Source organism: Yeosuana marina, from assembly GCF_011762485.1.
Classification (GTDB): domain Bacteria; phylum Bacteroidota; class Bacteroidia; order Flavobacteriales; family Flavobacteriaceae; genus Yeosuana; species Yeosuana marina.
This window is the reverse complement of the sequence record NZ_JAAKGI010000027.1, coordinates 131418-189088: the sequence shown is the minus strand read 5'-3', so window position 1 is coordinate 189088 and position 57671 is coordinate 131418. Positions and strand designations below refer to the sequence as shown.

Genomic DNA, 57671 nt, shown 5'->3' with positions numbered 1-57671 from the left:
TTATGGCTTTATTAATATAACCATCTTGCGGAGCTGTTACAAAAAGCAGACTACTTCGTTTTGTGTAGTTTGCTAAACTCGTCTCTAATTTTGATACTTGCGCTTGAGTATCAAAACCACTTGATTGGGCTGCATATACATCACTTTCTGCTTTAGCTAACTTATCGGCATAAGTGGCATTAATAGTAGATATGGCAAGTTGACTGTTTATAACTTCATTTTTTGTACTTAAAAATTTATTTTCCTGTGAAATTAATTTAGCATTAGCCTCTTGAAATTTTGAACGCTTTTCTTCTACATCCTTAACTGCTTTTAAACCGTCTTTCTGTAGTGTAAGTGTTCGTTCATATTGAATCTTAGCAATATCTGCATTTATTTTGATGGCTTCTAAATCAATACTATCACTTTTCACTTTTAAGCGAGATTGCAACAGCTTGTTTTTTGCTTGTTCTAATTTTAAACGCCGTTCTTGTTGTAAGGCTGAAATCTGACTCTCATAAGCGATAACTTTGTTTTTATAAGCGACTACAGACGACGATTTAGCCAAAAGCTGGTCATCTGTTCGTTGAGCTAATTTCTCATCAAAGTAATCACTTTTTACTTCTGAGATACGAAGTATAGTATCACCTTTTTTGACAAAATCACCTTCTTGTACAAACCATTCCTCAATACGTCCAGGAATCTGTGATTGCAAGGTTTGAGGACGTTGATTAGGTTTTAACGTCGTCACAGTTCCATTACTCGTAATGTTTTGCGTCCACGGCAAAAAAAGTATAACTAATAAAACAATAGCTAAGATTAATAAGAATTTTTTAAATATTTTATGATATTCTTTAGTAAATATTTCTTTTCCTGATTTAAACTTAGTGAGGTCTATAAATTCTGAAACCTTATTACTTGATATATTTAACATAGCTTACAATTTACTTTCAATAATAATTCCTTTTTTTAGTGTTATGTTTTTGTTGCAACTATGCTTCCAACTTTCGTTGTTACTCACAACAATGAGGCTCCAAGGTTGAGATTTATCCGTTAGAAATTCAATAATCTTTTTGGCTTCTTGTTTTTGAAATTGATCTAAAGGATCTTCAAGAATAAGAAGTTTTGGTTTTTTAACAATCGCTCTTGCTAACACTAATTTTTTAGTAACCGTATAAGCTATTTGCTTACCTTCTGGATTTAGTATAGAATTTAAGCCTTGTGGTTGTTGTTTTAAAAAATCCGTTAAACCTAAATTTTCAAAAGTTTCATAAATTAATTCGTCAGAAATATCAAGATTTCCAAATGTGACATTTTCTCTTATGGTGCCTTCAAAAGGAGTTTCTTCAGAAAGCGACAATCCTAAAAGAGCTCGATATTCATTAATAAATAAACTTTTAACAGAAAGATTATTAACATATATATAACCTGACGTAGGCAAAATTAATCCAGAAATAAGTTGTAATAAACTTGATTTACCAGCACCACTTTCGCCTTCAATCAAAATCCTATCTTCAGGGTTAATTGTGAATGAAATTCCATTTAGAATTGGATTGTATTTGTTGTCAACAGAATAGGATGCCTCGTTAAGTTCTATGGTTAATGGAGTTTCTTTTTTAATTAATTCTCCTTTTTGAGGTTCTATAGGTTTATCTACAACTTGTCCTAATTTTTCTATTGAAGTTAATACATCATAAAATGATTCTAATCCCAGAATTAGTTTTTCAACGGAATTAATTATTAAAAGTATAATAATTTCAGCAGCTACAAACTGCCCGATATTCATTTGCTGATTTAGCACCAAAAATCCACCAATCAATAAAAGGCCAGCGGTTACTAGCACTTTAAACCCAATCATTTGTTTAAACTGTAGCATCAAAATTTTAAAATGTTTTTCTCTTGATGTCAAATAATCGTTAACTAGAGTATCACTTTTTTGTAAGGCTAAAGTAGTTGTTCCAGACAATTTAAAACTTATTACAGCACGTGAAATCTCTTGCAACCAATGTGCTACACGATATTTGTTTTTAGATTCTTTTAAGCTGGTTTCCAGACCTATTTCAGCTGTATATTTAAATACAATATAAATTAAGAGTATTAACAAAATTCCAAAAATGATAAAAAATGGATGGTAAAACGATAATAAAACCAGGGCAAATATAATTTGTAAAAAGGCCGACGGTACATCTATTAAAATTTTTGATAGTCCTTTTTGAATTGTTAATGTATCAAAAAAGCGGTTGGCTAATTCTGGAAGATAAAAGTTGCGTAATTCTTTCATTTGTATCTTCGGAAATCTATAGCTTAATTCAAAAGAAGCTCTAGTAAAAATACGTTGTTGAATGGTTTCAATAATGCGCATTTGCATTAATTTTAATATGCCTGAAAAAGCAACACCACCAGTTACAAGTATTATTAAAACAATCCAAGAAGCCGATATTTGAGCACCTTGTAGCAAACTTATAATAGCTTGTATACCTAATGGTAACGATAAAGCCACAAGCCCCTCAAAAATAGCATAATATGCAATTTGATAGATATCTTTACGCTCTAATTCTAATAAACCTAAAAAGCGTTTCCAAGGCGATAGTGTTTTATTTTCCATCAGTTAATGTTTTTAGAGTTAAATCGATAAAAAATTCTGTAGGTGTAATTTCATCATTACAATTTGTAATAGATTTAAAATGAATTTTAACAAATTGTTGATGCAAGGCACTTTCGATTACAGAACTAGCTAAAGTTAAAGGATATTTATAGGACGTATTATAGGCGGAAATGATTTCAGAAATTCTTTGAACAACACGTTTATAAGGCATAAAACTGCCATCTTTATTTTCTATATCAACATCCTTTGTTAAATATGATTTTGAATTTTCATTAATGACAATTTGATTGAGTAACACCTCATTAATATGGCTATACTTACTATCTTGTTTGGTGGTTCTGGAAACTATCTCTATAGCTTTTATCAATTTATCTTTAGTGTCATTAATACTGTAAGTTTCTAATACAAGTTGATATTCTATCCAGCTCCAATACCAAGATGTTAGATAAATAAGAAGTTTATGTTTACTCTCAAAATAGCGATATATAGAGCTTTCATTGGAGCCTATAAGCTGCCCTAACTTTTTAAAATTAAAATCTTCAAAGCCGATGTTTTCAAGTAGAATAATACTATTTTCCACAATTTTTTTTCCTAAAGAAGAGGATTCAGGATCTTTTAAATAAATACCTGGCGGAACTTCAATTTTAATATTTGATAGTAATTTATCCATAATTAATATTTTAGTTTGCAATATTAATAGTATTACTATTAAAAACAAAATTATTATAGTATTTTTTTAATGTATATAGTTTATATAAAAATACACTATTTAACTCTTTTTAAAAAGGAGAGGAGAAGGTTTAATATGATTTAAAAAGTATACTGATACTTATTTATAAAAAATAGTCTTTTAATTACTTAAATGAAAAATTGTAAGAGAATTAGCGTCTTTGGCCTGAAAACCCCTTGGCTTCAACTTTACCAAAGCCATAGCAATAACAAAAGTTATAAAGCGGAAGCGTTTTCTGTTCCTAAAAGAGTTAAAACTAGATGCGAATAAAAGTGTTAATCAATTCGTGTTGCAACCGATTCGAACATTTAAATTTAAAATAAACTTATTTTTAAATAGTTTCTTTAAAACATCAAAATATTAAAAATAGTTTTCTGAAATTTTTCATTGAACTCCTGCCCATTTAATTTTTGACATAATGCTAAATCTCTATCTATTGCCTTTAAAAAGAATATTGTTTTAAAAAGCACCTATTCTTTTAAAAATATAATAGGAAACCTTTGCATTAGGCATATTTATGAACCTATTATTAGGATGGTATCTCTTAAAAAGTAAAAAAAGAAGTCACTAATCTTTTTAATATTACAAACTGTTAACAAATATTAAAAAACTTGACATAAACCTAAATTTTCTGTATCTTAACTATAAAAACAAATGAAATCTAAGTATCTTATTATCTGCATATTAATGGTGACTGTCTTATCATGTTCATCATCCAAATCTCCAATTACTGAGGCACAAATTAAAGCACTAGATTCTATTATGGCTAAACCAGATTTTAGTATTAAATCTGATTGGGCATATCCACAGGCTACGTTGGCTATGCAGCAAATAGCCAATTCAGGATTATTAGGTCCCGGAAATGTTGCAAATGCTATTAACTTAATTGGAAATTATAATTTTTTAACTATTTCTGGCGATAGCATTTCATCGCATTTACCCTATTATGGTGAACGCCAAATGCACATGGATTATAATGGTGGAGACTCAGCGATTGAATTTAAAGGGTTAGTAGAAAACTATAAGGCTTTAAAAAATAAGAATAAAAGCTACACTATAACGTTTAGTGCAAAAAGCAAGTCAGAAACATTTAACACAACCCTTACCATATTTCCTAATTTAAAAGCTAATATACTGCTGTCGGGGAGTTCCCGAAATTCTATACGCTATTCAGGAACTGTTTCTAAAGCAAAAGAATAACTAATTTTAGTTTGCTATACAAAGTTCAAGTATTGTAAATATTTATCATATTTGTACTATGTATTCATCCATCACAAATCATTTAAAACACTATATAAATCCTACAGAAAGAGATCTCCAACTATTTCAATCCTGTTTAAACTCGATATCTGTTGATAAAGGTAAATTTTTATTGCTACCCGGTACACAAGTCAAACATGAATATTTTGTTTTAAAAGGATGTTTGAAAGCCTATTATCAGGATGAAAAAGGGCACCGACATATTATTCAATTTGCCATTGAAAACTGGTGGATTGGTGACTTTGACGCTTTTTATAACGGCGTGCCTTCACGATTACATATAGAGACTATTGAGCCATCAAAGCTACTTTCTATAAATTATGATAGTCTTCAAGAACTTTTTAAAACAGCTCCAATTTTTGAGCGGTATTTTAGACTGCTTACTACCAATGCTTTTATTTCGCAACGAAAACGTATTTTATCTTCATTAGAAAAAAACACAATGGAACGCTATGTGGAATTTTGTGAATCGTATCCCACGATTGAAGATAGAATACCAAACTATGATATTGCTAATTACTTAGGAGTTTCTGCCGAAAGCTTAAGCAGAGTTCGTTCTAAATTAAAACGTTAATATTTTCCTAATTGACATAGGTCAATTGAATTGGTACTTATGAGTTGTACTTTTGATGTGATTCATATCAACCTTGTTTTTTTCTATGAGAAGATGAGACTATATGTGAAAAAAAAACTCCAATTTATTAATTAAAAAAATATTATGAATAAACAACCCTTATTAACACCATATAACAAAAATATTAATCTGAAAAATAGAGTAGTAATGGCGCCTATGACTAGGAGTCGAGCGGCAAACGAAGGTAAAGTTCCTACTAACGATTTACACGGTTTGTACTATGAACAACGTGCTTCGGCAGGATTAATTATAACGGAAGGATCTCAGGTTTCTGAGCGCGCCGTAGGCTATATTAACACGCCAGGCATTCATACCGATGCACAAGTGGAAGGCTGGAAACAAGTAACTAAACGAGTACATGATAAAGGTGGAACCATTTTTATCCAGTTATGGCACGTAGGGCGTATGTCTCATCCAGATTTTCATAATGGCGAGTTGCCGTTATCGGCTTCAGCTATTAATCCTAATGCTCAGTCCTACACACCAGAAGGGTTTAAAGATACGGTAACTCCCAAAGAAATGACCATTGAAGACATTAAAACCACTGTCAACGATTTTAAACAAGCCGCAGCCAATGCTGTAAAAGCAGGGTTTGATGGTGTTGAGATTCATTCATCTAATGGATATTTATTTCATCAATTTTTCAACGGAACATCTAATAAAAGAACAGATGAGTACGGTGGAAGTATAGAAAATAAAACACGTTTCTTTTTTGAAGTCTTAGATGCTATTAAAGAAGTTATTCCACAGGAAAAAATTGGAGCACGTTTCAACCCGTCTCTAAACGGAGTCTTTGGAATGACTATGGATGAGGATACAATCCCAACGTTTGAATATATTATTAAAAAGTTGAATGATTACAATTTAGCTTACGTACATTTATCTGAACCTTTTACAGATGTTTCAGAGATTCCGTATGCCGTTACAGAAATCGCGAAACATTTCAGACCCTTATACAATGGTACGTTAATGATTAATACAGCATTTGACCAGGAAAAGGGAAATAAAATTATTGAAGACGGTAATGCCGATTTAGTGGCCTTTGGAAAACCATTTATTTCTAATCCAGATTTAGTAGAACGCTTTGAAAACAATCTGGAATTAGCCGATTGGGATAATGACACATTTTACACCCCAGGAGCAAAAGGCTATACAGATTACCCAAAGGCATCCAAATAATACATTGTTTAACTTAAAATAGTAACATTATGAAATTTACAAGAAAAGCAAGCGCTGTTTGGAAAGGCAGCGGCAAAGAAGGAAAAGGAAGTTTAACCACAGGAAGTAAAGTTCTTGATAATACGCAATATTCATTTCACACACGTTTTGAAGATGGCGAAAAAGGAACCAATCCAGAAGAATTAGTAGGGGCAGCCCATGCTGGTTGTTTTGCTATGCAATTAAGCTTCTTATTAAATGAAGAAAATTTTACGGCAACCACCTTAGATGTTGATGCAACAGTTTTATTTGAAGATGGTGCCATCACTAAAATTAGCTTAAATTTAGAAGGAGACGTTCCTGAAATTGATGCGGAACAATTTCAGCAAATTGCCCATAAAGCCAAAGACGTATGTCCAATATCTAAATTATTAGATACAGAAATCGAATTAAAAGTAACTTTAAAAAACTCATAAATATATATGTCAACAACAATAAAAGCCTACGGAGCGACGTCAGCAACAGACGATTTAAAACCTTTAAATATAGAACGAAGAGAAGTAGGAAAAGATGATGTAAAAATAGATATAACTTACTGTGGTGTTTGCCATAGTGATATACATACGGTAAGAAATGATTGGAAAGGCTCTATCTATCCGGTAGTTCCAGGTCATGAAATTATAGGTCGCGTAGTAGAAGTAGGAAAAGGGGTGAGCAACTATAAAGTAGGTGATTTAGTAGGTGTAGGATGTCTGGTAGATTCCTGCCATACGTGTGCATCTTGTCAACAAGATTTAGAACAGTTTTGTGAAAACGGCGCTACATTTACCTATAATAGTCCAAATATACATATTCCAGGTACTCAAACTTATGGTGGTTATTCTACTTCGGTAGTCGTAGATAAACAATTTGTTTTACGCGTACCAGAAAATTTAGATGAAGCTGCTACAGCACCTTTATTATGCGCAGGTATTACAACCTGGTCTCCACTAAGTCATTGGAATGTAAAAAAAGGAGATAAAGTTGGTGTTATTGGTCTAGGAGGCTTAGGACATATGGGTGTTAAATTTGCAAATGCATTAGGAGCCCATGTAGTTATGATTACGACCTCACCAGAAAAAGGTGAAGATGCCAAAGAATTAGGAGCCCATGAAGTATTGATTTCTAAAAACCAAGACGACATGAAGAAGCACCAAGGGAGTTTTGATTTTTTATTAAATACCATTCCTGTTGGTCATGAAATGGATCCTTATTTAGCACTATTAAAAATTGATGCTACAATGGTATTGGTTGGAGCAGTAGAACCTTTAAAACCATTTCACGGTGGAAGTATTATCATGGGACGTAAACGAATTGCTGGTTCTTTAATTGGAGGCATCAAAGAAACCCAAGAGATGCTGGATTTTTGTGGAAAACACAATATTACTAGTGATATAGAATTGATTAATATGCAAGATATTAACACAGCTTATAAGCGTGTTACCAGTAACGATGTTAAATATCGATTTGTAATTGATATGAAATCGCTTAAAAGTTAGTATATAGCTTTTTACTATAAGTTATTTAAAGCAGTATTTAAACAAAGTTTAGATGCTGCTTTTTATATAAATACACCTATATCAATCAAACCACCACATAATAAAACGACTTTTTTTATGCCCTTGTGACATAGGAATGGTATCATAATTTGCGGTTACTTTTTTTAGTTGCTTTTCTATTTTTGTGAGGTTGTTTGATTTGGCTACTAGACAAGTAAATAATTGTACTTGATTTTTAAACAGGACGCTTTCCTTTATTAATCGTTTAATAAATAGAGCTTCACCACCATTGCACCAGAGTTCGTTGGCTTGTCCTTCAAAATTAAGTTGAAGATCTTCTATATTAGTTTTGACACCTAAATTTTTAAGTTTTTTAAGTGATCCTTTTATTGCGTCTTCATGAGAGGTATGGAAAGGTGGATTGCAGATAGTGAAATCAAATTGTTCTTGAGGATAAATTACATTTTTTAAAATAAAACTCTTTGTATCCTGGTGGCGAATTTCTATCTGGTTTTGCAGAGCTTTTGTATTTTGTATATTTGATATGGCAACGTCTACGGCTTTTTCGTCACTTTCTGTCCCTACCATGTTCCAGTTAAAATATTGAGCACCTAAAATGGAATAAATCCCATTGGCACCAGTCCCAATATCTAATCCTTTTAGTTTGGAATTTATACTAATGTTGAATTTTTCTAAAAAAACATCCCGTAGATGCAACAGATAATCTAATCGTCCAGGAATAGGAGGGATGAGATATCCTGGTGGTAATAGGTAGTCAGAAAGTTTAAAATCCGCTAACAGAAGCGCTTTATTCAATTCATAGACAGCACTTGAAGAACTAAAGTTAATAGTTTCTTCGCCAGAAGGATTTAAAACAACATGTTTTTGTAGCTCAACATGGTGTTTAACTAATCGTTTAAAATCATAACGGTTTTGATATGGATTTTGTGGATGCATCTATGTAAAGTTACTAAGTAATAAACAATGTTACTCATCCTTAGCAAAATTTAAATCTAGAACATTAAAATTATTCGCGGCCTTAACTAATAATGTAGAGCCTATTGTTTCGAATAAATCATTGGTTTTAATAACAAATTCAGCTTGTTTCTCAATTTTGTAATTAGGAATTCCTATTAACGTTAAATCTGTGGTAGCAGAATATTGTTTTATGATGTTATAAAAAGGTTCTTGCTCTACAGCATTGTTAATTATTTTTATTTCAACAATAACTCTTAAATTTTCAACCAGTTCATAAATTTTTGTATATATAATTTCTGCGTCAACATTGTTATTGTTTACAAACAAAACTCTAATTTTTGTCTGATGCCATTTGGGAGAGGCAATGATAAATCGGGCAATATTCAACATCATTTCAGCATTTTTACTATCGGTTTCCCTCCACCATAAATCTACTGAGTTATAATTACCAAACTTCATTTTTTTATCAAAATCTAAATACAATAAATTATAATCTAGAAGCAATAGAGTTTCCGTCATTTGAGAATACTCCTTTGAGTTTTCAAGTCCTTTGGGCCAACCCATCATAATAGTATTAGGTTCAACACCAGAAAACCCAAACGTGGTAGCAATATTGGTTATGCCTTTATATATATTATCAACTTTTATTTGACGTGCAAAAATTCCGAGTTCGCTAAATGTGTCATCTCTTACTATTTGTTCTGTTCTTTTAAAGGGTTTGTAATTACCTTTTTCCACAATTAATTTAAAGTTAGTTACAATTCCTGTGCGACCAGATACCGTTTTACACAACTCTAACAAGTAAGCTTGATGTTTACTTTGTCCACTAAATAAAATAATATTAGGGTTCCAATTGGAGTTTTCATCATCTGCATTTGCATTTATCTTTTTTAAACCTTTGTTTACTACATTTTCCCAAACACTTCGCCAAACATCATTAGACTGTAATTTTACTTCTTTGCGTTGCAAAGCAAAATATAATAGGCCAACAATGGCAAAGGCAGCAATCATAGCCATCATATCGAGTTTAAACATAACGGCAAAACAGGCTATAAACCCAAGTAAACCAATCCAACGTTTAATCTTAAACGAGGGTTGGAAATCTGGATTTGCCCAACTTTCCAAGAAATAAGAAATATTAATAAACCCATAAGCCGTTAGATAAAACATAGAAACTACACGGGCAATAACATCTAATTCTCCTATTAAAATACCAGCTTCTGCAATAACGAAAACCATGAATAATGCATTAACAGGTTCGTCATTTTCTCCTTTTCCTTTTCCAAACAATTTTGGAGTCACCTTATCTATAGACATGGCTTGCAAAATTCTGGGACCTCCTAAAATACCGCCTAAAGCGGAAGATAACGTAGCTCCCCAAATACCCGCAACCACTGCTGGAGCAAATAGAGCCATTTTCATTAAGAAATTATAATCTGTTTTTAAAACTTCGGAATCGACGCTAAAAGCAATAAAAATGGCAAGACTAAGATACACTATCAAGCCTATGCCTATGGCGGATAATGTGCCTAAAGGAATTGATTTTTTTGGATTTTTCAAATCTCCACTCATGGCAATGCCCGCAGTAAAACCAGTAACAGCAGGAAAAAACACAGCAAATACAACCTCTAAAGAAACCGAACCTTCGTGAGAAAACAAACGTAATGTTTGTGGTGCATGTTCAGAGGTTCCTAAAAAAATTGAAATTAAGGAAATAGCGATTGCTGTAAGAATAACAAATTGAGCTTTAAGTGCAACGGAGGTACTTATTAATGCTAAAGCTGTAAGCATTATTAATGCAATACTACCTGTTATTCGAATATCATTAATAGTCATTCCTAAACCAAAAAAGCCATTAAAACTTTCTGCAAAACCAACTAAATATAAGGCAATAGATAAAGCTGTTCCAATATACAATGCTATGCCAATTGAGCCTCCAATGGGTATACCCATACTTCGAGACAATACGTAGTAAATTCCGCCAGCTCCAATTTTTTTATCAGATGCTACTGATGATATGCTTAAACCTGTTGTAACAGCAATAACATGTGCTACAATTATAATAATAATAGCACCAATTAAGCCTGCATTTCCGACAACCCAACCTAAACGCATGTACATTATAACCCCTAAAATGGTTAATAATGATGGTGTAAAAACACCTTCAAACGTTCTATATTTCTTTTTTTCAGCCATAGTTTTGGATTTGATTTTAGAAGTACTCAAAAAAGACTAAGTGAAGATAACTAATCTTTTTATTGTATTTACACTCTTTGATTGGTTATGCTTCATTTTCAACCACAATTTCATAATTATAATACAAGGAAAATTATTGCTTTTAGTTTATTTTATTTATTTAATCATATAGAATGTAAGAAGCACTCTAAATATTGAATATATTAAATTGACTATCAATTATTTAACATATTATATTAAAAACCACCATTAATTTAACCTACCTTCACCAAGTTAATTATTTAGGCAGCTATTCTTTTTTAATTTCTCACAATCTTAATCAATCTTTTGCTTTCTCATTTTTTAATAGACGCAGTACAGTCTCATTAGCCTGGTGCGTTAAAGAGCTTCGAGGTGAAGTAGAAAAATCAAATAAAAAGTAACAGCATCGACAATCCAATATTTTCAAGAGACATACATTCAAACTTTTCAAAAACATTAAGAAATAGGGTAAATACTTATTTTAAAACGCATAATACCAGTAAAAAAGCCAATACGACAATGGTGGTAAAAACGGTGATTATGTTGGCTTTATTTTTTGTACCATTAGTAGTGCTTGCTTCTGGTATAGTTACCACGGTTTGGCTACTTTTTTTACTCTACATATTAAGTGGATTAGGAATGGCAGGAATAGGTATGGGCGTTATGCATGATGCTATTCATGGAGCGTATTCAAAAAACAAGAAAATCAATACCTTATTGGGCTATTCGTTTAATCTTATTGGAGGTAATGCAACGGTTTGGAGAATACAACACAATGTTTTACATCATACATATACTAATATTGAACATTCTGACGACGATTTAAATGCACCATTTTTCTTGCGGTTCTCACCACATGCTAAGCATTATTGGGTACACCAATTTCAGCATATATACATTTGGTTTTTTTATGGAATTTCAACAATTTCATGGATTACCACTAAAGATTTTGTTCGCATGAAACGCTATAAAGACATGGGGTTTTTAAATAAAAAAAATGAGTATACTAAAGCTGTGATAAGTATGATTGCTTGGAAAATTTTGTATTATGGATATGCCCTCGTTCTACCCATGATTATGGTTCCATTTTCGTGGTGGATTGTTTTATTGGCTTTTTTATCTATGCATTTTGTAACTGGCACGTTGGTAAGTATTGTGTTTCAGATAGCGCATATTATGCCTAATAATGAGTTTCCATTGCCTGACGACAAAGGATATATTGACGATAATTGGTATAGTCATCAATTTGCAACTACGAGTAATTTCTCACCCAATAGTAAGCTATTGTTTTGGCTTATAGGAGGACTTAATTACCAAGTAGAACACCATGTGCTGCCCGATGTGTGCCACGTACATTATAAAAAAATAACCAAAATAGTGGCCGATACCGCGGAAGAATTTGGTATGACCTATAACGTTAAGACATCAATGATACGCGCTATTAGTGATCACACTAAGATGCTTCGGTCTTTAGGAAAAAAGCAAACAATATGTGTTGTTTAAAAAACATTTGTAAAAAAATAAAGAATATATGATAAAACGAATTATAAATAAATTAATGAATACTAATAACAAAACAATTATGAAAGAAGGTACAGTAAAATTTTTCAATCACGCAAAAGGATTCGGTTTTATAACCGTTAAGGATACAGAAGAAGAAATATTTGTTCATACATCAAATCTTATTGATCAAATAAATGAAGATGATAAGGTGACTTTTGATGTTGAAAAAGGAGATAAAGGCTTAAGTGCCATTAAAGTAAGTTTATGCTAAAATAAACATTTAATAATCTAAAAAGCCATCTTAATTAAGATGGCTTTTTTTAGTTTAATAACAGAAAAAGGGTGTTCAATATAAAAACAACTCTATCTGTGACTCATTTTAAACTTTCTAGCAATTTTTCGGCAACAAATTGTGATGATGCAGGATTTTGTCCCGTAATTAAATTACCATTTTCTATGGCATAAGGCGCCCATTTATCTGCGTTAGAATAAAACGCCCCATTTTCAATAAGCATATTCAACTAGCACAGGAACGACTTCTGTTAATCCCACGGCCGTTTCTTCTACCGTTTAACCATTAATTTAATTAAATCGATTACAAGATTAAAAAGAATGTTATTTTAGCAGTAATTTTCTTATAGATTATATTTATGACTAAATCTTTTGTCGCTATCATTTTTACAATATTTTTTATAAATAATCTGGATGCCCAAAATTTAATCTTTTCAAAAAGTGCCGGGAGCGATACTATAGATTCCGATCTGGATCAAGGGTATGATTTAATTACTGATAGTTCTGGAAATAGCTATGTTACTGGTATTATGTCAAATTGGACTACTGGGTCTATTTTTGGTCAAGGCGAAGTCAATCAGACCATATTAAACGTTAACGGCTCCTTTATTGCTAAATATGATACCAATGGATTGTTGCTTTGGGCAAAACAAATAGAAGCAAACAATAATGGGGTAATTAGTAACGCCATTGCTTTAGATGCTAATAATAATATTTATATAACTGGCTATTATTCAGTTGAAGTAACGTTTGGTATTGGAACCATTACTCAAACTACACTTTATGCAAATTCTGCATCGCGAGACCTGTTTTTTGCTAAATACTCACAAGATGGCGATTTTATATGGGCAAAATCCTTTGGAGGAGTCAATGATGATGCTCCTGGAGGCAGCGATATTTATTTGGATTCTAATCAAAATATATACATTACAGGAGCTTTTAACGGCAATGTGGTTTTTGGTGCAGGTGAAACCAATGAAACAACATTAACTGGGAATCAATCGGATATGTTTTTATCAAAATATGATAGCAATGGCAACCTTTTTTGGGTACAAAAAGCCGGGGGAAATAATGGTGATGGAGGTAAAAACCTTGATTTAGATTCAAGTGGCAATATTTATGTTACAGGTAATTTTTATAATAGCGCTACGTTTGGGCAGGGTTTAACTAATGCAACTACGCTATCAGGAAATACAGAAGCTGCTTATATTGCTAAATATGATAATAATGGCACTTTTCTTTGGGCGCAAAGTCCGTTTTACGTCAATGGTCCTGGGGCAAGTATAAGTGGCGACATTAAAATTGTCAATGATGATAGAATTGTATTTACAGGTAGCTATTATGGACTTACTTTAATGTCTGACTGCGTTTCTGTTGATGGTAATTCTGAAGACATGATTGTTATTCAATATGATACCGATGGTAATTATATTTGGAATGACACTTTAAAAAGTGATTCTCTTGATAGAGGTCTTGCTTTAGATGTTGATGCTTCAAACAATATTTTTGTAACAGGCTACTTTAGTAACGATGTAATAATAGATGAAGGCAAATGCAATGAAAGCACACTACAAAACAAAGGCAATACTGATATTTTTATTGTGGCATACGATATTAATGGGCAATTATTAAGTGCCACCAGCGCAGGTAGTTCTGGATGGGAACAAGGAGCAGGTATAGATGTTGACAATTCTGGAAATATATATATAACAGGTTATTATACTGAAGACATCATTTTTGGACCTTCTGAAGTTAATGAAACCACCTTATTTAAAAACGGTGTTAATGAAATTTATGTAGCAAAATATAATTTAAACTTAAACACAGTTTCAGGTACGACTTATGCAGGAGAAAGCAATTGTATTGAGATATGCTCAAGTTCTGACCCAATAAATTTATTTGATAGTCTATTAAATAATCCAGATTCAGGAGGCATTTGGAGCCCTACCTTAGCTAGTGGTTCTAGTATTTTTGATCCTTTACTAGACACCGCTGGTGTTTATAGATATTCCGTTATGGAATCCAATTGCGTCAGTGATTATGCAGATATTACAGTTGATTTTACCACATCCACAATTAATGCTGGAGATGATACTACTATAAACATTTGTTCTCAAGACACTCCCTTTAGTTTGTTTGACAGAATTGAAGGCAATCCGGATACTGGAGGAACATGGTCTCCAAGTTTATCTAGTGGAACGGATATGTTTGACCCTTCCATAGATGCAGCAGGGATTTACACGTATACGTTGTCAAATGTTATTTGTAACAATGTTTCTTCTCAAATGACTCTTAATATAAATAGTACTATTGTAAATGCAGGAACAGATGGAACCATTTCAGTCTGTTCTAATGACCCAAGTTTTAATCTGTTTGATATTTTGAATGATAATCCAGATACTGGTGGAACATGGTCTCCAAGTTTGAATAGTGGTACAGGTGTTTTTGACCCTTCAAAAGATGCTGCCGGAACGTATACTTATAAAATTATCAATGGTGATTGTGGGTCGGATACTTCAGAGGTAGAAGTCATAATAAATAAAGAGCCAAATGCTGGTGCAAATGGCAGTTTGGAAGTCTGTACAAATGTAAATTCGATTGATTTATATGATGGTTTAAATGGTAATCCAGATAGTGGAGGGATATGGTCTCCAAGTTTATCCAGTGGAACGGGAATGTTTGACCCTTCAATAGACCCTGCAGGGATTTATACTTATACCGTGACTAGTAGTTTTTGTGGCACAGACACTTCGGAAGTTAATGTTACGATAACACATGTGACGCCTATTTCTGACTATGAAATAAAAACAAAAGAGTTTAGTAATAATAATAGCATTGAAATTATTATAAATTCAAACTTAGACTATGAGTTTTCATTAGACGGAATTAATTACCAAAGTAACAATGTTTTTTATAATTTGGCAGGGGGCGACTATACAGTTTATGTTAGAGAGACTAGTGGTTGTGGTATTTTACAAGAGACTGTTTCTATTTTAGATTATCCAAAATTTTTTACACCGAACGGTGATGGCAATCATGATACTTGGAGCTTGAAAGGAAAAACAGGTAAAAATTATTCCATTTATATTTATGATAGATACGGTAAACTTTTAAAGAATCTAACATCACCTGAAAGCAGTTGGGATGGAACTTTTAATGGTCGAAATCTTCCCTCAGATGATTATTGGTTTAAAGTTGTTTTTAGTGATCGTATAATTAAAAAAGGGCATTTTACCTTAAAAAGATAATTTTCAAATAATTAAAGCAAAAAGGTTGCTCATCACGGACAACCTTTTTCATAGATAATATAATCAAAATTACTTTAAACTTTCCAGCAGTTTTTCAGCAACTAATTGTGATGATGCAGGATTTTGTCCCGTAATTAAATTACCATCTTCTATGGCATAAGGCGCCCATTTATCTGCATTAGAATAAAATGCCCCATTTTCAATTAGCATATCTTCAACTAATACAGGAACAATTTCTGTTAATCCTACAGCGGCTTCCTCTAAATTAGAAAACCCAGTTACTTTTTTACCTTTTACCAATCTGCTACCATCAGTGTTTTTAACATTCATCAATGCCACTGGTGCATGACATACAAAAGCAATTGGTTTTTTTTGACTATTGAATTTTTCAATTAATGCAATCGATGTTTCATCGTTTGCTAAATCCCATAAAGGTCCGTGGCCTCCTGGGTAAAAAACTGCATCAAAATCGTCTGGATTCATATCTGCCAATACCTTGGTGTTGGCAATTTTTTCTTTGGCTTCAGTGTCCTTATTAAAACGTTCTGTAGCTTCTGTTGAAGCATCTGGTGTATCACTAGTTGGGTCTATGGGAGCAGCGCCTCCTTTTGGTGTGGCAATAGTAATTGAAACACCTTTATCTAATAATGTGTAGTAAGGATTTGCAAATTCTTCAACCCAAAATCCTGTTTTTTTTCCTGTATCTCCTAAACTGTCGTGAGATGTTAATACGAATAATATCTTCATTTCTTTTTCTTTTTTAATTCTATGTTCTCTCTGAAACGTTTTCAGAAGCTATTTTTATTTGTTTTAATGATTTAAATTAGTAAGCCATTTTTACGATTTTTTCGACCTTATCTGGAGATAATGATTGATGCTCACCCAATCCTAACCAACCGCGATCTGTAAAACGTTTTGAAATCTCTTCTGCAGTTCCTTCATAATTTTTAGTGTAATCAGATAATTTGGTATCAATTCCTAAGTCATGAAAAAATGCTACTGTTTTTTCAATAGCTGCATAGGCTTTATCGTCAGTGCTTCCTCCAGTTATATTCCAAACACGTTCGCCATATTGTGCAAGTTTTTCTTTTTTAGCTTCAAAATTATACTTGTAATGGCTTGGTACTATGACTGCCAACGTACGCGCATGATCGATACCATACAAAGCCGTTAACTCATGTCCCATGGCGTGAACCGCCCAATCTGTTGGAACGCCTTTTTGGATCAATCCGTTTAATGCCATCGTACAACTCCACATAAAATTGGAAGTTGCTTTGTAGTCTGATGGATCTTTTAATACTTTAGGTGCCACTTCAATCAACGTCTGTAAAATACTTTCAGCGAAACGATCTTGTAATAAGGCGCCTATGGGATAGGTCATATATTGCTCTAAAACGTGTGTAAACGCATCTGTTAACCCATTTGCTAACTGACGTTGTGGAATAGAGGAAATCACTTGAGGGTCTAATATGGAGAACTGCGGAAATAAACCAGGGCCACCCATGGCCAGTTTCTCTTTGGTTTCGGCTCTTGTAATAACAGAACCTGAATTCATTTCGGAACCTGTTGCGGGTAGGGTTAAAACGGTTCCAAAAGGCATACCTTTTTCCGTTCTGATGTTTTTGGCTAAAATATCCCAAGGTGTATCGCCTTTAAATAATGCCGCGGCAGATAAAAACTTCGTACCATCAATAACAGAGCCACCACCAACAGCTAATAAATATGTGATGTTTTCGTCTTTAATAACTTTTAAAGCTTCCATTAACACTGCGTATTCTGGGTTTGCAGGGATGCCTCCAAACTCAATAACATCAACTTTGGCCAACGCTGTTTTTACTTGGTCGTAAATACCATTTTTCTTGATGCTTCCGCCTCCATAAAGCAGTAATACTTTAGCATCTTTAGGAATTTCATTTTCTAGTTTTTCTATCGTGTCCTTTCCAAAAATAATTTTGGTAGGATTTTTAAATTCAAAATTGTTCATTTTTTTTAAGTTTTTTTAAATTTTAACAATCATTTTTCCTTTGTTTTTACCATCGAATAAATCAATAAAAGCGTTTGGAATATTATCAAAACCATGGACTATCGTTTCTGTGTAGGTGAGTTTATCTTCAGCTAACCAACCCGATAAGTGTTTCATTGCTTCTGGAAATTTGTCTGCATAATTAGAAACTATAAATCCTTGCATTAATGCACTCTTTTTTATTAGAAAAGGCTGTAAACTCATGCTTTTTGGGACTTCTGTATTATTATAAACAGAAATAGCTCCACATACAATGATTCTTGAAAATCGGTTGATATTGAAGAATACTGCATCAGATATGGGTCCACCTACATTATCAAAATAAATATCTACACCGTTTGGTGCAGCTTTCGCAATGTCTGCTTTAATATCCTTACTTGTGTTATAATTAATACCTGCATCAAAACCAAATTTGGTTTTTAGCATATCAATCTTTTCATCGGTTCCTGCAATACCAATAACGGTAAGTCCAAGAATTTTCCCTATTTGACCAACAACACTTCCAACGGCACCAGCAGCTCCAGAAACTACTAATGTTTCTCCTGCTACAGGCTTACCTATTTCATTTAAACCTAAATAGGCTGTTAAACCGGTCATTCCCAAAACACCTAAATAAGCACTTAATGGTGCTTTAGAAGGATCTACTTTTAAGAGTCCTTCGCCTGTTGATACTTGTTTGGTTTTCCAATTCAGCATTCCAGAAACATAATCACCTGCTGCAAAGTTGTCGTTTTTAGATTCAATGACCTTAGCAATAACGCCAGAATGTATAGGTTTGTTTAACTCAAAAGGAGGGACGTAAGATTTAGCATCGCTCATCCGTCCTCTTAAATAAGGATCTACAGATACGTAAGTGGTTTCTAAAAGCAGTTGACCTTGATTGATTTTTAAATCAGCATCCTCCGTTACAAATTCAAAATCTGACGTTGAAGGTTTACCTTGAGGTCTATTTTTTAATAAAATAGTTTGTATCATCATTGTTTTTTATTCTTTTTAAATTTTAGTGTTTATAGGTTACTGTTTGCCCGTTTTTATACTGCTCCATGCAGACTCAAAGGCTTCTTCAATATGGGTTTTGTCTAACTTGAATGCGCCACGTTTTTGAGCCATCATTAAAAATGACAACGGGTTTATAGCATAGGCGTACAATAAGTAATCTGATATTGGTTTTATAATACCTTCTTTTTTACCACGTGTCCAGAGGTCGAGTAGGGGCTGTAAATGTTTTATACCTTCTTGTCTGCTAGGTTCATCTATCATTGGTGTATTATCACATTGTGCTAAAAACATGGCATTTTCACATTCTTTAAGCTTAAAATCTGCGATACGTTTCCAAATAACTTCAAAGCCTTCCTTAACAGACATTGTTTCACTATAAGTGGCAAATGCATATTTTGTGTACTCTGATTTTACTTGTATATAAGTTTTGTTTACCAAATCTTGCTTGTTGTCAAAATATAAATAAATTGTGGCAGGAGAAACGTTAGCCATCTTCGCTATTTTGCTCATAGGAGTCGCATGGAAACCATTGTTATTTACCAATTCAATGGTTGCTTTTATTAATGCATTACGCTTTTCTATGCTTTTTTGAAGTTTAGCCATATCATATTGAATTATGGTACAAAGATAATAAAAATGAACGTTCATTCTTTTTTATTAACAAAGATTTATAATTGATTTGATTTTTGATGGTTAAACGTGGGGCGAAGTAATAGTCCTAATTCTACTAGATAATTAGGAACTCCTCAATAATTTGTATTTTAAATTTAAAATAAATTATATAAACAAGTAAAGGCTAATTATTTAACCAGCTGAAAATGTACATGTTTTAAGTTTAAATAGGAATAATACGATCTGTGAAATAGAATTAGTATTACGTAAGTTAGTTAGTTTTCAGCTTAATAAAACCAACGGCATTCAGAAGTTTGATTATCAAATAGGTGAAATCAATTTCATACCATTTAACACCAAAATTTGCACGACTAGCAAACTTATGATGATTGTTATGATAGCCTTCGCCCATCATTAAAAAATCAAAACGGAAGAGATTTTTACTCGTGTTTTTCATTTTATAATTTACATAACCATATATGTGACCAAACCAATTTATAATAACACCATGAATAGGAGCCATTAAAAAAGTAATTGGTAGTAATAGCCACTGCCACCATGCTGTTGCAAAAAATGCAAAAAACAAAATATATAGAGAAATCCAGAGTAAGCGCGAAAAACGAGAACTCGCAAATGTGTCAAACGCTTTCCATTGCGGAACATTTTTGGTAAAACGTGCATCAATAGCAATTCGTTGCTGATTAATATCTTGATAAATAGTTTTAGTCTTCCACATCATAGAAAATAAATTAGCATCATACGATGGCGAGTGTGGATCTTTTTCAGTATCTGTATAAGCGTGGTGCATACGGTGCATAATGCCATAGCCGTAAGCACTTAAATAGCTTGAACCTTGAAAAATCCAAGTTAAAATAAATGTAATACGTTCCATGGTTTTGGACATTGTAAATACCTGATGTGCCGCATAACGATGCAAAAAGAATGACTGAAAAAACAAGCCTCCATACCAAAGCACAATAACGAAAATAACGATTAACATAATTTTTTTCGCAAAGATACTCCGACGTTACGAGTGAAACAATGAACCTAAATCAATTAAATTCATTTTATATCCCAGTTATAAACGTTTTCTAATCCTGCTTAACGCTTGCGCAGTAACACCAATGTAAGAGCTGATGTATTTTAAGGGAATAACTTTTAGGAGTTCTGGTCGCTCTTTAAACAGTTTAAGATAACGCTCTTCAGCCGTTAAATTTAATAAGTTTTGTTCTCGTTTCGACTTAATTAAAAACAAGCGTTCAGCAGTAAGTCTTCCTATTAAATTGCCTATTTGCGTCTTTTTATAAACTTCTTGCAAATCGTTATAAGTAATGCTTAAAATAGTTGTTTCTGTAAGCGCTTGTAATTGGTAAGCAGACGGTTTTTGTGTTAAAAAAGAATCATAAGCACTAATAAACTGGTTTTTAAAGCTAAAGCCAAAAGTGATTTCTTTTTCGGGATTTTCCTTCGGAATATATAACCGAACCACACCAGATTCAATGAAGGATATATGATTTTCTACATCGTTAAGTTTTAAAAAAACTGTTTTCTTCGGAATAATACGACGCTCTAATTTTGATGTAAAAAAATCCCAATCTGAGTTAGATATAATAGCTATTTGATCTAAGTAATCCTTTATCTGTTGCAAATTTTTAATCCTTGTAATTGATCAAACAAAGGTACGTATTCCGAAAATTAAATAATGTGATTCCTTTTAAATTATAGTCGTTCTATTTAAAGCTGTGGCGTTGTTCTTTTGTCGAAGATGCCTTTAGTAATTGATTAAATAGTCTTATGCTATTAAAATTTCGGGTAATATTTCCAGACGCAGCAATTCCAGAAATACCCGTTTTTAATATATCTGTAACATCCTCTGTGGTTATTCCGCCGACACCAATAATTGTTGTATCTGTTTTTAAAGCTTCAATAATGGCCTTATAACCGTTTAAACCTAAAACCGGAGGTGTATTGTCTTTGGTTTTTGTAAATCTAAAAGGGCCTAAACTAATGTAATCGACTTCTTTACTAATTAATGTTTCACAATCCTGTATGGTATTGGCTGTTCCACCAATAATTTGCCACGAGTACAACTCTTTTCTAGCTAAAGTAGGGCAGGAATCTGTTTTTCCTAAATGGACACCATCTGCTTTAACAGCTTTTGCTATTTTGTAATGATCGTTTATAATTAATCTGGTTTGAAAATGAGACGTAATGTCTCTAGCAGCTTCGGCTATTTTTAAATAGTTCTTTTCTGAAACATTTTTTAAACGTAATTGCACTAATTCGGCACCAGATGTACAGGCTTTTTGGATGTGTTCCAGATGTGATTCAGGAGAGTTTCCTTGAGATATGTAATGTAATTTAGGTATAATCATTTCGCATTCTTAAGTTTATTATTACTTTCCTGAAGACTTTCTAAGGCATAAAATAACCGATTCTTTGCGTTATCTTGAGACCCGAAAATAGAACGAAATAACTCTCCATTTTCTGAAATTAATACCCATTGCGGTGTGCCTTCAGATTCAAATTGGTCAAAAACCTTATGATGTTCATCAATATAAATAGGAAACGGATTCTCTCCGCTGGTAAAAATACTTTTAATAGACGCTTTTGTTGCTTCTCTGTTTACAAAATTAGCGTGTATTCCTGCAACTTGAATTGATGGATACTGTTGCTGAAACTCATAGGCCAAAGGAATTGCGCGTCCTGTACAACCCAAACAATCATTATTATAGATAATAAGTAGCAACACTTTATTTTTGTATGCCGTCATTAAATCTACTGGAAAACCATCTAAATCTAAAACTGGGATGGATTGTACTACGATATTCATTTTCATAATTTTTTATGAGTGTTTACAAATTTACTGAATTAATCTTCTTGAGTATTTTTATTTGATAAGTTCTTCTTGGTAAAGGAACTTTCAACCCAATAAACTATTAAACTTATTGTTGTCATTTTATTTTAACATATATCGGTAGAGCTAGTTATGCTAAAGACAGAGCACATAGAAACTTGATAATTCCGAATCAAAAAACTCAGGTTTTTTTTTATAATTCTAAATTAATCAGTAAAAAAATAAGAAAGGGAAGTCGTATTATAATCGTTGTTAATCAATGCTCAAATTAATTGTGGAACAGGTAAAGATGTAAATGCAGAGAGCATTAAAGATGCTAAAACACTTCTTAAAATAACATTTTCAGGAAAAAGTAATTTCTCCTTGCCCATTTGGAACCCTATAAAATAAAAGTGTGTAAACTCTTATGGAATGCCATAAGATAATATTTTTTAGTTTTTCTTGTTTTTATTCTTTTCTACATTTGTTTTTAATTAAACAACACTTTGATAAACCAAAATTCTATCGCCGTTCTACCCTTTGTCAATATGAGCAATGATATTGACAATGAGTATTTCTGCGATGGTATTACTGAAGAAATTATAAATGCATTAACAAAGGTAAATGGTTTAAAAGTAATTGCAAGAACCTCATCTTTCGCCTTCAAAGGAAAAGATATTGATATTAGAGACATTGGAAAACAATTAAATGTAAATACAATTCTTGAAGGCAGTATAAAAAAATCTCAGGATAGAGTTAGAATAACCGCCCAATTAATTGCTGTTACAGATGGAACCCATTATTGGTCCAAACGATTTGATAGAGAATTAATAGATATTTTCGATTTGGAAGACGAGATCAGTCTTGCCATTGCTGATGAAATGCGAAACAATTTCGGGCATTTTGAAGTACAAAACCATCTAATTAAGCAACCAACAAGCAGTATCGATGCTTATCAATTATTTTTAAAAGGACGCTCATTGCAATTACAATGGACACCAGAAAGCTTAAATCAAGCCATTGATTTTTACAACCAAGCCATTGCATTTGATAAAAACTACGCCAAAGCCTATTACGCTAATTTACAATGCTATGGTTTATTGGCCATGTGGGGTTATATGCCTTATAAAGAGGCTATGAATCTAGCGATTCAAAATCTGTTAATTGCTAAAGAAATAGACACCTCTTTACCAGAATACCCTCTGTCTTTTGTAGGTAAATTTTTTTGGGAAGAATGGGATTTTAAAAATGCATACATTCACATCAATAAGGTTTTAGAGATAAATCCAAACCACATAGATGGGTTAGAGGCCATGGCCGAATTGTGTATTGCCCTTGGATTTTTTGACACGGCATTAGAGTATGCTAACACATTGTTAGATGTCGATCCGCTTTCAGCAAATAACCACTACACATTAGCTCATATTTACTATTATCAAGGTCAATTTGAGAAAGCCTTAGAAACTGTAAATTACACCCTAACTCTTAACCCTCAATTAGAGTTAGCACATCATTTAAAATGTTTTTGTTTGATATGGCTTAACAGAGGCGAGGAGTTTGAAGCATTAATCCAAAATACGTCATTGCAGGCGGAGAAAAGGACGTTATTTCAACTTATAAATGATAAGGCTATTAAAGTGCCTGATGAAATGATTGAAAAATGGTCATTATCTACTGAAAAGGAAACGATGCTCGTGCCTTATGATGTGTTTATATTGAGTAACTCAAACCATAAGGATCTTGCCTTTTCACACTTACAAAACATGGTGAGTCAAAGACGTGGACAAATTATTAACTATAGACAAGAACCTTTTATACAATCCTTACATAACATAGAAGGGTTTTCAAAACTGCACGAGTCTAACTTGGTCATTGAAGATTTTAAACCCTCTCAAGATGCGGAAGAAAAACAAAGTTCAAGCATTTTAGACAGCGGCCAAGTAGAAACGCTAAAAGAGGAATTACTGTCTTATTTTACAGAAGAAGAACCGTTTTTAAATCCACAACTGAGTCTTAAATTTGTTGCCGATGTCTTAGAGTTAAATACCAATAAAGTATCCTATCTCATTAATAAAGCATTTCATCTCAATTTTAATGACTTTGTAAATTCATATCGCTTAAATCACTTCAAATCAATAGCCTTAGACCCTAAAAATGCACATCTAACAATTCTTGGTTTGGCTTATGATAGTGGTTTTAATTCTAAAAGTGTATTTAATACTTACTTCAAAAAAGCAGAGGGCATTACCCCTAAGGCTTGGTTAAAAGCCAATGCGTAGCAAATCATATTCAGTTCGTTTCAAATTATAATTCAGAACGATTGCTTTAGTTTTCTGATGAATCTTTGCATCAAAATTATAAATCAAAAAACGAACAGTTATGACAACTTTACACAAATTTTTAGTAGCATTTATAGTAACTGCTGTAATGCTTTTTACATCTTGTTCAAAAGATGATGACAACAATGCACCATCAAACAACTACACAACAGTTGAAAATATACTACATGAAGTAAACTTTCAAGGCTATGCTATTGTTACTAAAAACGGCAACGATGAAGTTCGCCAAGGTTTTGGGTTAGCCAATGAAAGCATAGGACTGCCACAGGATGTTAATTTGGCTTACCGTATTGGATCAGTCAGTAAAACACTTACGGCAGCAGCAATTGTGCAATTAAAACGCGATGGTTTCATTAGTAGTTTCAATCAAACTTTAGATGAATTTGATTCACAATTTCCCAATGGCAACCAAATTACCATTGCACAATTATTATCGCATCAATCGGGTATTCCAGAATATCAGTTAATTGCAGAGCAAGCTTTAGAAAATGGGCAAGCCTTAGATGCAATCGATATTTATAATGTCATCACAGAATTAATTTCTGAAAATGGACTCAATTTCACACCAGGTTCCAATAAGCAGTATTGTAATTCTAACTATCTTATTGCAGCCTTATTGGTACAAGAATTATCTGGTATGCCTTTCCATCAGTATATTCAGCAGAAAATTTTCAATCCTTTAGGAATGTCTAATTCCTTTAAAGGAACGGACATTATTGATGCTAATACACACGCTCAAGGGTATTTAAATGGCATTCCAAATAGTACGTATTCAATGACCATTCCTTTTGGTGCTGGCGACTTCAGTAGTACACCAAATGATATGGAACTATGGACCAACGCGGTAAAAACAAGTTGGTTTTCAGAGGCTGAACAAGCCGAAATATTTACTCAAGATGTCCCAAGTGGCTATACCGATTTTGGTTTGGGTTGGTTCACCACACAAGAAGGCAATACCACCATGTATTGGCATGGAGGAGATATTAATGGCTACTGGAGTATGATTGGTTTTATACCAGAATACGATGCCACTATTGTATTGTTAAGCAATCAACAAGATGATACAGGTTTGCAACGTAATACCATTATTCAACAACTCTTGACCAATGAGTTTCAATAAAATCATTTTAAACCTTAAGATTATGAAACATACCAATATATTGCTAGCAGGCGCAACAGGCTATTTGGGTGGTTATCTGTTAAACGAATTAATTGAAAAACAGAATCAAGTCGTTGCCATTGTGCGCAAACCGGATGCGCTTAAAAAAACCAATGAAAACTATCTGGAAATTAAGCAAGCCGAAGTCACAAAGCCAGAAACCTTAAAAGATATCTGTAAAGGCATTCATACCGTAATTTCTACCGTAGGCATCACCAGACAAAAGGACGGTTTAACCTATATGGATGTTGATTATCAAGCGAATATGAATTTACTTGAAGAAGCTAAAAAAGCAGGTGTAAAGCATTTTGTTTATGTTTCGGCAATCAACGGAGACAAATACCGACACCTAAAAATTTTTGAAGCCAAAGAAAAATTTGTCGATGCCTTAAAAGCTTCAGGATTGAACTATACCATAGTAAGACCCAACGGTTTTTTCTCAGACATGAAAGATTTTTTGCAAATGGCTAAATGGGGTCGGGTCTATTTGTTTGGATCGGGTAATCAAAAGTTTAACCCTATTCACGGAGAGGATTTGGCAAGAGCAATTGTAGATTCCTTAGAGGATCGCAATAAAGAACTGACTATTGGAGGGCCAGATATTTTAAGTCTTAATGACATCAGTAAATTAGCACTAAAGTCATTAAATAAACCTGTTAAAATAACACATTTACCAGATTGTTTAAGACGATTAACCATTTGGACTTTAAGGACCTTTACATCTGTTAAAACCTATGGGCCTATTGAATTTTTTCTCACCTTAATGGCTGAGGATAATATTGTAACCACCTACGGAGAGCATCATTTGAAGGGTTTCTATAATGAAGAAGCCAAAAACTTTTAATAATATAAAAATGAAACTTTCCGATAAAATTGCACTTGGTATTGTTACAGGGTATTCAGTTTTTCACCTCTTAATTTTAATAGGTGTTCTACCTCAAAATATTGTTTGGGGTGGAAAAATAATAGAACCCAAAACGATTCTATATTTAGAATTTGCGGCACTTTTCATAATGCTTTTTCTAGGATTTTTAATTTTAATTAAAACCAAAATTGTACAATGGAATTGGCAAGTTAAAACCATAAATGGGTGGTTATTTGCGTTTTCAATATATTTTTTGTTGAATACATTTACTAATTTGTTGGCTGAAACTACTTTTGAAAAAGCACAAGCCATAATAACCATTATTTTGGCTATAAGTCTGTTTAACCTCTCAAAACGTAAATTATGAACATTCCTAATCCAGACCATAAATTTCCATTACCAGACTACGATAAGCTTTGTTTTCTTAAAAACATCATTAAGAATCCGAATATTATCGTGGGCGATTTTACCTATTACGATGATTTTGAAGATGTGTCTAACTTTGAGAAAAACGTCAAATACCATTTCGATTTTATAGGGGACAAACTCATTATTGGTAAATTTTGTATGATTGCTTCCGGGGTCACTTTTATTATGAATGGTGGTAATCATTTGACTGAAGCTACAACAGCCTATCCATTTGCCATATTTGGTGGTGATTGGCAGCATGCCATGGAAGGCAAAAGCTATCCAAGCAAAGGCGACACAATCATTGGTAATGATGTTTGGATTGGTCACGACGCTACCATTATGCCAGGCGTTCAAATTGGAGATGGCGCTATTATTGCAACAAAAGCGGTGGTTACAAAAGACGTAGAACCTTATACCATTGTTGGTGGTAATCCCGCGAAACCTATCAAAAAACGTTTTTCTGAAACTACCATTTCAAAACTTTTACAGTTAAAATGGTGGGATTGGGATCTTGAAAAAATCACTAAAAACTTAGAAAAACTTACTTCTCATCTCGAAGCGTTGCTTTAAGATATAAACCTAAGAACTAATAAAAGGCTTAACACTATAACTGTTAAGCCTTTTTTGTATCATTTTCTTCCGTTTATAAAAAATTAGATATAGCACTAAACAGGTGCTGTATTATAATCTAAAACGATTGGAACTACTTTTCAAAGCACCTTTGTCCCAATAAATTAAAAACAATTAAAATGACTATTAAATCTACTTTATTAATATTTCTAAGTGTATTTATGTATAACATGAATGCGCAAAATATAGAAAAGGAACCTCAAAAAATAGATACATCCTACTTTGTAAAAATTGGCGGTATCGACCAATACATTAGTCTTAAAGGTGTTCATAACAAACCAATAGTATTGTATTTACACGGTGGTCCAGGAGCAGCTGCATCTGCTCATAGCGAAAAAATAACAGCATCATTAGAACAGGATTTTTTAGTGATTCATTGGGATCAAAGAGGTGCAGGGAAAACCTTAAAGCAAAATGGCTTAAAACAAAGTCCAACATTAGCATTAATGCAATCAGATGCTGAAGAGTTGCTCGCTTATATTTTAAAGACGTTTCATCGTCAACAAATTATTTTAGTGGCAAATTCTTGGGGTACTTCGTTAGCTTTTCATTTATCAGAAACACATCCTGACAAGATTTCAACATTGGTGGCCATAAGTCCAATCATAAATCTTTTGTCAAGTCAACAAAGTCTGAATAAAACGCTTATTAAACACTTTAGAAAAATTAAAAACCAAGAAGCGGTTGAGCAGTTAAAAGCTATAAATATACCATATCATAATGCAAAGGATATAGCTATTCAATTCAAATGGCTATCTGAGTTTCAAGGACAACCAATTAGTGATAATGCCTTTGGCCAATACTATGCGTTTTTTGAGCAATGGTACACCAAATGGGGTTTATTATATAGCCAACTTTATAAGATAAACCAACTAAAAAATAAACCTTTAATACAATGTAGAACGATTATTTTTTATGGAGATAAAGACTATACAGCTAATTATAAGTTATCTGAAAAATTCTTCAAGAGGTTAAAAACTAAAGAAAAGGAAATTTATAGGTTTAAAGATGTAGGTCATCAAATACCAATGGAAGCATCTAATAGTATGCAAGAGCTACTTCTTAAAGTTCTGCTTAAAGGAAATTACGATTAAATATTAAAGCTATAAGTAAAAAGGTTTCAAATTATAATTCAAAACGATTGCCTTTACAATTCAATGAATCTTTGTACCGTCAAAATATAAATCAAAAAACGAACAATTAAAAACACATTACAATGAAAAAACTATTCATCATCGGCTTAACATTTTTTACACTAAATGTTTTTGCACAAAGCAACACAGAACCATCAAAACACAGTGACACGGATTTAAAATACAGAGTTAGCTTTCCTGCTATTATCTTAGGAAATATTGGTGAAGGAGGAAAAAGAACCAATACCCAACATATCGAATTTCATGTAAAGCGAGAATTAGATTCAAAAAACATCATAGGTATAAAATTTGCTACTTGGCGTTTATTTCAACCAATGGGTATTCAATGGTGGGATGGACTTACAGACAAAATAGATTCTGAAACCGAATTTTATCCTGGTTATTTACGTGAAACAGGCATAGGAATATCTTATCAACGTATGCTTTGGAAAGGTTTATTTGCCTCAGTAGAAGTGTTACCACAATACAAAACCTATTTAGACCTTGATAATAAAAAAATAGCAAATGGTTTTAAGCTTTACAATTCGTTCCATCTTGGTTATCATTTTGCATTCGGTAAGAATAAAAGATTTTTTATTGAGCCTCAGGTTCATTCTCAATTTTGGATTTTTGACACCAATACACCTGATGCATTTAAACAATTAGATAATAGATGGAAAAACTATTTCCTTTTTGAACCCAACCTTTATATAGGAATTAGATTTTAATATAAAATAAACACCTATAAAACAACTAAAATGAAATCAATCAAAAAACGAACAATTATGAAAACAATTAAAAGACAAATCCGATTAAAAATGACATTTATGGCGTTAATCCTAATGTCAACATTAAGCTTTGCACAAAACAATTCAACATTCGATTCAACCTCAAAACGCGATGGTTTTATCTTTGAGTTTAGTCTTGGAGGAGGAGTTATAAGTATTGAAGATAGCGAAGGACTTCAAACCTTTGATAAATCTCAAGGAGCCATCTGTTTTCCTGAATTAAAATTTGGTTATATGCTCAACGATAAGTTGGCATTAACTTTATCTATGCCAGGAAATATATACGAATTTCAGAATAATGACAGACATTTTGGCGGTTTTATTCCCTCTGTACAATATTGGGTAAAAGACTGTTGGTGGATTCACGGCGGTGTTGGTTTAGCTATAGATTCACCAGCACTTTACGACATTAAAGATAATGTTAATGACGATTGGAATTTTGGATGTGCAGTTATGGCAAGCACTGGCTACGAGATTTATAAAAAGAACAACTTTGCACTAAATGTACAATCTAAATTGATGATGGGAAGAGCATTTTTAGAAGGTGATGCACATAGAGATGCCGTAACCTTTAATATTGGTCTAGGCTTTAGTTGGTTTTAAAAATAAAACTAACTTTATAGTAATTTTAATGGTATAATAATCAACTGATTATGAAACAAAGTACAATACTTACACTATTAATTTTTATGTCAATAGGTGCTTTTGGTCAGCAAGACGTCAAGAAGGACATAGCGCTATTATTGAATGCCGAACTACAAAAAGAGAACATAAAAAGTGTTATGCTGCATGTGTATTCTGAAACTCAAGGAATCGACATGCAATTGGCTGAAAGCAAAGAAGATTCTATTTCTATACAGAGTCCTTTTTATACTGCCAGCGTCACCAAGATGTTAACGGCTACAGCCATTGGAATTTTAAAGGATCAAAAGAAATTAAAATTTGAAGATAGCATCGCACAATACTTACCAGATTCATTGACGAATAATCTTCACATTTTAGATCGTAAAGAGTATTCAAACGCGATTACTATAGCTCATTTATTACAACATACTTCTGGGTTGCCAGACTATTTTACCGACGATACTATTGATGGTAGCACAAATATAATCAATCAATTACTAGTTGATTCGAATAAGATTTGGTCTCCACAAGAAATGATTAGGTTTACCAAGGAAAAAATGAAACCTCACTTTATTCCTGGTAAAGGCTATCATTATACCGATACCGAATATGTATTGCTGGCATTGATCATTGAAAATGTAAGTGATTTATCTTTAGATGAGTTCTTTCAAGACTATATCTTTCAACCTTTGGGGATGGATGGGTCTTATATCAATTTAAAATCAAAACCATTAAAGAAACAATTGCCTATAGCTGAGTTTTATATTGAAGATGTGGACTTATCATCGTTTCAAAGTTTAAGTGCTGATTGGGGTGGAGGTGGATTGGTGTCAACCACGCAAGATTTAATACGTTTTTTAAAAGCGTTTAATGAAGATGTAATCGTAAAAAAAGAAACCCGTTTAGAAATGCAAAACTGGACTAATGAAAGCGTAGGAATGCAATACGGCTTTGGCATACGAAAGGTAGCTTTTAATAACATTTACGATACAGACTCAAACTTACAACTGATTGGTCACAATGGCAGTACTGCATCCTTTTTATGGTATTGTCCGCAATTAGATACTTATATAACAGGGACTTTAAATCAATTAGAAGCCTCAAAAAGTACACTAAATTTGGTATACAAAATACTTAAAATAATAGAAAACAAATAGTATAGTATGAACTCATTTCAAAAAACAATCATTTATTGTTCAATTTTTATATTTTCGGTTTTTAGTGCATTGTTTGCTCAGACTTCAAACAAAATCAATTGGAAAGAAGACCTTAAAATTTATAGAGCGTCTTTAGAACAAAAACATATAGACCTCTACCATTCGGTAACTAAAGAGGAGTTTGTTAACGAGTGGAATAAGATTTACAACACTATTGACTCATTAAACGATTTTGAGATTATTTTAAAATTAATGCGCTTAACAAGACTAGTAAATGATGGTCATACAGCTGTATCTTTGAGAAATCTATCAACGCATCGTTTCCCATTCGATATTGAATTGATAGAAGGGCAATGGTATGTTGTAAAAACATGGAATGAAAATAGGAACATTCTCAAAACTACATTGGAATCCATTAATGGTATTCCGGTTGATACAATTGCTCAAAAGGTTTCAGAAATTGCGCAATTTGTTGAAAATGAATATTCATTGAAGCAAAGAACAGGTAGTTATTTAATTATCTCAGAAGTACTTTTTCATCTCAATTTGATTGACGCAACAAATAAAGCAACATTTAGTTTTCGAAATCAAAATAATGAGTTAATAACTCTGGAATTAGCTGCTATAACTAATGAGATGTGGGAGGGAAGTGGTATCTCTGAACTACATCTAACAGTGCCTGAAATAGAAAAACCGAACAATGTCAATCCTAATTTATGGTTTACCTCAATTTTAGGCACAAAAACAGTATATATAAATTTTGAGAGCTATCCATCTTTTGAAGATATGCAAGTTTTTGGAGAACAACTCGTTTCTTACATTCAAAAAAATCAAATGAAACAGATCATTATAGACATGCGCAATAATGGTGGCGGCGATTTATACGTGGGTGTAGTGTTAGCGTATGCACTTAATCTTGCTGATTCTATTGATTGGAAAAATGGTGTGTTCGTATTAACAAGTCATAAAACCTTTTCTGCAGCCACAAGTAATGCGGCACTTTTTAAGCAATTGTTAAATGCTAAAATTGTTGGTCAACCAACTGGGTCTAATCCTAATGGTTATCAGGATATGGATAGTTTTACGCTACCAAATTCAAAATTAGTTATTACCTATTCAAAAAGACTGTTTCGGTTATCAAATCAGGAAAATACAGCTCTTCAACCTAATATAAATATAAATCAAAAACGGACTGATTTGTTTAATGGAGCAGATACTGTTTTAAAAGAATTAATAAATGGGTTTTAAGGAAAATGTTTTTTTTTCTGTTTTTTTTTGACCTCATAGAATTTTAGTTAAAACAAAAAGTAGAATGCCATATTTTTGGGGTTTTGTTCTAAAAATTCTTCCTAATTTCTATTTTACATCATTATTGCTACAAATAGATTTCCTTATAATTCTGTAATCTTAATTCTTGAGAATCTCGTATTTAAAATTTTAATAAACCTAGTTACTGAATATTAAAAAGAATTACTAAAGGTTCTGGGATATTTTCATAATTTGGAATTATAGCGACACAATAATATCCATAACTACGAAGCCGCAATTAGCTTGACATAACATAATTACTATCGATATAAGTCTAAAGACCTTATATCTGGAATTATGTCAAATACCGCCTAAAAGCGCTATTTCGCTAATTATTGTAAAATGTACTATAATTTATATTATGTAAAATAGAAAATTTCAACAACTATTCTAACGCTTCTTATATATAGCAAAAAACCATACACAATTTGTGTATGGTTTTTAAATTAATCTATAACCTAGTTCATTACAACCATTCTAAAAAATAGTCCATCATTGCTTCCTTAAGCTCATAATGTAATTTTATGTAGGTTTGCATATCTTCTCTAAGTGTATGTTGTGCGTCTTGAAATTTAGCATCTACATTGTCCATAGCATTCGGACGCTCTAATTTCGTTTTCTTACTTCGTATGCGGTGTAATAATTTTGAAATTACATCTCGCTCAATCATTATTTTGTTTTGAAACATCTCTAACTCTTTTAAAGCCTGAGGCCCAAATTCTCGTCTAGCTATTTCTTCTAATTTTTCTTCAAATAAATCCATCTCATTAGAATGAAATTTTAATTCACTTCTCCAAATGTCTAGATTGAATCTTAGGTCACTTAAATATAAAACTTTCGTTTGCATAATACGTATTATTTAGTTTATTAATTCTTTACTAGTTGCTTTTGTACGTTTGTTGGTACGGCTTGATATGCTGAAAATTTGGTGCTAAAGGTTGCGCGCCCTTGAGTTAATGATCGTAAATCCGTTGAATAGCCGAATAACTCATCTGCTGGAATCTGACAATTCAAAATTTGATAATTATCACTCGTTTCATATCCTTGAATCACAGCGCGTCTAGATTGCAAATCGGTCATCACTTGCCCCACCATATCCTCTGGTACTTTAACGATAAGTTCATTTCTAGGCTCTAAAAGTTTTGGGTTAGCGTTTAAAAAGGCTTCGCTAAATGCATGTGCACCAGCTATTTTAAATGAAATATCATTAGAATCTACCGAGTGCATTTTGCCGTCGTATACCATAACCCGTATATCTCTAATATATGAACCTGTTAATGGACCACTTTCCATAACCTCTAACACGCCTTTCATTATTGAGGGTAAATATCGTGTGTCAATAACACCACCAACAATACAGTTGTAAAATACTAATTTACCACCCCAAGTTAAATCGATATCCTCTTTACCTCTTATATTAAAGCCTTCTGGTTCAGGCATACCTTCATACCATGGTTCAATTTTAAGATGAACTTGTGCAAATTGTCCAGAACCTCCCGATTGTTTTTTATGACGATAATTAGCAGTAGATGACCTTTGAATAGTTTCTCTGTATGCTGTTTTAGGTTTTTCAAATTTAGCTTCAACATTATAAATGTTTTTGAGTGTCCAATCAATCGTTGCTAAATGCAATTCACCTTGACATCCTAAGAGAAATTCTTTAGTTTCTTTTGAAAATGATAAACTTACCGTTGGATCCTGAATGTGAATCTTTTTAAGGGCTTCACTTAGTTTTTCGTCATCGGTTAATGTTACAGCACTTACAGATAAAACGATTCTATCTTCAGGATATTTAATATGCCTTAATGTGATGGGTTTTTTGCCACTATAAAGCGTGTCATTAGTTTCTGTGAATTTTAATTTTAAGGTAGCTCCTATATCTCCAACTGTTAATTTTGAAACGGAATGACGTTCCTTTCCATCCATAATAAACAGTTGATTTATCACCTCTATTTCTCCTGTTCTGGCATTAGTTAACCGATCATTAATGCTAACTTCACCAGATTTAACTTTGAAAAATGTAATTTGTCCTAAATTAGTTTGATAAAGTGTTTTAAAGATAAATAAGGCTGTAGGACCGCTGGTTTTAGGCCATAACTCCTCACCTTCTATGGTTTGCTCTGATTTTAAATCGGCTGCCGCGGGTGCTACATTATCTATAAATCCCATTAGGCGACCAGATCCCATATCGTTTAATGCGGATGTACAAAATACAGGATATAAATCATGATTTAACATGCCTGCCTTAATACCTTTTCGCATTTCATCTTCATTAAGTGTGCCTTTTTCAAAAAATAACTCTAATAATTCGTCATCATTCTCTGCCGCTTTTTCAATCAATTCATTATGCAAAAAATTAGCCTGTACTTTTTGATCGTCTGGAATGGCTAATTTTTCAGGCTTTCCTCCTTCGTCTCCAAATTTATAGAGTTTCATTTTAAGGACATCAATAATACCTTGTTTGCCATCAATCTTTATGGGATATTGAATAATGACTGCATTATTACCAACAAGAGATTGTATGCCTTTAAAACTATGGTCAAATTTGGTGTCTGGATGATCTATTTGATTCACTACAAATACCGTAGGAATATGGTATTTATCAATATAATTCCAAATAATCTCTGTTCCAACTTCTACACCTTGCCTCCCATTGATGGTTGCAACCACTGTATCAGCCACGCGGATAGACGCAATAATTTCTCCAATAAAATCGTCTAATCCTGGTGTGTCTATAATGTTTATTTTATAATTACGCCACTCGGTGTGTAACGGAGTGGCGTAAATAGAAGCATTGCGTTCGTGCTCTATGCTGTGGTGGTCTGAAACTGTATTGTGGTCTTCAACAGTTCCTCTGCGATTGATAAGACCTGCTTCAAATAACATGGTTTCAGAAAGTGTTGTTTTGCCACTATTGTGAGCCCCTACCAAAACAATGTTTTTAATATGCTTTTCGTCAAATATTTTCATGCTTTTGGATTAATTATTATGAAAATAAAACTAACTCGTTTAAATTAAAAAAAAAATGATTTAAGTCAGCTAAAAACTTCTAAAAAATGTGTAGTTATATAACGTTGCTTATTTCATTATACATGTTAAAGGTCTCTTAAACTTTTGATAAATAATTTTAGATCAATTGAGAACCTTATATTTGTGTGCTTGAAAAAGAATTGCTAAAGAATGAAAGAAAAACCAAAGGCGACTAAATCGCGCCTACATTTATTACACCAATATTATACGTACACAGGCTTTTATGAGTTTGTTTGGCAAGCCATAAAGAAAGCTCTGCCATATATCATATCTATTGTTATTGCCATATTTGTATTAAATAAGTTTTTTAATATAAATGAGGCTCTTGTTCATATTACTGAAATTCTTCCTGTATCTGGTGTCTTAATTTTTTTCTATGTTTCAGAAACTTTATTAGGGCTTATTCCTCCCGAAATATTTATTGCTTGGTCTGGTAAATTAAATCAGCCATGGTTGTATCTAGGCATATTAGCTGTGTTGTCATATTTTGGAGGTCTTTGTTCGTATTGGATTGGTGTTGGAATCACTAAAATTCCATCTATTCACAACTATTTAGAACAAAAAATGACAAAACAGTTAAAAAACTCTAAAAAATGGGGTGGTTTTTTAATTTTAGTAGGTGCGCTATTACCACTACCCTTCTCAATTTCTTGTATGGCTGCAGGGATTATTGAATTTCCTTTTAAAAGCGTAATAGGTTATGGTTCCTTACGATTATTGAGATTTCTTCTTTACGGACTTGTAATTTTTCATGTGTTTTAATGCATTTCAATTAAGTTTTTGTTTATCTAAATAGTACCTTTGAAAAAAATTACAATTAATGGTTACATTTTTAAATATTTTTAGACTAGTTGCTCTTTTAGAAGGTATTTCTTATATTTTATTATTGTTTATAGCAACTCCTATAAAATACTTGGCAGAAGATCCTACATATGTAAAGCTGTTAGGAATGCCACATGGATTGCTGTTTATTGGGTATCTTATTTTAGCATTTATGTTTAGAAATGAAACGAACTGGAATAAATTGCAATTTACCTCTGTTTTGGTGGCTTCCATTATTCCTTTTGGAACCTTTTATGTTGATAGAAAATATTTAAAGAATAGCAAATAAAAATGAATAACTTAAAACATTTACTTTATAATTATTTAGTGTCTGTTGGTGTTACTGAAAATACCGCTAAGTATATCAATATGATTGCATTAGCACTAGCATTATGTTTGTTTGTTTTGATTATTGATTTCATTATTAAAAAAATATTAATTCAGGTTTTTTCACGATTCGCATCAAAAACAAAAACGAATTTTGATGATTTATTGGTCTCTAATAAAGTTCCTCGTAACATAGCACATGTTATTCCGTTTCTAATCATGATTAAATTCATGCCCGTTGTTCTTTATGATTTTCCAGATACTGAAAATTTCGTTGAGAAAGGATTGGAAGTTTTTGCTATTCTATTATCACTATGGATTGTCAGAAGTGTTTTAAATGCTTTAAAAGATTATCTAAAAACCTTACATAGGTTTAAGGATAAACCCATAGACAGCTATATTCAGGTGTTTATGATTTTTGCTTGGGTTTTCGGTATATTTTCAGCTATTGCTATTATATCAGGAATTGCTTTTATAAATTTTATAACTGGTTTAGGAGCTGCCTCTGCGGTAATCATATTAATTTTTAAAGATACCATTTTAGGTTTTGTAGCCAGTATTCAAGTGTCTATAAATAATATGGTACATATTGGCGACTGGATTACGTTTGAAAAATATGGTGCCGATGGTGATGTTATCGAAATTAATTTAGCAACGGTTAAAGTTCAAAACTGGGATAAAACCATTACCACCATCCCAACGTATGCATTAATCTCTGATTCGTTTAAGAACTGGAGAGGAATGATAAATTCTGATGGCCGCCGTATAAAACGATCCTTAAACATTAAGTTTGATAGCATTAAATATCTGTCTAAAAGTGAAGTAGATGCGCTTAAAAAAATACATCTTATAAGTGCGTATTTAGAGAGACGCCAAAGTGATATCGAGACTTATAATACAAATAACAATATCAATAAAGAATTGGCATTAAACGGAAGAAATCTAACCAATATTGGTGTGTTTAGAAAATATATCCAAACCTATTTGGAGCAACATTCGGCCATCAATAAAGATATGATGATTATGGTGAGGCAATTAGCACCGACTACACAAGGTATTCCTTTAGAAATTTATGCTTTCAGCAGCGATAAACGTTGGGAAAATTATGAATATATTATGGCTGATATTTTTGATCATTTAATTGCAGCCGTACCCTATTTTAGTTTAGAAATTTTTGAACTGCCGACAGGGTCTAGTTTTGCTTCTAAAGACATTAAATAATAAAAATTGATTATTTAATAATAAGTTTTTTAATAACTTCATTATTAATGTTCATCAAATAAAATCCTGATTGATAATCATTTAAATTCAATTTAACTTCTTGAATACCGGGATATTGTTTTTCTTCTAAGAGTTTCCCTGAAGTTGAAAATAGTTTAATAGTTTCAATATGATTCCCTTTAATCATAACAGAATTAAAAGCATCGGTTGGATTTGGGTAGACCTCAATTTTATCTACATTTTTGATGTTATTTAAAGCTGATAAAGTGGTTCCTAAATTTCCTTTTAGAGCTATTACTAGTGTGGTACCCTTTGAAAAACTAATCGTATTACCTGCCGCATCTGTTTGATTTGCTATATTTCCTGAATCAGGATGTTGAACAGACATGAATAAGTACTTATAGTCTGGAGTAAAGGTAATCCCTGTAGGTTCAGATCCTGTTGGTGTAATAGCAAATATCTCTACTTTAGGATTTACTTGTGTATGTCCACTTTTAACAACCCAAATATAGTTATGATCCCCGTTTTTTAAATCCCCATCTTGAAATACCCATAAATTACCATCACCGTCAAAGGCTAGGTTATCATTACCGTAACTCCAAGGAACAGATGACGATCCAGAGCCATAATCAATCGTATAATTCATATTACCAACATAGGTTTCCATAGTGGGTACTGTGGTACCGCTAATAGCATCAGAATCTTGAAAACGATAGACTTGATTTTCACTTTTAACTGCAAAATATACCATGCCATCAGGTCCAATCTCTACATCTTCAATCCCAGCAAATTCAGTTGCTCCCAATGCCGCACTTTGAGATATGGTTGTATTTTGATCAGTTTGAGTGGCATTATTCAATAGAATCCAATCCCCTGAGCCATTTTTAGAGCCCTTATACACATATAACAAACCTGAACTTAAGTCTTGTGCTGCATTGGCGACATATTTATAAAGATAGCCAGGATTAGAGTCTGCTCCTTGATACACCGTTCTTTCATTCGAATGAATGGATACATTTTCATGCTGAAAGTTCCCCATAGCCCAATGCTTACCAATAACAGATTTAGTAACTGGATTTATTTCCACATTCCAACCAGTATCATTATAACCATCTGAATTGTAATCCCATGTAACTGCAAATTCTTCAGATGATATTACGGTTCCCCAAAGAGTTACTGTCCCTGAACAATTGGCGCCAGTTACAAAAACCGATGAAAAATCAATAGCTTCTGATGCTGTCGTTTCCCAAAGTTTCGTTGTAGCATTCAAATTAATATCAAAAATTGTAACTGCGCCAGGAGCTATTTCATGATTTAAACTTAAATACCCATTTGTACTACTGCCAGCTATAGGCACAAAACCCGTAAAATCTGGATTTCGAGGAAGTGTTCCAGAACCAACTGTTAGTGCATCGCCTGTTTCTGCTATCTTTTGAAAGGTGTGTGATGATGGTAATACAAATTGGTCAGATTGCCCCAAGGGTTCTACGGAAGTGAAATCGCCTATATTCTGTGACTGCGCATAAAAATTGACATATAGAAAACCTACTACACTTAAAAAAGAATACTTTTTCATATTGGTTGGAATAAAAAATGGATTCAAAACTAAAAGTAATGAATCCATTTTAAAATATATGATAAAATATTAATTTCTAGATATTTGCAGCTAACCAGTCCCCCACTTCCTTTGTGCCGTAAGCTTTTCCACCATCAGCTAAATCCTCGGTAACAATACCTTCAGCCAGTGCTTTATTAACAGCATCTCTAATCGCCTTACCTTCTTCTGGTAAGTTAAACGCTGTTTCAAACATCATAGCAGCCGATAAAATCGTTGCCATAGGGTTCGCTATGTTTTTACCTGTTGCCTGAGGATACGACCCGTGAATAGGCTCGAATAATGCAATATCAGTACCCATAGATGCCGATGGCATTAATCCCATAGACCCTGAAATAACAGAAGCTTCATCAGTTAAAATATCTCCGAATAAATTTTCAGTAATTAACACATCGTAACTATTTGGCCATTGTACTAGACGCATCGCTACGGCATCAACAAACTCATAACTTACAGTCACTTCCGGATAATCTTTTTCCATTGCCTGAACCGTTTCTCTCCATAAACGTGATGTTTCTAACACATTGGCTTTATCCACACAACACAGTTTTTTAGTACGCGTCATTGCCAATTCAAAGCCTTTTTTTGCTAAACGTTGTACTTCTGCTCTTGTGTAAACACAATTATCAAAAGCCGTTTCACCGCCATCTCTTCTACCCTTTTCACCAAAGTAAATACCACCTGTTAATTCGCGTAAAAACACCAAATCGGTGCCTTCAATACGTTCTCTTTTTAAAGGCGATTTATCTATTAACGAAGGAAACGTAAACGTTGGTCTCACATTCGCAAATAAGCCTAATTTTTTACGCATTTTTAATAAGCCTTGCTCTGGTCTTACCTTGGCAGACGGGTCGTTATCGTATTTAGGATGCCCAATAGCACCAAATAAAACAGCATCCGATGCCACACAAATATCATGTGTACTATCTGGATAAGGTTCTCCAACAGCATCAATAGCTGCGGCACCTGTTAAAGCTGGTTTCCAAGTAATTTCATGTCCGAATTTCTTAGCAACCGCGTCACTAACTTTTACTGCTTGATCGATCACTTCAGGACCAATTCCATCTCCTGCTAAAAGGGCAATATTAAATTTCATTCTATCTATTTTTAAACTTTAATTTTATTTATTTTATAATTTAGGCGTTCCCCTAAAAAGGGTCAGCTTTCTGCTATATCTTTTTAAAACGCTATTTCAAAACTAGTGGTATACGTTGTCGTTTTCTCTTAAATTTAAAGAGATAACGTAGTTGTACCTCCTCGTAATGACATTTATACATAATGTTTTAAAAAGGATGCCGCTGTAATCCCTAACGCACATAAACTACTAACATTTAGCTAATAATAATATTCAGCATTTTCTCAGTGGCCTTAATCGCCGAAACCGTTTGATCGGAATCTAAACCACGTGTTTTAAACTCTTTTTCTGGGCTTTTCCAAGTAATAATGGTTTCACACAAAGCGTCAGAATGACTTCCTGGTGGAATTCTAACCGCATAATCAATCAAATCTGGTAAAATCAAATGTACTTTTTTAAATATCGTTCTTATGGCATTCATAAACGCATCAAATTGTCCATCTCCTTGTGCATTCTCTTCAAACGTTTTTCCGTTAATAGTAATAGAAACCGTAGTTGATGGTCTTAAACCTTTGGAATGTGTTAATACATACGATTCGACTTTTACTTTTTCTTCGTAGGTATAATCTAAAACATCTGAAATAATATACGGTAAGTCTTCTTTAGTAACAACTTGCTTTTTATCACCTAATTCTATAATTCGCTGAGTAACTTTCTTAATATCGTCATCGTTAAGCTGAAGCCCTAATTCCTGTAAATTCTTTTGAATATTTGCTTTTCCAGAGGCTTTTCCTAAGGCGTATTTACGTGTTCTTCCAAAACGCTCTGGCATTAATTCACTAAAATAGAGATTGTTTTTGTTATCGCCATCAGCGTGAATTCCAGCAGTTTGTGTAAACACATTAGCACCAACAACCGGTTTATTTGCCGGAATCATAACACCCGAAAAGGTTTCAACTAATTTACTAACCGTGTACAACACTTTTTCATTTACACCAATTTTTAAGTTTGGTAAAAAGTCATTTATAACGGCGATGGTACTTGACATAGGCGCATTTCCTGCACGTTCACCCATGCCGTTAACGGTTAGATGTAAACCATCGGCACCTGCTCTTAACCCTTCAATAGCATTAGCAACGCCTAAATCGTAATCGTTGTGTGCATGAAAATCAAAATGTAAATTCGGGTACTTATCTTTAATTTCTTTAATGAATAAGTACGATTCGCGCGGTGTTAAAACGCCCAAGGTATCGGGTAACATGATTCGCTTTAAAGGTTGTGTTGCCAAAAATTCTAAAAACTCAAAAACATAGTCTTTAGAATTACGCATCCCATTACTCCAATCTTCTAAATAAATATTGGTTTCAATTCCTTTTGAAGCCGCGAGTGAAACAACTTCTAATATTTCTTTAAAGTGTTGACTAGGAGTCTTTTTAAGCTGATGCGTTAAATGATTTAATGAGCCTTTAGTTAAAAGGTTTTGAACCTTAGCACCCGCTTCAATCATCCAATCAATTGATACACCATTATCAACAAAAGTTAGGACTTCAACAGCATCAATATAACCGTTTTTACCAGCCCATTCGGTAACGTTTTTAACCGCTTGAAACTCCCCTTCAGACACTCTTGCCGATGCAATCTCAATACGATCAACCTTTAATTCTTCAAGAAGAAGTTTCGCTATGGTTAATTTTTCAGAAGAAGAAAACGACACGCCCGAGGTTTGCTCACCATCGCGCAATGTCGTATCCATTATTTCAATTCGTTTCGCAGTCATTTAAAGTAGCAAACCGTTAGCAAATGTTTCTATGTCTCCTTTCATACTTTGAAGATAGTCAATATCATCAAAGCCATTAAGCATATTGTCTTTTTTGTAACTGTTGATTTCAAAGGATTCCTGAGCACCTGTTGCTTTTATAGTAATCGTTTGTTCAGGAAGATTTACCTCGATTTCTGTATTAGGATCTTCGTAAATCGCGTTAAAAATTTGTTCTGAAAATTCGGCACTTACTTGAACAGGTAAAACACCAATATTCAAACAGTTATTTCTAAAAATATCTGCAAAGAAACTAGACACTACGCATCGGAAACCATAATCGTAAATCGCCCAAGCTGCGTGTTCTCTTGATGAACCAGAACCAAAGTTCTTACCACCAACTAAAATTTTTCCCGAATAAATAGGATTATTTAGTACAAAACTTTCTTTTGGACTGTTATCGTTATTATATCTCCAGTCTCTAAATAAGTTATCTCCAAAGCCCTCACGCTTCGTTGCTTTTAAGAAACGTGCTGGTATAATTTGATCGGTATCTACATTCTCTAATGGTAATGGAACCGCGGTACTTGTTAATATGTTGAATTTATCGTAAGCCATATTTTATTTTTTAGCTTTTGCCACTAGCCATTCGCCTTTGGCAATTTTTATTAATTAGTCATTTTTTTAGCTAATAGCAAACAGCTAAAAGCTATTAGCTATTTTTATAGTAAATCTCTCGGGTCGGTTACAACGCCTGTTACCGCAGCAGCAGCAGCAACTAACGGACTCGCCAATAACGTTCTTGAACCAGGACCTTGACGCCCTTCAAAATTTCTATTAGATGTGCTCACTGCATATTTTCCAGCAGGCACTTTGTCATCATTCATTGCTAAACACGCCGAACAACCAGGTTGTCTTAAAACAAATCCAGCTTCTGTAATAATATCTAAAATACCTTCTTCTTTTATCAATGCCTCAACTTCGTGAGAACCAGGAACTAACCAAGCCGTAACGTGATCTGCCTTTTTTCTACCTTTAACAATCGATGCAAAAGCGCGAAAATCTTCAATTCTACCGTTGGTACAACTTCCTAAGAATACATAGTCAATCTTTTTGCCAATCATGGCGTCGTTTTCTTCGTAACCCATATAATCTAACGATTTTTTATAGGTTGCAACACCGCCTTCAACAGCTTCTGCATTTGGTATGTTTTTAGAAATACCCATTCCCATTCCCGGATTCGTTCCGTAGGTAATCATAGGTTCTATATCGCTGGCGTTAAATGTTAGTTCTTTATCAAACGTCGCATCAGCATCTGTTTTTAAAGTTTTCCATTGTGCAACAGCTTCATCCCAAGCCTCTCCTTTTGGCGATAACGGCTTATCTTTTAAATACGCAAAAGTAGTGTCGTCTGGCGCAATCATTCCGCCACGTGCTCCCATTTCAATAGAAAGGTTACAAACGGTCATACGACCTTCCATAGTCATATTTTCAAATACATCACCTGCATATTCTACAAAATAACCAGTAGCTCCAGAGGTTGATAATTGTGAAATAATATATAACGCAACATCCTTTGGCGTTACCCCTTTTCCTAATTGCCCATTTACATTAATGCGCATTTTTTTAGGTTTTGGTTGCATGATACACTGTGTAGACAATACCATTTCAACTTCTGAAGTCCCAATACCAAAAGCAATGGCTCCAAAAGCACCATGTGTCGAGGTGTGAGAATCTCCACAAACAATAGTTGCTCCAGGAAAAGTAATTCCGTTTTCTGGACCAACAACATGAACAATACCATTTTTTTGATGACCTAATCCCCAGTGACTAATGCCGTATTCGTTAGAATTATCTTCTAAGGCTTTTAATTGATTAGCAGATAATGGATCTTCAACCGGTAAATGTTGATTGATAGTTGGTGTATTATGATCGGCAGTAGCGAATGTACGCTCTGGATATAACACTTTTAACCCTCTAGTTTTTAATCCAAGAAATGCAACCGGACTGGTAACTTCATGAATAAAATGACGGTCTATAAAAAACACATCTGGACCACCATCAATTTTCCTTACTACATGTGAATCCCATACTTTATCAAACAATGTCTTGCTCATAAAAAATTTTAATTTGATTTTAAATTTAGATAACGCTTTTGCTAATAAGCCATGTTACTTGCAAAAGTCCTCAAATTTAGGAAAAACTACCTTTTTTTTCAGCATATAACAAAATTTAAGCCGATTTGCAATTCATTTTTATAAGATTATTAATGTATTCGATTTAAATCGATTTTATCTCAACAGAATCGATAGTTTTGCTTATAAATTTTAAAGGCAGAATTTTACATTTTTACTTTAACCGGTCTTCAACAAATTCAACCTCCGTCTTTCCGTGTGGTTTCGACTTGCCGCCTTCACCCAAATTAACCATTACAATGTTAGATATGGTGATAATAGTTTCGTGAGTCATTTTGTTTCTAACTTCAGAACTAAGCGTTAAAGAAGCTTTTCCAAATTTAACCACTTCAATACCAATTTCTATAATATCGCCTTCCCGTGCAGACGACTTAAAGTCGATTTCACTCATGTATTTGGTGACTACTTTTTGATTTTCTAATTGAATAATGGTGTAAAGAGCAGCTTCTTCATCAATCCATTCTAACAAGCGACCTCCAAATAAGGTTCCATTTGGGTTTAAATCTTCTGGTTTTACCCATTTTCTAGTATGAAATTTCATAGATAATTTTTATAATAATTTTTGTTGCGAATCGTTATTGGGAATTGTTAAAGAATAGCCCAATTCTTGATTTAGTTTTCTAATAAAATAAGCCGAAAGTAATGGCGATTCTTTTTCTATATTCTGATGGATAAAAAAATCAATTTCTTTAATCCCTTGTTCTTTCCAATCTTTTATTCGTGAAATCCAATCATCCAATCGGTTGTAATCACTTGCATGATTAGCTCCAACATATCTTACAAAGGCCGTTGCATTGGTTAAACGCATATGCATTAAATCTCGCCTTCCTGCAGTATCAACAATCACATTCGAAATATTGTTGCTTTCTAATAACTCATATAAATCCTCTGCAATTTCCTTGGTATTATACCAATCGGTATGCCTAAACTCAACAGCTAGCGGGATATCTTTAGGCCAATTTTCAACAAAATCTACAACCTTATTAAAGTCTTTCGGACTAAAATTATTGTGCATTTGTAAAAAAACGGTGCCTAGTTTTTCTTTTAAATTAGAAGCATTGTAAAGATAATGCTCAACAACTTCTTTAGTGCCTTGTAATCGTTTCCAATGACTAATTTCTTGATTTAGTTTGGGGAAAAATTTAAACCCTTTGGGTGTTTTATCATACCAAGTAGCAAATTGTTCGGCAGGAAAAATTCTGTAAAATGTAGCGTTTAATTCAACAGAATTAAACTGCGATGCATAATAAACTAATTCGTCTTTAGTTCCTCTGGGATAAAATCCTTTAAGATCTGCTTTATTCCATTTAGCACAGCCTACATAAATTTCGGGCACATTATCATCTAAAAATCTATTTAAAATAATCTTTGTTTTTGGATGATCTTTTGGTAAAGTAAAGTCTATCTGTTCGGGATTATTGACACTGCCAAACTTCATATATTTAGTGTTTTTTTCGAAATAATTAGAATCAATTACAAAGGTATGAAATTACAATTGTTGATAAACTAGTTAAAAACTATAAAACCAATAATTAGATAGCATTTTATTAATCAATAATTTTATTAAAAATCTAATGTCATGAACACAAGACAAATCAACCTAGAAAGTATTCGCCCCGAGATTTCATCAGCTACAATTAATGACACGATGAGTAGTGATGAACGATTCCAAAATTTAGTAATTCGACCCATTGTTAAGTTACAAAATGATTTATTTAATGAAGTCTTTAAAAATTACGCCAACAAGCATAAAGGTGCTTTTTACGATTTATCGATTGAAAAGCGCATTCATTATATCGAAAATGCCATTCAAAAAGACATTAAGTTTCGTAATTCACTAAAAGGAATTGTGATAGGACTCTTTACAGTTGATGAATACAAACTTTATATTCAGAATTCTTCAGCCTTAAACAAACGAATGATGCAAATTGTAAAAGAGCGCTTAATTAGCAATATTCAGCTGCTTGAAAGACCTGAGTTTTTAAAAGCAGTATAGTTTTAATGAAAACAAAGCAATTACTTTTGCAAATTTGTAATGAGCACGTTGATAAACGTATAACAGATTACAAGAATGAAATCGAATTAATTAAAGATTCTATTGCTAGCAATGACAAATCCAACACTGAAGACGATGATTCCGGCAATGGAAAATTATTTAATGATTTAGAAAAAAATATAGAATACTTAAATAATGTTCAAAAAACAAAAGAGTATTTAAAACTTATAAAAACAAATATTGAATTCAAAGATGTGGTGTTGGGTAGCATCGTAAAAACAGACAGTATTCATTTTTATATATCTACTAGTATTGGTAAAATTGATTTAGAGGGCGAGACTTATTATGCCATCTCTTTGCAGTCTCCTATTGGGCAACTACTTAAAAACAAAATAGTTAATAGTCGTTTTGTTTTTAATGATAAAACGTATTTAATTACCGAAATTATATAATAGACACGCCATTTAAATCCGTGGTTAGTACATCGCTCATATAATCAAAATATGGACGAATTACTTTAAAAGCATCGTTTACCGAACTAATAAAATTAGGGTTTAACACCTCATTATCTGTAAATTTTTTAGTAAAAATAAATTGTTTCTTCCTGATCAGGTCAATAGCTTTATGCTCTTTATCAAATCCTTTTGGAGCAGTAATTAATTCGTCTCCTTGTAATTCTCCCCAAACACTTTTCAAGTTTTTATTATTAAGAATTTCCCTAATCTCTTGGTCATCCATTTCAAACTCTTTTCTAATTCTAAGTAAATCATCTTTATTAGGATCCCAAAAACCTGTAGCAATAAAACTTTCGTTATTAGGTTGAATATGAACATAATACCCACCTCTTAAATTTGGTTTCACTCTATTAAACGAACCACCAAAATGGGTTTTATAGGGTAGCTTGTTTTTTGAAAAACGAACATCTCTATAAATTCTAAATATCTTGAATGTATCAACATCATCATGTGTTTTCAGGAGTTCAAAAAGCCTTGAATAGACCTTTTTAACATCTGATTCAATAGATTTAAATTCCTTTTTATGCTCGTTAAACCAGTCCCTATTATTATTGTTTTCTAATTTTTTTAAGAACTCTAGCACAGATGCTGAAATAGTTGTATTCATTGATATTATCCTTTATTATTTTCCGAAAATACAAAAAGTCCCGAATGAAACGGGACTTTTATTATTAGTTAACATTTTTTTCAAATATTAATTTCTCATATATGTTTTTACTTCAACTTGATTTGTTTCTTTATTGAAGTATTCCACAGCAAAATTTCCGTTAGAATCAAAATAACCAATACCTGAATGTATCTCGCCGTTTAAAATGTAATAACTATCGTTACTTGTTGTCCAAGCTTTTCCAACTTTAATGAAATGATTATTATCTTTATTTTTATCAAAAGTGATATCGAAACCTTTTTCATTAGGAGTAAACCTATAGTTTTCTTCACCTAAAATATAATACGTTTCTTGGGATAAAACATCATAATTGTTATCGTCATCATTATCAATACTCACTGTTTTTTCAACTTTCTTTGTCGCTCCAATACGATCTTGATTTACCTTATTCTTATCCTTTTTATCCAATTCAACTGAAGCTGTTTCGCTGGTAACAACTTTTATCTTTTTTTCGGTAGTTTTATCTGCATCTTTTGTTTTAATGGTTTTTACTTCGGTTTCTTTTTTTACTTCGGTTGGTGCTTCTTGAGCAAATAAATTTACTGACAGAAGTATTGCAATCAATACTATTACATTTTTCATGGGTTTGTTTTAGAGTTAAATTTATAACGTGTATCTAGAAACTTCGGCTTTACTAAATATCTTATACAAAGATGACCCTAAACTCCTTATAGTCTGTTACATGTTTTTTGTTAAGTGTTGTACAATTAACATGCTAATACTATATTTATTAAAAACAAGAACCGATAGTTAAATGAAGTAAACTAAGTAAAATCAATCTTATTAAGAATTAACCCTGAAGCAGGAGCTATATAATCCATTACTTCTTTACTATCTGGTTTTAAACTTTCTTGAATATATTCTAAAGTGATATCTCCTCTTCCTAATTTGATTAATGCACCCATCATGAGCCGGATTTGATTACGCATAAATCCTTTTCCGCGGACTCTTAATATATAGCTTTTCTCAGGAAAAAAATTAGCAGTAAACATGGTGTTTTCAATGAGTTCACAGGTTTCAATGGTTCTATGATAAACGCCCTCATTAGTTGCTTTATAACAATATGTTTTAAAAAAATGAGACCCTTCAAAACAGGTTGCTCCTTTTTTCATTAATTCAATATCAAGAGAATCCAAAATGGTTGTCATTATAGGAGCGCAAAAGGGATGATTTTTAGTGCCGTGCGTAAACAAATATAAATATTCCTTAAGTTTTGAATTATTAATAATGTTAAAACTAGAATCAACCTCCTTAATGGTTAAGGCTCTAATATCTTGCGGAAGATTCTGATTAAATAGTTGTAAAAAAGATTCCAAATCATCTAACGGCTGTTCTAGAAACAACTCGAATGCCGCTTCTTGAGCGGACACCATAGCATCAGTTCGCCCAGAACCTAAAGTTTTAAAAGGTTGATCTTCAAGAATAAATTTTAAAGTTCTGTCAATCATTAAATGAACCGTTTTTAAATGAGGCTGTTTTTGCCAACCGTGAAATCGGTAACCTAAAAACTGAACAGTTACAAGGTAAAAGTGTTTCTTCAAAACGTTTGAATATTTTTTTTTTAAGGATTTGAAAGTAAGTCATTTTATTAAGTATGACAAAAATTTTATAAATTGTATAATTATTAACCAACTAAACTATTTATTATGACTGAGAATTTTTCAAATAAACCGCCTGTTTGGTTTTGGATTGTAAGTGTTATTGCTCTTATTTGGAATATCATGGGAGTTATGGCTTATTTAAGTCAGGCTTATATGTCTGATGATGTTTTAAAAGCATTACCAGAAGCAGAACAAGCTCTGTATACAGATATTCCCGCTTGGGCCACAGCTGCATTCGCTTTTGCTGTTTGGGGAGGAGCTTTAGGGTGCTTATTACTATTGTTTAGAAAGCGATGGGCAAAACCTGTCTTGCTAATTTCGTTACTCGGAATTATAGTTCAGATGATTTACAATTTATTCATGAGTAATGCCTCTGAGGTTTATGGGCCCGGAGGTGCTATTATGCCTATAACGGTCCTTGTAATTGGTATCTTTTTAGTGTGGTTTTCAAATAAATCGCAGATTAAAGGCTGGATTTCATAATCTAAATATCATTTGCAAACAACAAGGCGTTAGATTTCTCTAATGTCTTGTTGTTTGAACTTACTTATGTCGTCCTTTTAACTCTTCTTCAATATCTTTTAATGTAAACCCTTTTGCTTGTAATAACATGAGGTAATGAAACATTAAATCTGCTGATTCGTAAATAAATAACTCATCGTTAGTATCCATAGCTTCTATAACAGTTTCAACAGCCTCCTCACCTACTTTTTGAGCAACTTTATTAATACCTTTCGCAAATAAACTCGCAACGTAAGATTTATTGGTATCTTTATTTGCAATACGTTCGGTAATCACATCTTCTAACGTTGAAAAGAATCCATAGTTAGATTTATTTTCTTCTCCCCAACACGTGTCGGTTCCTTTGTGGCAGGTTGGTCCAACTGGATTTACTTGAATTAAAAGCGTATCGTTATCACAATCGTTTTTAATATCAACAAGATTTAAAAAATTACCACTTTCTTCACCTTTTGTCCATAATCGTTGCTTACTTCTACTAAAAAAAGTGACTTGTCTTGTCGATACGGTTTTGTGGTACGCTTCTTCATTCATATAACCTAGCATCAACACATTTTTTGTTGTGACATCTTGAATAATTGCTGGAACTAATCCGTCGTTGTTAAATTTTATTTCCATGATTTTAAAATATGATTACCAATTACTTTCTAGTGATTTGACAATCGATTTGATATATTTTGTTTCAACTTTAAGATTACTTCGTCGTTCCTCCTCGTAATGACGATTATATTCTTACTTCTATATGATTTTTTCTCAATTCTTTTTTTAATTCTGGTATCGGAATTTCACCAAAATGAAACACACTTGCCGCAAGAGCCGCATCAGATTTTCCTTCTTTAAACGTATCAATAAAATGCTGTACGTTTCCTGCGCCTCCCGAAGCTATTATAGGAATATTTAATTCTGAAGACAACTTAGCCAACGCTTCATTTGCAAAGCCATTTTTAGTGCCATCGTGATTCATAGACGTGAATAAAATTTCACCTGCACCCCGCTGTTCGACTTCTTTTGCCCATTCAAATAAATTAATTTCTGTTGGAATACTGCCGCCTGCCAAATGCACTTTCCATTGTCCATCGACCTCTTTTGCATCAATCGCTACCACCACGCACTGACTTCCAAATTTATCAGCCAATTCATTAACCAAATCAGGTCGTTTCACTGCCGAGGAGTTAATCGAAACCTTATCCGCTCCACAATGCAACAAAGCATCTACGTGCTCAACAGACGAAATCCCGCCACCAACTGTAAAGGGAATATTTACTTGCTCAGCCACGTGTAACACCATTTCTAAGGTTGTGGCACGACCTTCCAACGTTGCAGAAATATCTAAAAATACCAATTCATCTGCCCCCATATCAGCATATTGCTTTGCTAATTCCACAGGATCACCTGCATCACGCAAATCCACAAAATTTACGCCTTTTACGGTGCGTCCGTTTTTAATATCTAAACATGGTATAATTCGTTTTGTTAACATTCTTTCAAGTAAAAAGCGAAAAGTAAAAGTGAAAAGTTTTAAATACTTATCATTTTACTTTACAATATTTATACATATTTTTCAAGTTGTTTTAAGCTAATTCTATTTTCGTAAATAGCTTTTCCAATAATAACACCCTCACAACCTAATTCTTTCAACATCGGAATTTCTTCAATCGTTGAAATACCACCAGAAGCAATGAGTTTAATAGATTGTCCGCTACTACTATTCGAACATTCATCAATAATTTGCTTATATAACTCCGCGGAAGGCCCTTCCAGCATGCCATCTTTCGAGATATCTGTACAAATTACATATTGAATACTTTTTCGCTGATAGGCTTTTATAAATGGTATTACATCTTCTTTACTTTGTTCCATCCAACCGCTAATTGAAACTTTACCGTTATCGCTATCTGCACCTAAAATAATTTTAGTAGCACCATATTTTGAAATCCAACTCTCGAAAGTCTCCGGGTCTTTCACTGCAATACTACCTCCTGTAATTTGTTTCGCTCCTGAATTAAAAGCAATGTTTAAGTCTTCATCAGCTTTGAGTCCGCCACCAAAATCAATTTTTAAGCTTGTTTTTGCTGCGATTTGCTCTAAAACGCGATAATTAACAATGTGATTCGCCTTTGCTCCGTCCAAATCAACTAAATGTAAATATTCTATTCCTGAGGCTTCAAATGCTTTGGCAACTTCAAGCGGATTTTCATTATAAACCTTTTTTGTATCGTAATCACCTTTAGTTAAACGAACACATTTTCCGTCTATAATATCTATGGCTGGTATAATTCTCATTTCTATTTTAAGCTTTTTAGTGTTAAGCTATTGGCCATTAGCAAATTGCTAAAGGCTAAAATTCACGCTATAAATTGATGAAATTTTCTAAAATCTTTGCTCCTGCTAAACTACTCTTTTCTGGGTGAAATTGAACTCCATAAAAGTTATTATGTTGCAAAGCTGAAGCGTAATTAAGTCCGTAATCTGTCGCTGCAATGGTTTGATTGCAATGTTCAGCATAATAACTATGAACTAAATACATGTATTCGTTTTCTTTAATACCCGAAAATAAATCGGACTTTAAATTTTTTATTACGTTCCACCCCATTTGTGGTACTTTAACAGTATTTGAAAAGCGTTTAACTTCGGTATTGAAAATCTCTAAACCTTTAGTATTGCCTTCTTCTGTCCTATTACACATAAGTTGCATGCCCAGACAAATGCCTAAAACAGGCTGTTTTAACTGTGGAATTAGTATGTCTAATCCGCTTTGTTTAAGCATATTCATAGCACTACTAGCTTCTCCCACTCCCGGAAATATAATTTTATCCGCAGCAAGAATCTCATCTGGGTCATTAGATAAAATTGCATCAATTCCCATACGATTAAAGGCAAACTGAATACTTTTAATATTTCCAGCTCCATAATTTATAATAATTAACTTCATTTCTTTTAGCTTTTGCTATTGGCTTTTAGTTTTTGGTTTTTAGCAATTAGCTGATGGCTAACAGCAAAGAACTACAAACCAATTTACAGCATTCCTTTTGTTGATGGCAAAATCATTTTTTCAATATCGCGTTTTACGGCCATTTTAATAGCTTTCGCAAAAGCTTTAAAGATAGCTTCTATTTTATGGTGTTCATTCGTACCTTCAGCTTTAATGTTTAAGTTACATTTCGCACCATCGGTAAACGATTTAAAGAAATGATAAAACATTTCGGTAGGCATTTTACCAACCATTTCGCGTTTAAAATCGGCTTCCCAAACCAACCAGTTTCGACCGCCAAAATCGATGGCAGCCTGCGCATAGCAATCGTCCATTGGTAAACAAAATCCGTAACGCTCTATCCCTAATTTATTACCTAATACTTTGTTGAATAATTCCCCTAAAGCAATGGCAGTATCTTCGATGGTATGGTGTTCATCAACTTCTAAATCGCCATCTACTTCTATTTTTAAATCTAGTTGTCCGTGACGTGCGATTTGGTCTAACATATGATCGAAAAAAGCAATCCCGGTGTTGATTTTACTTTTTCCTGTACCGTCAAGATTTAATTGAATGGCTATTTTAGTTTCGTTGGTGTTTCTTATTAAACCACCACTTCTATCATCGGCTTTTAAAAAGGCATAAATTTTTGCCCAATCGTTCGTTTCTAAGGCGATGTAATTATTTAGTTCTTCGCGCTTTATAGTAATTTCATTTACTCCTAAATGTGTTTCGTCGTTTATGAAAATACCTTTTGCACCCAAATTTTTCGCCAATTCAACATCGGTTAACCTATCGCCAATCACAAACGAGTTTTCTAAATCGTAATCCTCTGAAAAATATTTCGTTAGCAAACCAGTATTTGGTTTTCGTGTTGGTGCATTATCTTTTGCGAAGGTTCTATCGATAAATTGTTCTTGAAAAACGATGCCTTCATCTTCAAAGGTTTTAATAATAAAATTATGAACCGGCCAGAAGGTGTTTTCGGGATAAATATCGGTTCCTAAACCATCTTGGTTGGTAATCATTACTATTTCGTAATCGAGTTCCTTTGCAATCTTTCCTAAGTATTGAAATACTTTTGGATAAAATTGAAGCTTTTCAAATGAATCAATCTGCTCATCAGCGGGTTCTTTTATAATCGTACCATCTCGATCTATAAATAATACTTTTTTCATAAGTTACTCACTTTGAATTTGTTGCAATACTTTAATTAATCTTTTATTTTCAAAAACGGTGCCTACGGTAATTCGTAAACAGTTTTCACAACCGTATTGCGTGGTTCGGTTTCTAATTACAATGCCTTTTGAAATAAGTTGATCATAACGTTTGTTTGCATCATCAACTTTTATTAAAACAAAATTAGCATCGGAAGGATACATTTTTGAAACAAAACGTATTTTTTTCAGTTCATTTATTAAAACATCACGCTCATAAAGAATATCGGCAATTTGATTTTTTGCTAAATTGGGTTGAGACAAATTTTCAATCGCTTTTTGTTGTGTCAATTCATTCACATTATAAGGCGGTTTAATGGTGTTTAAAACCGAAATGATTTCTTGAGACGCATAGCACAATCCTAAACGAATTCCTGCCATTCCATAAGCCTTTGATAATGTTTGAGTTATAATCAAATTAGGGAATTCTTCTAACCTATTTAACCAACTTTGTTCCTTTGAAAAATCTATGTAGGCTTCATCAATTACAACGATACCGTTGAATTCTTTTAACAAACGTTCAATAGCCTTTGATTGAAAACTATTCCCTGATGGATTGTTTGGTGAACATAAAAACAACAGTTTGCTATTGATATTAGCAACATTTAAAATATCTTCAACCTTTGGCTCAAAAGTATCTGATAATGGAACTTTTATAGTTTCAATGGCGTTTAAATTAGCCAAAACCTCGTACATGCCATAGGTTGGCGGCAAAATAATAACGTTGTCTTTGTTAGGCTCGCAAAACATTCTAAAGATAAGATCTAAAACTTCGTCGCTGCCATTCCCTAAAAGGATGCTTTGGGTTGGAACTTGTTTAATTTCAGACAATAGAACTTTTAATTTGTTTTGATGCGGATCTGGATAACGATTTACGCCATTTTCAAACGGATTTTCATTCGCGTCTAAAAACACCATATCTGAAGGAACCCCCTGAAACTCATCTCTCGCCGATGAATACGGTTTTAAAGCCTTGATGCTTGGTCGTATTAAATTCTGAATATTCATGATTTCAAATCCTTTAATCTTATTGAAACCGCATTTTTGTGAGCCTGTAAGCCTTCGGCTTCGGCCATAAGTTCAATTGTATTGCCAATGTTTAGTAAACCTTCTTTCGAAATTTTCTGAAAGGTCATACTTTTTACAAAACTATCTAAATTCACACCTGAATATGCTTTTGAAAACCCATTCGTTGGTAAGGTGTGGTTTGTTCCAGAAGCATAATCTCCTGCACTTTCCGGGGTGTAATCTCCAATAAAAATCGACCCTGCATTCATAATGCCATTTACGTAATAATCTTCGTTCTTAGTACAGATTATAAAGTGTTCTGGACCATATTCATTTATTATTTCCAGTGCAAGCTCATCATTTTCAATGTAGATAAGCTTTGAATTTGCTATGGCTTTTTCGGCAATCGCCTTTCGCGGAAGTTTGTTGAGTTGTTTTTCGACTTCATAGGAAACTGAATCCATTAGCTTTTTCGATGTCGATACCAAAATCACCTGACTGTCGGTACCATGTTCTGCTTGACTTAATAAATCTGAAGCAATATATGAGGCATTCGCAAATTCATCGGCAACGACTAATAGTTCACTTGGTCCTGCAGGCATATCGATAGCAACGCCATATTTTGTTGCTAATTGCTTGGCAACCGTTACAAACTGATTTCCTGGTCCGAAAATCTTATACACTTTTGGTATCGTTTCTGTTCCAAAAGTCAATCCCGCAATCGCCTGAATACCCCCAACTTTAATGATTCTAGTGACGCCACATAATTGCGCTGCAAATAGAATTTCAGGTGCTAACTCTCCTTTTTTATTTGGTGGCGAACACAACACAATCTCTTTGCATCCTGCTATTTGGGCTGGAACAGCTAACATTAATACGGTTGAAAACAAAGGTGCTGTACCTCCTGGAATGTATAAACCCACTTTTTCAATAGGACGTTTTTCCTGCCAGCAATGCACGCCATTGGTTGTTTCTACGTCTATTTTAGTTGTTTTTTGAGCCTTATGAAATACTTCAATATTGTTTTTAGCAACTTGGATGGCGCTTTTAAGGTCATCAGATACTTTAGAAATTGCTATTTCAATTTCTTCGGTCGTTACAATATTTGATTCTATCGTTATGCCATCAAATTTTAAGGTGTATTTATCAATCGCCTCATCACCTTGCTGCATAACTTCCTTAAAAATTTGATTCACCGTTGCTTCAATGTCATCAACGGTTTGCGTTGGGCGTTGCAATATTTCTTGCCACTGGGTTTTATTTGGATTATTAATTATTTGCATAATTCTTTATCTATAATACCATTTTCTCAATTGGACATACCAGAATTCCTTGTGCCCCATTAGCCTTCAATTCATCAATAACATCCCAAAATTCGTTTTTACTAATAACAGAGTGAACTGAACTCCATCCTACTTCGGCTAGAGGCAACACCGTTGGACTTTTCATGCCTGGTAACACATTAATAATATCTTTTACCTTATCATTTGGTGCATTAAGAAGCACATATTTGGATTCTCTACCTTTTAGAACCGATTTGATTCTGAACTGAATTCTATCTAAAATCGCTTGTTTTTCATCATCTAAAACAGGAGAAACCGCTAAAACAGCTTCAGATTTTAGAATCATTTCGACCTCTTTTAAATTATTTTTGAATAAGGTGCTTCCACTGGAAACAATATCGCAAATAGCATCGGCTAATCCAATGTTTGGAGCTATCTCAACAGAACCGTTAATAATATGCAGATTTGCTTTAATGCCATTTTTATCTAAATAGCTTTGAATGGTATTAGGGTATGACGTTGCAATACGCTTTCCATCTAAATCACTAATTTGTTTGTAGTCCATAGTTTTTGGCACCGCAATACAAACTCTGCATTTAGAAAATCCTAATTTTTCAACAATATTAATACCTTCTCCTTTTTCGATAAGCACATTTTCGCCAATAATGGCTGCATCAACAACGCCATCTTTTAGATATTGAGGAATATCGCCATTTCTCAAATAAAAAACTTCAACTGGAAAATTCCTTGCGGATGCCTTCAATTGATCGATACCATTATCGATGGAAATACCTATATCTTTTAGTAGTTCCATAGATTCGTCGTGTA

At 33.1% G+C, this 57671-nt stretch carries 57 protein-coding genes and 1 pseudogene (2 of these 58 cut by a window edge); 24 read left to right on the top strand and 34 right to left on the bottom strand.

What is annotated here, in order from left to right; translation table 11 throughout:
* The 3 genes in view from G5V56_RS15175 to G5V56_RS15165 are tightly spaced (at most 3 nt apart) and all read right to left on the bottom strand, a layout consistent with a single transcriptional unit that may run on beyond the window.
* Window positions 1-913, bottom strand: the 5' portion of a protein-coding gene (locus G5V56_RS15175) for an HlyD family secretion protein (RefSeq protein WP_166966625.1). Its footprint begins 452 nt before the window's first position; 913 of the gene's 1365 nt are visible here — the first part of the coding sequence; its start codon is at window positions 911-913; the stop codon falls past the left edge of the window.
* Window positions 914-916: 3 nt separating this feature from the next.
* A complete protein-coding gene (locus G5V56_RS15170; protein ID WP_166966623.1) occupies window positions 917-2584 on the bottom strand; it encodes a peptidase domain-containing ABC transporter in 1668 nt (555 codons plus the stop codon).
* Window positions 2574-3254: a TetR/AcrR family transcriptional regulator gene (locus G5V56_RS15165; RefSeq protein ID WP_166966621.1), complete on the bottom strand. Its 681-nt coding sequence runs from the start codon at window positions 3252-3254 to the stop codon at window positions 2574-2576. The genes G5V56_RS15170 and G5V56_RS15165 overlap by 11 nt, the downstream gene beginning before the upstream one ends.
* A gap of 714 nt (window positions 3255-3968) precedes the next feature.
* On the opposite strand from G5V56_RS15165, the gene G5V56_RS15160 reads away from it, so the two are divergent.
* The 5 genes from G5V56_RS15160 (at window position 3969) to G5V56_RS15140 (ending at window position 7904) form a co-directional block, all read left to right on the top strand.
* Window positions 3969-4514, top strand: coding sequence for a DUF4251 domain-containing protein (locus G5V56_RS15160; protein ID WP_166966619.1), 546 nt, complete (start codon window positions 3969-3971; stop codon window positions 4512-4514).
* Between the two features lie 58 nt (window positions 4515-4572).
* Window positions 4573-5148, top strand: coding sequence for a Crp/Fnr family transcriptional regulator (locus G5V56_RS15155; protein ID WP_166966617.1), 576 nt, complete (start codon window positions 4573-4575; stop codon window positions 5146-5148).
* Between the two features lie 144 nt (window positions 5149-5292).
* Entirely contained in the window at window positions 5293-6387 is a 1095-nt protein-coding gene (locus G5V56_RS15150; protein WP_166966616.1) for an alkene reductase, read from the top strand.
* Window positions 6388-6416: 29 nt separating this feature from the next.
* Window positions 6417-6842, top strand: a complete 426-nt coding sequence (locus G5V56_RS15145; protein ID WP_166966614.1) for an OsmC family protein — start codon at window positions 6417-6419, stop codon at window positions 6840-6842.
* A gap of 6 nt (window positions 6843-6848) precedes the next feature.
* Window positions 6849-7904 carry an NAD(P)-dependent alcohol dehydrogenase gene (locus G5V56_RS15140; RefSeq protein WP_166966612.1) on the top strand — a complete coding sequence of 352 codons (1056 nt, stop codon included), beginning with the start codon at window positions 6849-6851 and terminating at the stop codon, window positions 7902-7904.
* A gap of 81 nt (window positions 7905-7985) precedes the next feature.
* Here G5V56_RS15140 and rlmF read toward each other — a convergent pair whose 3' ends face one another.
* Window positions 7986-8861, bottom strand: coding sequence for a 23S rRNA (adenine(1618)-N(6))-methyltransferase RlmF (gene rlmF, locus G5V56_RS15135; RefSeq protein ID WP_166966610.1), 876 nt, complete (start codon window positions 8859-8861; stop codon window positions 7986-7988).
* Window positions 8862-8891: 30 nt separating this feature from the next.
* Window positions 8892-11078 carry an amino acid permease gene (locus G5V56_RS15130; RefSeq protein ID WP_166966608.1) on the bottom strand — a complete coding sequence of 729 codons (2187 nt, stop codon included), beginning with the start codon at window positions 11076-11078 and terminating at the stop codon, window positions 8892-8894.
* 561 nt (window positions 11079-11639) lie between these two features.
* Here G5V56_RS15130 and G5V56_RS15125 point away from each other — a divergent pair.
* Together G5V56_RS15125 and G5V56_RS15120 are read left to right on the top strand one after the other, a co-directional pair.
* A complete protein-coding gene (locus tag G5V56_RS15125; protein WP_166966606.1) occupies window positions 11640-12602 on the top strand; it encodes a fatty acid desaturase family protein in 963 nt (320 codons plus the stop codon).
* Between the two features lie 28 nt (window positions 12603-12630).
* Window positions 12631-12873, top strand: coding sequence for a cold-shock protein (locus tag G5V56_RS15120; RefSeq protein WP_317166434.1), 243 nt, complete (start codon window positions 12631-12633; stop codon window positions 12871-12873).
* 103 nt (window positions 12874-12976) lie between these two features.
* Here G5V56_RS15120 and G5V56_RS15115 read toward each other — a convergent pair.
* Window positions 12977-13166 (bottom strand): annotated as a pseudogene (locus tag G5V56_RS15115) (type 1 glutamine amidotransferase domain-containing protein); the annotation flags it as partial.
* Window positions 13167-13252: 86 nt separating this feature from the next.
* On the opposite strand from G5V56_RS15115, the gene G5V56_RS15110 reads away from it, so the two are divergent.
* Window positions 13253-16141, top strand: coding sequence for a T9SS type B sorting domain-containing protein (locus G5V56_RS15110; protein ID WP_166966604.1), 2889 nt, complete (start codon window positions 13253-13255; stop codon window positions 16139-16141).
* Between the two features lie 69 nt (window positions 16142-16210).
* On the opposite strand, the gene G5V56_RS15105 is transcribed toward G5V56_RS15110, so the two are convergent.
* The 8 genes from G5V56_RS15105 to G5V56_RS15070 all read right to left on the bottom strand — a co-directional run bounded on the left by G5V56_RS15105 (window position 16211) and on the right by G5V56_RS15070 (window position 22608).
* On the bottom strand, window positions 16211-16888 hold the full coding sequence (locus tag G5V56_RS15105; RefSeq protein WP_166966602.1) for a type 1 glutamine amidotransferase domain-containing protein: 678 nt from the start codon (window positions 16886-16888) through the stop codon (window positions 16211-16213).
* A gap of 76 nt (window positions 16889-16964) precedes the next feature.
* Window positions 16965-18125, bottom strand: a complete 1161-nt coding sequence (locus tag G5V56_RS15100) for an iron-containing alcohol dehydrogenase (protein ID WP_166966600.1) — start codon at window positions 18123-18125, stop codon at window positions 16965-16967.
* 15 nt (window positions 18126-18140) lie between these two features.
* Window positions 18141-19139 carry an NADP-dependent oxidoreductase gene (locus tag G5V56_RS15095; protein WP_166966779.1) on the bottom strand — a complete coding sequence of 333 codons (999 nt, stop codon included), beginning with the start codon at window positions 19137-19139 and terminating at the stop codon, window positions 18141-18143.
* A 39-nt stretch (window positions 19140-19178) separates the two neighbouring features.
* Window positions 19179-19766 carry a TetR/AcrR family transcriptional regulator gene (locus G5V56_RS15090; protein ID WP_166966598.1) on the bottom strand — a complete coding sequence of 196 codons (588 nt, stop codon included), beginning with the start codon at window positions 19764-19766 and terminating at the stop codon, window positions 19179-19181.
* A 280-nt stretch (window positions 19767-20046) separates the two neighbouring features.
* Window positions 20047-20775 carry an acyl-CoA desaturase gene (locus tag G5V56_RS15085; RefSeq protein ID WP_166966596.1) on the bottom strand — a complete coding sequence of 243 codons (729 nt, stop codon included), beginning with the start codon at window positions 20773-20775 and terminating at the stop codon, window positions 20047-20049.
* 78 nt (window positions 20776-20853) lie between these two features.
* On the bottom strand, window positions 20854-21423 hold the full coding sequence (locus G5V56_RS15080) for a Crp/Fnr family transcriptional regulator (protein ID WP_166966594.1): 570 nt from the start codon (window positions 21421-21423) through the stop codon (window positions 20854-20856).
* An 82-nt stretch (window positions 21424-21505) separates the two neighbouring features.
* Window positions 21506-22150 (bottom strand): thiamine phosphate synthase, encoded by a 645-nt coding sequence (locus G5V56_RS15075; RefSeq protein ID WP_166966592.1) that lies wholly within the window; start codon window positions 22148-22150, stop codon window positions 21506-21508.
* Window positions 22147-22608 (bottom strand): TlpA family protein disulfide reductase, encoded by a 462-nt coding sequence (locus tag G5V56_RS15070; protein ID WP_166966590.1) that lies wholly within the window; start codon window positions 22606-22608, stop codon window positions 22147-22149. The genes G5V56_RS15075 and G5V56_RS15070 overlap by 4 nt, the downstream gene beginning before the upstream one ends.
* A 551-nt stretch (window positions 22609-23159) precedes the next feature.
* On the opposite strand from G5V56_RS15070, the gene G5V56_RS15065 reads away from it, so the two are divergent.
* The 10 genes from G5V56_RS15065 to G5V56_RS15020 all read left to right on the top strand — a co-directional run bounded on the left by G5V56_RS15065 (window position 23160) and on the right by G5V56_RS15020 (window position 32965).
* The gene (locus G5V56_RS15065) at window positions 23160-24890 is read left to right on the top strand and encodes a helix-turn-helix domain-containing protein (RefSeq protein WP_166966588.1); all 1731 of its coding nucleotides are present in this window, start codon (window positions 23160-23162) and stop codon (window positions 24888-24890) included.
* Window positions 24891-24990: 100 nt separating this feature from the next.
* Window positions 24991-26070, top strand: coding sequence for a serine hydrolase domain-containing protein (locus G5V56_RS15060; RefSeq protein ID WP_166966586.1), 1080 nt, complete (start codon window positions 24991-24993; stop codon window positions 26068-26070).
* A gap of 22 nt (window positions 26071-26092) precedes the next feature.
* Entirely contained in the window at window positions 26093-26953 is an 861-nt protein-coding gene (locus G5V56_RS15055) for an SDR family oxidoreductase (protein WP_166966584.1), read from the top strand.
* A 10-nt stretch (window positions 26954-26963) separates the two neighbouring features.
* Window positions 26964-27341 (top strand): hypothetical protein, encoded by a 378-nt coding sequence (locus G5V56_RS15050; RefSeq protein WP_166966582.1) that lies wholly within the window; start codon window positions 26964-26966, stop codon window positions 27339-27341.
* Window positions 27338-27955, top strand: a complete 618-nt coding sequence (locus tag G5V56_RS15045; protein WP_166966581.1) for a CatB-related O-acetyltransferase — start codon at window positions 27338-27340, stop codon at window positions 27953-27955. The genes G5V56_RS15050 and G5V56_RS15045 overlap by 4 nt, the downstream gene beginning before the upstream one ends.
* Before the next feature lie 230 nt (window positions 27956-28185).
* On the top strand, window positions 28186-29109 hold the full coding sequence (locus G5V56_RS15040) for an alpha/beta fold hydrolase (RefSeq protein ID WP_166966579.1): 924 nt from the start codon (window positions 28186-28188) through the stop codon (window positions 29107-29109).
* 122 nt (window positions 29110-29231) lie between these two features.
* Window positions 29232-29876: a hypothetical protein gene (locus G5V56_RS15035; RefSeq protein WP_166966577.1), complete on the top strand. Its 645-nt coding sequence runs from the start codon at window positions 29232-29234 to the stop codon at window positions 29874-29876.
* 57 nt (window positions 29877-29933) lie between these two features.
* Window positions 29934-30539 carry a hypothetical protein gene (locus tag G5V56_RS15030; protein WP_166966575.1) on the top strand — a complete coding sequence of 202 codons (606 nt, stop codon included), beginning with the start codon at window positions 29934-29936 and terminating at the stop codon, window positions 30537-30539.
* A gap of 50 nt (window positions 30540-30589) precedes the next feature.
* Window positions 30590-31717 carry a serine hydrolase domain-containing protein gene (locus G5V56_RS15025; protein ID WP_240911340.1) on the top strand — a complete coding sequence of 376 codons (1128 nt, stop codon included), beginning with the start codon at window positions 30590-30592 and terminating at the stop codon, window positions 31715-31717.
* 6 nt (window positions 31718-31723) lie between these two features.
* Complete coding sequence (locus G5V56_RS15020) at window positions 31724-32965, top strand: S41 family peptidase (protein ID WP_166966573.1); 1242 nt, start codon at window positions 31724-31726, stop codon at window positions 32963-32965.
* A gap of 526 nt (window positions 32966-33491) precedes the next feature.
* Here G5V56_RS15020 and G5V56_RS15015 read toward each other — a convergent pair.
* Entirely contained in the window at window positions 33492-33872 is a 381-nt protein-coding gene (locus tag G5V56_RS15015; RefSeq protein ID WP_166966571.1) for a hypothetical protein, read from the bottom strand.
* Window positions 33873-33892: 20 nt separating this feature from the next.
* On the bottom strand, window positions 33893-35995 hold the full coding sequence (locus tag G5V56_RS15010) for an elongation factor G (RefSeq protein WP_166966568.1): 2103 nt from the start codon (window positions 35993-35995) through the stop codon (window positions 33893-33895).
* Between the two features lie 210 nt (window positions 35996-36205).
* Here G5V56_RS15010 and G5V56_RS15005 point away from each other — a divergent pair, with 210 nt between their 5' ends.
* The 3 genes from G5V56_RS15005 to G5V56_RS14995 are packed head-to-tail and all read left to right on the top strand — an operon-like array spanning window position 36206 to window position 38425.
* Window positions 36206-36817, top strand: coding sequence for a YqaA family protein (locus tag G5V56_RS15005; RefSeq protein WP_166966565.1), 612 nt, complete (start codon window positions 36206-36208; stop codon window positions 36815-36817).
* A gap of 58 nt (window positions 36818-36875) precedes the next feature.
* Window positions 36876-37166 carry a DUF3817 domain-containing protein gene (locus G5V56_RS15000; protein WP_166966563.1) on the top strand — a complete coding sequence of 97 codons (291 nt, stop codon included), beginning with the start codon at window positions 36876-36878 and terminating at the stop codon, window positions 37164-37166.
* Window positions 37167-37168: 2 nt separating this feature from the next.
* Entirely contained in the window at window positions 37169-38425 is a 1257-nt protein-coding gene (locus G5V56_RS14995; RefSeq protein ID WP_166966561.1) for a mechanosensitive ion channel family protein, read from the top strand.
* Between the two features lie 10 nt (window positions 38426-38435).
* On the opposite strand, the gene G5V56_RS14990 is transcribed toward G5V56_RS14995, so the two are convergent.
* The 7 genes from G5V56_RS14990 to G5V56_RS14960 all read right to left on the bottom strand — a co-directional run bounded on the left by G5V56_RS14990 (window position 38436) and on the right by G5V56_RS14960 (window position 46504).
* A complete protein-coding gene (locus G5V56_RS14990; RefSeq protein WP_166966559.1) occupies window positions 38436-40049 on the bottom strand; it encodes an alkaline phosphatase PhoX in 1614 nt (537 codons plus the stop codon).
* A gap of 28 nt (window positions 40050-40077) precedes the next feature.
* Window positions 40078-41136, bottom strand: coding sequence for a 3-isopropylmalate dehydrogenase (gene leuB / locus G5V56_RS14985; protein ID WP_166966557.1), 1059 nt, complete (start codon window positions 41134-41136; stop codon window positions 40078-40080).
* Between the two features lie 235 nt (window positions 41137-41371).
* Window positions 41372-42892, bottom strand: a complete 1521-nt coding sequence (locus tag G5V56_RS14980) for an alpha-isopropylmalate synthase regulatory domain-containing protein (RefSeq protein ID WP_166966555.1) — start codon at window positions 42890-42892, stop codon at window positions 41372-41374.
* Window positions 42893-43489 carry a 3-isopropylmalate dehydratase small subunit gene (gene leuD / locus G5V56_RS14975; protein WP_166966553.1) on the bottom strand — a complete coding sequence of 199 codons (597 nt, stop codon included), beginning with the start codon at window positions 43487-43489 and terminating at the stop codon, window positions 42893-42895.
* A 104-nt stretch (window positions 43490-43593) separates the two neighbouring features.
* A complete protein-coding gene (leuC, locus tag G5V56_RS14970) occupies window positions 43594-44988 on the bottom strand; it encodes a 3-isopropylmalate dehydratase large subunit (RefSeq protein WP_166966551.1) in 1395 nt (464 codons plus the stop codon).
* 232 nt (window positions 44989-45220) lie between these two features.
* Entirely contained in the window at window positions 45221-45607 is a 387-nt protein-coding gene (locus tag G5V56_RS14965) for an acyl-CoA thioesterase (RefSeq protein WP_166966549.1), read from the bottom strand.
* Between the two features lie 9 nt (window positions 45608-45616).
* On the bottom strand, window positions 45617-46504 hold the full coding sequence (locus tag G5V56_RS14960) for a DUF72 domain-containing protein (RefSeq protein WP_166966547.1): 888 nt from the start codon (window positions 46502-46504) through the stop codon (window positions 45617-45619).
* A 141-nt stretch (window positions 46505-46645) separates the two neighbouring features.
* On the opposite strand from G5V56_RS14960, the gene G5V56_RS14955 reads away from it, so the two are divergent.
* Together G5V56_RS14955 and G5V56_RS14950 are read left to right on the top strand one after the other, a co-directional pair.
* The gene (locus G5V56_RS14955; RefSeq protein WP_166966545.1) at window positions 46646-47062 is read left to right on the top strand and encodes a glyoxalase; all 417 of its coding nucleotides are present in this window, start codon (window positions 46646-46648) and stop codon (window positions 47060-47062) included.
* A gap of 5 nt (window positions 47063-47067) precedes the next feature.
* The gene (locus G5V56_RS14950) at window positions 47068-47514 is read left to right on the top strand and encodes a hypothetical protein (protein ID WP_166966543.1); all 447 of its coding nucleotides are present in this window, start codon (window positions 47068-47070) and stop codon (window positions 47512-47514) included.
* On the opposite strand, the gene G5V56_RS14945 is transcribed toward G5V56_RS14950, so the two are convergent.
* The 3 genes from G5V56_RS14945 to G5V56_RS14935 form a co-directional block, all read right to left on the bottom strand.
* On the bottom strand, window positions 47507-48184 hold the full coding sequence (locus G5V56_RS14945; RefSeq protein WP_166966541.1) for a DUF2461 domain-containing protein: 678 nt from the start codon (window positions 48182-48184) through the stop codon (window positions 47507-47509). The genes G5V56_RS14950 and G5V56_RS14945 overlap by 8 nt on opposite strands.
* Window positions 48185-48271: 87 nt before the next feature.
* Complete coding sequence (locus G5V56_RS14940; protein ID WP_166966539.1) at window positions 48272-48826, bottom strand: hypothetical protein; 555 nt, start codon at window positions 48824-48826, stop codon at window positions 48272-48274.
* A gap of 182 nt (window positions 48827-49008) precedes the next feature.
* Window positions 49009-49785 (bottom strand): tRNA pseudouridine synthase A, encoded by a 777-nt coding sequence (locus tag G5V56_RS14935; protein WP_166966537.1) that lies wholly within the window; start codon window positions 49783-49785, stop codon window positions 49009-49011.
* 105 nt (window positions 49786-49890) lie between these two features.
* Here G5V56_RS14935 and G5V56_RS14930 point away from each other — a divergent pair, with 105 nt between their 5' ends.
* Complete coding sequence (locus G5V56_RS14930) at window positions 49891-50328, top strand: hypothetical protein (RefSeq protein ID WP_166966535.1); 438 nt, start codon at window positions 49891-49893, stop codon at window positions 50326-50328.
* 60 nt (window positions 50329-50388) lie between these two features.
* On the opposite strand, the gene hisIE is transcribed toward G5V56_RS14930, so the two are convergent.
* The 8 genes from hisIE to hisG all read right to left on the bottom strand — a co-directional run.
* Window positions 50389-50982 carry a bifunctional phosphoribosyl-AMP cyclohydrolase/phosphoribosyl-ATP diphosphatase HisIE gene (gene hisIE / locus G5V56_RS14925; protein WP_166966533.1) on the bottom strand — a complete coding sequence of 198 codons (594 nt, stop codon included), beginning with the start codon at window positions 50980-50982 and terminating at the stop codon, window positions 50389-50391.
* Window positions 50983-51088: 106 nt separating this feature from the next.
* Complete coding sequence (hisF, locus tag G5V56_RS14920; protein ID WP_166966531.1) at window positions 51089-51844, bottom strand: imidazole glycerol phosphate synthase subunit HisF; 756 nt, start codon at window positions 51842-51844, stop codon at window positions 51089-51091.
* Window positions 51845-51912: 68 nt separating this feature from the next.
* A complete protein-coding gene (gene hisA / locus G5V56_RS14915; protein WP_166966529.1) occupies window positions 51913-52647 on the bottom strand; it encodes a 1-(5-phosphoribosyl)-5-[(5-phosphoribosylamino)methylideneamino]imidazole-4-carboxamide isomerase in 735 nt (244 codons plus the stop codon).
* A 67-nt stretch (window positions 52648-52714) separates the two neighbouring features.
* Window positions 52715-53296, bottom strand: coding sequence for an imidazole glycerol phosphate synthase subunit HisH (gene hisH / locus G5V56_RS14910; RefSeq protein ID WP_166966527.1), 582 nt, complete (start codon window positions 53294-53296; stop codon window positions 52715-52717).
* 83 nt (window positions 53297-53379) lie between these two features.
* Window positions 53380-54513 (bottom strand): bifunctional histidinol-phosphatase/imidazoleglycerol-phosphate dehydratase HisB, encoded by a 1134-nt coding sequence (gene hisB, locus G5V56_RS14905; RefSeq protein ID WP_166966526.1) that lies wholly within the window; start codon window positions 54511-54513, stop codon window positions 53380-53382.
* 3 nt (window positions 54514-54516) lie between these two features.
* On the bottom strand, window positions 54517-55560 hold the full coding sequence (hisC, locus tag G5V56_RS14900; RefSeq protein WP_166966524.1) for a histidinol-phosphate transaminase: 1044 nt from the start codon (window positions 55558-55560) through the stop codon (window positions 54517-54519).
* Window positions 55557-56843, bottom strand: coding sequence for a histidinol dehydrogenase (gene hisD / locus G5V56_RS14895; protein ID WP_166966522.1), 1287 nt, complete (start codon window positions 56841-56843; stop codon window positions 55557-55559). The genes hisC and hisD overlap by 4 nt, the downstream gene beginning before the upstream one ends.
* 10 nt (window positions 56844-56853) lie before the next feature.
* A protein-coding gene (gene hisG / locus G5V56_RS14890; RefSeq protein WP_166966520.1) for an ATP phosphoribosyltransferase crosses the window boundary here: on the bottom strand, window positions 56854-57671 show its 3' portion. The gene runs 40 nt beyond the window's last position; 818 of the gene's 858 nt are visible here — the last part of the coding sequence; its start codon lies off the right edge, out of view — the gene reads right to left on this strand; its stop codon occupies window positions 56854-56856.

What these genes read in the sequence shown, in the direction of transcription:
- G5V56_RS15155 (WP_166966617.1), top strand. Translation starts at nt 4,573, where the DNA reads ATGTATTCATCCATCACAAATCATTTAAAACACTATATAAATCCTACA.
- G5V56_RS15045 (WP_166966581.1), top strand. Translation starts at nt 27,338, where the DNA reads ATGAACATTCCTAATCCAGACCATAAATTTCCATTACCAGACTACGAT.
- G5V56_RS15035 (WP_166966577.1), top strand. Translation starts at nt 29,232, where the DNA reads ATGAAAAAACTATTCATCATCGGCTTAACATTTTTTACACTAAATGTT.
- G5V56_RS15140 (WP_166966612.1), top strand. Translation starts at nt 6,849, where the DNA reads ATGTCAACAACAATAAAAGCCTACGGAGCGACGTCAGCAACAGACGAT.
- G5V56_RS15030 (WP_166966575.1), top strand. Translation starts at nt 29,934, where the DNA reads ATGAAAACAATTAAAAGACAAATCCGATTAAAAATGACATTTATGGCG.
- G5V56_RS15095 (WP_166966779.1), bottom strand. Translation starts at nt 19,139, where the DNA reads ATGATACAAACTATTTTATTAAAAAATAGACCTCAAGGTAAACCTTCA.
- rlmF (WP_166966610.1), bottom strand. Translation starts at nt 8,861, where the DNA reads ATGCATCCACAAAATCCATATCAAAACCGTTATGATTTTAAACGATTA.
- leuC (WP_166966551.1), bottom strand. Translation starts at nt 44,988, where the DNA reads ATGAGCAAGACATTGTTTGATAAAGTATGGGATTCACATGTAGTAAGG.
- G5V56_RS15070 (WP_166966590.1), bottom strand. Translation starts at nt 22,608, where the DNA reads ATGAATATCGTAGTACAATCCATCCCAGTTTTAGATTTAGATGGTTTT.
- hisD (WP_166966522.1), bottom strand. Translation starts at nt 56,843, where the DNA reads ATGCAAATAATTAATAATCCAAATAAAACCCAGTGGCAAGAAATATTG.
- G5V56_RS15150 (WP_166966616.1), top strand. Translation starts at nt 5,293, where the DNA reads ATGAATAAACAACCCTTATTAACACCATATAACAAAAATATTAATCTG.
- G5V56_RS15125 (WP_166966606.1), top strand. Translation starts at nt 11,640, where the DNA reads ATGTTGGCTTTATTTTTTGTACCATTAGTAGTGCTTGCTTCTGGTATA.
- hisC (WP_166966524.1), bottom strand. Translation starts at nt 55,560, where the DNA reads ATGAATATTCAGAATTTAATACGACCAAGCATCAAGGCTTTAAAACCG.
- G5V56_RS14930 (WP_166966535.1), top strand. Translation starts at nt 49,891, where the DNA reads ATGACTGAGAATTTTTCAAATAAACCGCCTGTTTGGTTTTGGATTGTA.
- G5V56_RS15040 (WP_166966579.1), top strand. Translation starts at nt 28,186, where the DNA reads ATGAATGCGCAAAATATAGAAAAGGAACCTCAAAAAATAGATACATCC.
- leuB (WP_166966557.1), bottom strand. Translation starts at nt 41,136, where the DNA reads ATGAAATTTAATATTGCCCTTTTAGCAGGAGATGGAATTGGTCCTGAA.
- G5V56_RS14980 (WP_166966555.1), bottom strand. Translation starts at nt 42,892, where the DNA reads ATGACTGCGAAACGAATTGAAATAATGGATACGACATTGCGCGATGGT.
- G5V56_RS15100 (WP_166966600.1), bottom strand. Translation starts at nt 18,125, where the DNA reads ATGAACAATTTTGAATTTAAAAATCCTACCAAAATTATTTTTGGAAAG.
- G5V56_RS15025 (WP_240911340.1), top strand. Translation starts at nt 30,590, where the DNA reads ATGAAACAAAGTACAATACTTACACTATTAATTTTTATGTCAATAGGT.
- G5V56_RS15065 (WP_166966588.1), top strand. Translation starts at nt 23,160, where the DNA reads ATGAGCAATGATATTGACAATGAGTATTTCTGCGATGGTATTACTGAA.
- hisB (WP_166966526.1), bottom strand. Translation starts at nt 54,513, where the DNA reads ATGAAAAAAGTATTATTTATAGATCGAGATGGTACGATTATAAAAGAA.
- G5V56_RS15075 (WP_166966592.1), bottom strand. Translation starts at nt 22,150, where the DNA reads ATGATTATACCTAAATTACATTACATATCTCAAGGAAACTCTCCTGAA.
- G5V56_RS15165 (WP_166966621.1), bottom strand. Translation starts at nt 3,254, where the DNA reads ATGGATAAATTACTATCAAATATTAAAATTGAAGTTCCGCCAGGTATT.
- G5V56_RS14960 (WP_166966547.1), bottom strand. Translation starts at nt 46,504, where the DNA reads ATGAAGTTTGGCAGTGTCAATAATCCCGAACAGATAGACTTTACTTTA.
- G5V56_RS15145 (WP_166966614.1), top strand. Translation starts at nt 6,417, where the DNA reads ATGAAATTTACAAGAAAAGCAAGCGCTGTTTGGAAAGGCAGCGGCAAA.
- G5V56_RS15085 (WP_166966596.1), bottom strand. Translation starts at nt 20,775, where the DNA reads ATGTTAATCGTTATTTTCGTTATTGTGCTTTGGTATGGAGGCTTGTTT.
- leuD (WP_166966553.1), bottom strand. Translation starts at nt 43,489, where the DNA reads ATGGCTTACGATAAATTCAACATATTAACAAGTACCGCGGTTCCATTA.
- G5V56_RS15170 (WP_166966623.1), bottom strand. Translation starts at nt 2,584, where the DNA reads ATGGAAAATAAAACACTATCGCCTTGGAAACGCTTTTTAGGTTTATTA.
- G5V56_RS15000 (WP_166966563.1), top strand. Translation starts at nt 36,876, where the DNA reads ATGGTTACATTTTTAAATATTTTTAGACTAGTTGCTCTTTTAGAAGGT.
- G5V56_RS14940 (WP_166966539.1), bottom strand. Translation starts at nt 48,826, where the DNA reads ATGAAAAATGTAATAGTATTGATTGCAATACTTCTGTCAGTAAATTTA.
- G5V56_RS15010 (WP_166966568.1), bottom strand. Translation starts at nt 35,995, where the DNA reads ATGAAAATATTTGACGAAAAGCATATTAAAAACATTGTTTTGGTAGGG.
- G5V56_RS15120 (WP_317166434.1), top strand. Translation starts at nt 12,631, where the DNA reads ATGATAAAACGAATTATAAATAAATTAATGAATACTAATAACAAAACA.
- G5V56_RS15110 (WP_166966604.1), top strand. Translation starts at nt 13,253, where the DNA reads ATGACTAAATCTTTTGTCGCTATCATTTTTACAATATTTTTTATAAAT.
- G5V56_RS15130 (WP_166966608.1), bottom strand. Translation starts at nt 11,078, where the DNA reads ATGGCTGAAAAAAAGAAATATAGAACGTTTGAAGGTGTTTTTACACCA.
- hisH (WP_166966527.1), bottom strand. Translation starts at nt 53,296, where the DNA reads ATGAAGTTAATTATTATAAATTATGGAGCTGGAAATATTAAAAGTATT.
- G5V56_RS14965 (WP_166966549.1), bottom strand. Translation starts at nt 45,607, where the DNA reads ATGAAATTTCATACTAGAAAATGGGTAAAACCAGAAGATTTAAACCCA.
- hisIE (WP_166966533.1), bottom strand. Translation starts at nt 50,982, where the DNA reads ATGGAAATAAAATTTAACAACGACGGATTAGTTCCAGCAATTATTCAA.
- G5V56_RS14945 (WP_166966541.1), bottom strand. Translation starts at nt 48,184, where the DNA reads ATGAATACAACTATTTCAGCATCTGTGCTAGAGTTCTTAAAAAAATTA.
- hisA (WP_166966529.1), bottom strand. Translation starts at nt 52,647, where the DNA reads ATGAGAATTATACCAGCCATAGATATTATAGACGGAAAATGTGTTCGT.
- G5V56_RS15015 (WP_166966571.1), bottom strand. Translation starts at nt 33,872, where the DNA reads ATGCAAACGAAAGTTTTATATTTAAGTGACCTAAGATTCAATCTAGAC.
- G5V56_RS15020 (WP_166966573.1), top strand. Translation starts at nt 31,724, where the DNA reads ATGAACTCATTTCAAAAAACAATCATTTATTGTTCAATTTTTATATTT.
- G5V56_RS15050 (WP_166966582.1), top strand. Translation starts at nt 26,964, where the DNA reads ATGAAACTTTCCGATAAAATTGCACTTGGTATTGTTACAGGGTATTCA.
- hisF (WP_166966531.1), bottom strand. Translation starts at nt 51,844, where the DNA reads ATGTTAACAAAACGAATTATACCATGTTTAGATATTAAAAACGGACGC.
- G5V56_RS14990 (WP_166966559.1), bottom strand. Translation starts at nt 40,049, where the DNA reads ATGGATTCATTACTTTTAGTTTTGAATCCATTTTTTATTCCAACCAAT.
- G5V56_RS15060 (WP_166966586.1), top strand. Translation starts at nt 24,991, where the DNA reads ATGACAACTTTACACAAATTTTTAGTAGCATTTATAGTAACTGCTGTA.
- G5V56_RS15160 (WP_166966619.1), top strand. Translation starts at nt 3,969, where the DNA reads ATGAAATCTAAGTATCTTATTATCTGCATATTAATGGTGACTGTCTTA.
- G5V56_RS14950 (WP_166966543.1), top strand. Translation starts at nt 47,068, where the DNA reads ATGAAAACAAAGCAATTACTTTTGCAAATTTGTAATGAGCACGTTGAT.
- G5V56_RS14955 (WP_166966545.1), top strand. Translation starts at nt 46,646, where the DNA reads ATGAACACAAGACAAATCAACCTAGAAAGTATTCGCCCCGAGATTTCA.
- G5V56_RS15090 (WP_166966598.1), bottom strand. Translation starts at nt 19,766, where the DNA reads ATGGCTAAACTTCAAAAAAGCATAGAAAAGCGTAATGCATTAATAAAA.
- G5V56_RS15005 (WP_166966565.1), top strand. Translation starts at nt 36,206, where the DNA reads ATGAAAGAAAAACCAAAGGCGACTAAATCGCGCCTACATTTATTACAC.
- G5V56_RS15105 (WP_166966602.1), bottom strand. Translation starts at nt 16,888, where the DNA reads ATGAAGATATTATTCGTATTAACATCTCACGACAGTTTAGGAGATACA.
- G5V56_RS15055 (WP_166966584.1), top strand. Translation starts at nt 26,093, where the DNA reads ATGAAACATACCAATATATTGCTAGCAGGCGCAACAGGCTATTTGGGT.
- G5V56_RS14995 (WP_166966561.1), top strand. Translation starts at nt 37,169, where the DNA reads ATGAATAACTTAAAACATTTACTTTATAATTATTTAGTGTCTGTTGGT.